The 54205-nt window shown below is 51.8% G+C and carries 62 protein-coding genes and 3 pseudogenes (1 of these 65 cut by a window edge); 40 read left to right on the top strand and 25 right to left on the bottom strand.

Annotated features, from left to right (window positions below):
• On the top strand, positions 1-867 hold an 867-nt coding region (repA, locus tag ACQG0S_RS23310; protein WP_265325648.1), incomplete at its 5' end, for a plasmid replication initiator RepA.
• A gap of 1074 nt (positions 868-1941) precedes the next feature.
• On the opposite strand, the gene ACQG0S_RS23315 is transcribed toward repA, so the two are convergent.
• Positions 1942-2727, bottom strand: coding sequence for an AraC family transcriptional regulator (locus tag ACQG0S_RS23315; RefSeq protein WP_022650060.1), 786 nt, complete (start codon positions 2725-2727; stop codon positions 1942-1944).
• Positions 2728-2828: 101 nt separating this feature from the next.
• On the opposite strand from ACQG0S_RS23315, the gene ACQG0S_RS23320 reads away from it, so the two are divergent.
• From ACQG0S_RS23320 to ACQG0S_RS23330, 3 genes are all read left to right on the top strand, one after another.
• A complete protein-coding gene (locus tag ACQG0S_RS23320) occupies positions 2829-3956 on the top strand; it encodes a multidrug effflux MFS transporter (RefSeq protein ID WP_022650059.1) in 1128 nt (375 codons plus the stop codon).
• 215 nt (positions 3957-4171) lie between these two features.
• Entirely contained in the window at positions 4172-4741 is a 570-nt protein-coding gene (locus ACQG0S_RS23325) for an AAA family ATPase (RefSeq protein WP_022650058.1), read from the top strand.
• 13 nt (positions 4742-4754) lie between these two features.
• The gene (locus ACQG0S_RS23330; protein WP_154591405.1) at positions 4755-4922 is read left to right on the top strand and encodes a hypothetical protein; all 168 of its coding nucleotides are present in this window, start codon (positions 4755-4757) and stop codon (positions 4920-4922) included.
• 164 nt (positions 4923-5086) lie between these two features.
• Here the strand turns inward: ACQG0S_RS23330 and ACQG0S_RS23335 are convergent, their stop codons facing one another.
• The 3 genes from ACQG0S_RS23335 to ACQG0S_RS23345 form a co-directional block, all read right to left on the bottom strand.
• Positions 5087-5482, bottom strand: coding sequence for a hypothetical protein (locus ACQG0S_RS23335; protein WP_022650057.1), 396 nt, complete (start codon positions 5480-5482; stop codon positions 5087-5089).
• Between the two features lie 179 nt (positions 5483-5661).
• On the bottom strand, positions 5662-6294 hold the full coding sequence (locus tag ACQG0S_RS23340; protein ID WP_022650056.1) for a LysE family translocator: 633 nt from the start codon (positions 6292-6294) through the stop codon (positions 5662-5664).
• 119 nt (positions 6295-6413) lie between these two features.
• A complete protein-coding gene (locus ACQG0S_RS23345; protein WP_022650055.1) occupies positions 6414-7961 on the bottom strand; it encodes an EAL domain-containing protein in 1548 nt (515 codons plus the stop codon).
• 364 nt (positions 7962-8325) lie between these two features.
• Here ACQG0S_RS23345 and ACQG0S_RS23350 point away from each other — a divergent pair, with 364 nt between their 5' ends.
• From ACQG0S_RS23350 to ACQG0S_RS23360, 3 genes are all read left to right on the top strand, one after another.
• The gene (locus tag ACQG0S_RS23350; RefSeq protein WP_022650054.1) at positions 8326-9129 is read left to right on the top strand and encodes an MBL fold metallo-hydrolase; all 804 of its coding nucleotides are present in this window, start codon (positions 8326-8328) and stop codon (positions 9127-9129) included.
• 138 nt (positions 9130-9267) lie between these two features.
• Positions 9268-9753 carry a helix-turn-helix domain-containing protein gene (locus ACQG0S_RS23355; RefSeq protein WP_022650053.1) on the top strand — a complete coding sequence of 162 codons (486 nt, stop codon included), beginning with the start codon at positions 9268-9270 and terminating at the stop codon, positions 9751-9753.
• Positions 9754-9831: 78 nt separating this feature from the next.
• Positions 9832-10338, top strand: coding sequence for a DUF6622 family protein (locus ACQG0S_RS23360; RefSeq protein ID WP_022650052.1), 507 nt, complete (start codon positions 9832-9834; stop codon positions 10336-10338).
• An 8-nt stretch (positions 10339-10346) separates the two neighbouring features.
• On the opposite strand, the gene ACQG0S_RS23365 is transcribed toward ACQG0S_RS23360, so the two are convergent.
• Positions 10347-11216, bottom strand: a complete 870-nt coding sequence (locus tag ACQG0S_RS23365; RefSeq protein ID WP_022650051.1) for a LysR family transcriptional regulator — start codon at positions 11214-11216, stop codon at positions 10347-10349.
• A 275-nt stretch (positions 11217-11491) separates the two neighbouring features.
• Between ACQG0S_RS23365 and ampH the strand changes: the two genes are divergently transcribed.
• The 3 genes from ampH (at position 11492) to ACQG0S_RS23380 (ending at position 15522) form a co-directional block, all read left to right on the top strand.
• A complete protein-coding gene (gene ampH / locus ACQG0S_RS23370) occupies positions 11492-12652 on the top strand; it encodes a D-alanyl-D-alanine-carboxypeptidase/endopeptidase AmpH (protein WP_032635084.1) in 1161 nt (386 codons plus the stop codon).
• A 217-nt stretch (positions 12653-12869) separates the two neighbouring features.
• Positions 12870-14600, top strand: coding sequence for a penicillin-binding transpeptidase domain-containing protein (locus ACQG0S_RS23375; RefSeq protein ID WP_032623598.1), 1731 nt, complete (start codon positions 12870-12872; stop codon positions 14598-14600).
• Positions 14601-14664: 64 nt separating this feature from the next.
• On the top strand, positions 14665-15522 hold the full coding sequence (locus ACQG0S_RS23380) for a class A beta-lactamase LAP-2 (protein ID WP_012477595.1): 858 nt from the start codon (positions 14665-14667) through the stop codon (positions 15520-15522).
• A gap of 48 nt (positions 15523-15570) precedes the next feature.
• On the opposite strand, the pseudogene ACQG0S_RS23385 reads toward ACQG0S_RS23380, so the two are convergent.
• The 4 genes and pseudogenes from ACQG0S_RS23385 to ACQG0S_RS23400 form a co-directional block, all read right to left on the bottom strand.
• Positions 15571-16724: pseudogene (locus ACQG0S_RS23385) on the bottom strand (IS3 family transposase).
• A 54-nt stretch (positions 16725-16778) separates the two neighbouring features.
• Complete coding sequence (locus ACQG0S_RS23390; RefSeq protein WP_023307215.1) at positions 16779-18371, bottom strand: IS66-like element ISKox1 family transposase; 1593 nt, start codon at positions 18369-18371, stop codon at positions 16779-16781.
• 30 nt (positions 18372-18401) lie between these two features.
• The gene (gene tnpB, locus ACQG0S_RS23395; RefSeq protein ID WP_004189161.1) at positions 18402-18752 is read right to left on the bottom strand and encodes an IS66 family insertion sequence element accessory protein TnpB; all 351 of its coding nucleotides are present in this window, start codon (positions 18750-18752) and stop codon (positions 18402-18404) included.
• Positions 18749-19189 carry a transposase gene (locus tag ACQG0S_RS23400; RefSeq protein ID WP_023307217.1) on the bottom strand — a complete coding sequence of 147 codons (441 nt, stop codon included), beginning with the start codon at positions 19187-19189 and terminating at the stop codon, positions 18749-18751. The genes tnpB and ACQG0S_RS23400 overlap by 4 nt, the downstream gene beginning before the upstream one ends.
• A gap of 463 nt (positions 19190-19652) precedes the next feature.
• Between ACQG0S_RS23400 and ACQG0S_RS23405 the strand changes: the two genes are divergently transcribed.
• Complete coding sequence (locus ACQG0S_RS23405) at positions 19653-20309, top strand: quinolone resistance pentapeptide repeat protein QnrS1 (RefSeq protein ID WP_001516695.1); 657 nt, start codon at positions 19653-19655, stop codon at positions 20307-20309.
• A 318-nt stretch (positions 20310-20627) separates the two neighbouring features.
• Here the strand turns inward: ACQG0S_RS23405 and ACQG0S_RS23410 are convergent.
• From ACQG0S_RS23410 to ACQG0S_RS23425, 4 genes and pseudogenes are all read right to left on the bottom strand, one after another.
• A pseudogene (locus tag ACQG0S_RS23410) lies at positions 20628-21056 on the bottom strand (recombinase family protein); the annotation flags it as partial.
• Positions 21057-21088: 32 nt separating this feature from the next.
• A complete protein-coding gene (locus tag ACQG0S_RS23415; RefSeq protein WP_001493761.1) occupies positions 21089-22480 on the bottom strand; it encodes an ISKra4-like element ISKpn19 family transposase in 1392 nt (463 codons plus the stop codon).
• Between the two features lie 36 nt (positions 22481-22516).
• Entirely contained in the window at positions 22517-23089 is a 573-nt protein-coding gene (locus ACQG0S_RS23420; protein ID WP_001493762.1) for a recombinase family protein, read from the bottom strand.
• A 136-nt stretch (positions 23090-23225) separates the two neighbouring features.
• Positions 23226-23816, bottom strand: a complete 591-nt coding sequence (locus ACQG0S_RS23425) for a plasmid pRiA4b ORF-3 family protein (protein ID WP_012477564.1) — start codon at positions 23814-23816, stop codon at positions 23226-23228.
• A gap of 299 nt (positions 23817-24115) precedes the next feature.
• Between ACQG0S_RS23425 and ACQG0S_RS23430 the strand changes: the two genes are divergently transcribed.
• The 3 genes from ACQG0S_RS23430 to ACQG0S_RS23440 are packed head-to-tail and all read left to right on the top strand — an operon-like array spanning position 24116 to position 26160.
• The gene (locus ACQG0S_RS23430; RefSeq protein WP_022650047.1) at positions 24116-24733 is read left to right on the top strand and encodes a hypothetical protein; all 618 of its coding nucleotides are present in this window, start codon (positions 24116-24118) and stop codon (positions 24731-24733) included.
• A complete protein-coding gene (locus ACQG0S_RS23435) occupies positions 24687-25346 on the top strand; it encodes a DUF6710 family protein (RefSeq protein ID WP_022650046.1) in 660 nt (219 codons plus the stop codon). The genes ACQG0S_RS23430 and ACQG0S_RS23435 overlap by 47 nt, the downstream gene beginning before the upstream one ends.
• A gap of 10 nt (positions 25347-25356) precedes the next feature.
• Positions 25357-26160: a DUF4225 domain-containing protein gene (locus ACQG0S_RS23440; protein ID WP_022650045.1), complete on the top strand. Its 804-nt coding sequence runs from the start codon at positions 25357-25359 to the stop codon at positions 26158-26160.
• On the opposite strand, the gene ACQG0S_RS23445 is transcribed toward ACQG0S_RS23440, so the two are convergent.
• Positions 26135-26464: a hypothetical protein gene (locus ACQG0S_RS23445; protein ID WP_012477573.1), complete on the bottom strand. Its 330-nt coding sequence runs from the start codon at positions 26462-26464 to the stop codon at positions 26135-26137. The genes ACQG0S_RS23440 and ACQG0S_RS23445 overlap by 26 nt on opposite strands.
• A 156-nt stretch (positions 26465-26620) precedes the next feature.
• Between ACQG0S_RS23445 and ACQG0S_RS23450 the strand changes: the two genes are divergently transcribed.
• The gene (locus tag ACQG0S_RS23450; protein ID WP_012477572.1) at positions 26621-27292 is read left to right on the top strand and encodes an SOS response-associated peptidase; all 672 of its coding nucleotides are present in this window, start codon (positions 26621-26623) and stop codon (positions 27290-27292) included.
• Here the strand turns inward: ACQG0S_RS23450 and ACQG0S_RS23455 are convergent.
• From ACQG0S_RS23455 to ACQG0S_RS23475, 5 genes are all read right to left on the bottom strand, one after another.
• Positions 27259-27756, bottom strand: a complete 498-nt coding sequence (locus tag ACQG0S_RS23455; protein WP_022650044.1) for a thermonuclease family protein — start codon at positions 27754-27756, stop codon at positions 27259-27261. The two genes, ACQG0S_RS23450 and ACQG0S_RS23455, sit on opposite strands and share 34 nt — an antisense overlap.
• A gap of 165 nt (positions 27757-27921) precedes the next feature.
• Positions 27922-29943: an acyltransferase family protein gene (locus ACQG0S_RS23460; protein ID WP_012477570.1), complete on the bottom strand. Its 2022-nt coding sequence runs from the start codon at positions 29941-29943 to the stop codon at positions 27922-27924.
• Positions 29944-30108: 165 nt separating this feature from the next.
• On the bottom strand, positions 30109-30762 hold the full coding sequence (locus ACQG0S_RS23465; RefSeq protein WP_032635083.1) for a DUF6884 domain-containing protein: 654 nt from the start codon (positions 30760-30762) through the stop codon (positions 30109-30111).
• Positions 30759-31502, bottom strand: a complete 744-nt coding sequence (locus ACQG0S_RS23470; protein WP_226864505.1) for a hypothetical protein — start codon at positions 31500-31502, stop codon at positions 30759-30761. Before ACQG0S_RS23470 ends, ACQG0S_RS23465 begins: the two co-directional genes overlap by 4 nt.
• A 466-nt stretch (positions 31503-31968) precedes the next feature.
• Entirely contained in the window at positions 31969-32253 is a 285-nt protein-coding gene (locus ACQG0S_RS23475; RefSeq protein WP_022650043.1) for a hypothetical protein, read from the bottom strand.
• A gap of 315 nt (positions 32254-32568) precedes the next feature.
• Here ACQG0S_RS23475 and ACQG0S_RS23480 point away from each other — a divergent pair, with 315 nt between their 5' ends.
• The 6 genes from ACQG0S_RS23480 to ACQG0S_RS23505 all read left to right on the top strand — a co-directional run bounded on the left by ACQG0S_RS23480 (position 32569) and on the right by ACQG0S_RS23505 (position 38768).
• Positions 32569-35688, top strand: a complete 3120-nt coding sequence (locus ACQG0S_RS23480; protein ID WP_012477567.1) for a hypothetical protein — start codon at positions 32569-32571, stop codon at positions 35686-35688.
• 559 nt (positions 35689-36247) lie between these two features.
• The gene (locus tag ACQG0S_RS23485) at positions 36248-36562 is read left to right on the top strand and encodes a hypothetical protein (protein ID WP_022650042.1); all 315 of its coding nucleotides are present in this window, start codon (positions 36248-36250) and stop codon (positions 36560-36562) included.
• Between the two features lie 46 nt (positions 36563-36608).
• Positions 36609-36938 (top strand): hypothetical protein, encoded by a 330-nt coding sequence (locus ACQG0S_RS23490; protein WP_022650041.1) that lies wholly within the window; start codon positions 36609-36611, stop codon positions 36936-36938.
• A 30-nt stretch (positions 36939-36968) separates the two neighbouring features.
• Positions 36969-37634: a hypothetical protein gene (locus tag ACQG0S_RS23495; protein WP_022650040.1), complete on the top strand. Its 666-nt coding sequence runs from the start codon at positions 36969-36971 to the stop codon at positions 37632-37634.
• Positions 37635-37659: 25 nt separating this feature from the next.
• Entirely contained in the window at positions 37660-37992 is a 333-nt protein-coding gene (locus tag ACQG0S_RS23500; RefSeq protein ID WP_032623564.1) for a hypothetical protein, read from the top strand.
• On the top strand, positions 37989-38768 hold the full coding sequence (locus tag ACQG0S_RS23505; RefSeq protein ID WP_022650038.1) for a site-specific integrase: 780 nt from the start codon (positions 37989-37991) through the stop codon (positions 38766-38768). Before ACQG0S_RS23500 ends, ACQG0S_RS23505 begins: the two co-directional genes overlap by 4 nt.
• 98 nt (positions 38769-38866) lie before the next feature.
• On the opposite strand, the gene ACQG0S_RS23510 is transcribed toward ACQG0S_RS23505, so the two are convergent.
• Positions 38867-39145, bottom strand: a complete 279-nt coding sequence (locus tag ACQG0S_RS23510; protein WP_022650037.1) for a hypothetical protein — start codon at positions 39143-39145, stop codon at positions 38867-38869.
• The gene (locus tag ACQG0S_RS23515) at positions 39145-39783 is read right to left on the bottom strand and encodes an AAA family ATPase (RefSeq protein ID WP_022650036.1); all 639 of its coding nucleotides are present in this window, start codon (positions 39781-39783) and stop codon (positions 39145-39147) included. Before ACQG0S_RS23515 ends, ACQG0S_RS23510 begins: the two co-directional genes overlap by 1 nt.
• A 236-nt stretch (positions 39784-40019) precedes the next feature.
• Between ACQG0S_RS23515 and parM the strand changes: the two genes are divergently transcribed.
• Together parM and ACQG0S_RS23525 are read left to right on the top strand one after the other, a co-directional pair.
• Entirely contained in the window at positions 40020-40991 is a 972-nt protein-coding gene (parM, locus tag ACQG0S_RS23520; RefSeq protein ID WP_022650035.1) for a plasmid segregation protein ParM domain-containing protein, read from the top strand.
• Positions 40992-40995: 4 nt separating this feature from the next.
• A complete protein-coding gene (locus ACQG0S_RS23525) occupies positions 40996-41385 on the top strand; it encodes a plasmid partitioning/stability family protein (RefSeq protein ID WP_022650034.1) in 390 nt (129 codons plus the stop codon).
• A 3-nt stretch (positions 41386-41388) separates the two neighbouring features.
• Here the strand turns inward: ACQG0S_RS23525 and ACQG0S_RS23530 are convergent, their stop codons facing one another.
• Entirely contained in the window at positions 41389-42660 is a 1272-nt protein-coding gene (locus tag ACQG0S_RS23530; protein ID WP_022650033.1) for a Y-family DNA polymerase, read from the bottom strand.
• The gene (gene umuD / locus ACQG0S_RS23535) at positions 42660-43088 is read right to left on the bottom strand and encodes a translesion error-prone DNA polymerase V autoproteolytic subunit (protein WP_022650032.1); all 429 of its coding nucleotides are present in this window, start codon (positions 43086-43088) and stop codon (positions 42660-42662) included. Before umuD ends, ACQG0S_RS23530 begins: the two co-directional genes overlap by 1 nt.
• A 365-nt stretch (positions 43089-43453) precedes the next feature.
• On the opposite strand from umuD, the gene ACQG0S_RS23540 reads away from it, so the two are divergent.
• From ACQG0S_RS23540 to ACQG0S_RS23555, 4 genes are all read left to right on the top strand, one after another.
• Entirely contained in the window at positions 43454-43921 is a 468-nt protein-coding gene (locus tag ACQG0S_RS23540) for a hypothetical protein (RefSeq protein WP_022650031.1), read from the top strand.
• Between the two features lie 396 nt (positions 43922-44317).
• On the top strand, positions 44318-45010 hold the full coding sequence (locus tag ACQG0S_RS23545; RefSeq protein WP_022650030.1) for a DNA methylase: 693 nt from the start codon (positions 44318-44320) through the stop codon (positions 45008-45010).
• The gene (locus ACQG0S_RS23550) at positions 45007-45228 is read left to right on the top strand and encodes a hypothetical protein (protein WP_022650029.1); all 222 of its coding nucleotides are present in this window, start codon (positions 45007-45009) and stop codon (positions 45226-45228) included. The genes ACQG0S_RS23545 and ACQG0S_RS23550 overlap by 4 nt, the downstream gene beginning before the upstream one ends.
• 55 nt (positions 45229-45283) lie before the next feature.
• Positions 45284-45706, top strand: coding sequence for a DUF1380 family protein (locus ACQG0S_RS23555; protein WP_022650028.1), 423 nt, complete (start codon positions 45284-45286; stop codon positions 45704-45706).
• 179 nt (positions 45707-45885) lie between these two features.
• On the opposite strand, the gene ACQG0S_RS23560 is transcribed toward ACQG0S_RS23555, so the two are convergent.
• Entirely contained in the window at positions 45886-46050 is a 165-nt protein-coding gene (locus tag ACQG0S_RS23560; protein WP_162183710.1) for a hypothetical protein, read from the bottom strand.
• Positions 46051-46068: 18 nt separating this feature from the next.
• Between ACQG0S_RS23560 and ACQG0S_RS23565 the strand changes: the two genes are divergently transcribed.
• On the top strand, positions 46069-46848 hold the full coding sequence (locus ACQG0S_RS23565) for a hypothetical protein (protein ID WP_022650027.1): 780 nt from the start codon (positions 46069-46071) through the stop codon (positions 46846-46848).
• Between the two features lie 152 nt (positions 46849-47000).
• On the opposite strand, the gene ACQG0S_RS23570 is transcribed toward ACQG0S_RS23565, so the two are convergent.
• Positions 47001-47246 carry a hypothetical protein gene (locus ACQG0S_RS23570; protein ID WP_032623563.1) on the bottom strand — a complete coding sequence of 82 codons (246 nt, stop codon included), beginning with the start codon at positions 47244-47246 and terminating at the stop codon, positions 47001-47003.
• Here ACQG0S_RS23570 and ACQG0S_RS23575 point away from each other — a divergent pair.
• The 12 genes and pseudogenes from ACQG0S_RS23575 to ACQG0S_RS23630 all read left to right on the top strand — a co-directional run.
• The gene (locus ACQG0S_RS23575; RefSeq protein WP_022650026.1) at positions 47239-47739 is read left to right on the top strand and encodes an antirestriction protein ArdA; all 501 of its coding nucleotides are present in this window, start codon (positions 47239-47241) and stop codon (positions 47737-47739) included. The two genes, ACQG0S_RS23570 and ACQG0S_RS23575, sit on opposite strands and share 8 nt — an antisense overlap.
• 42 nt (positions 47740-47781) lie before the next feature.
• Positions 47782-47973: a hypothetical protein gene (locus tag ACQG0S_RS23580; protein ID WP_022650025.1), complete on the top strand. Its 192-nt coding sequence runs from the start codon at positions 47782-47784 to the stop codon at positions 47971-47973.
• Positions 47957-48121 (top strand): hypothetical protein, encoded by a 165-nt coding sequence (locus tag ACQG0S_RS23585; protein WP_154590114.1) that lies wholly within the window; start codon positions 47957-47959, stop codon positions 48119-48121. The genes ACQG0S_RS23580 and ACQG0S_RS23585 overlap by 17 nt, the downstream gene beginning before the upstream one ends.
• 14 nt (positions 48122-48135) lie before the next feature.
• Positions 48136-48390 carry a DNA polymerase III subunit theta gene (locus tag ACQG0S_RS23590; protein WP_022650024.1) on the top strand — a complete coding sequence of 85 codons (255 nt, stop codon included), beginning with the start codon at positions 48136-48138 and terminating at the stop codon, positions 48388-48390.
• A gap of 697 nt (positions 48391-49087) precedes the next feature.
• Entirely contained in the window at positions 49088-49333 is a 246-nt protein-coding gene (locus tag ACQG0S_RS23595) for a DUF905 family protein (RefSeq protein ID WP_032623592.1), read from the top strand.
• A gap of 68 nt (positions 49334-49401) precedes the next feature.
• Positions 49402-51387, top strand: a complete 1986-nt coding sequence (locus ACQG0S_RS23600; protein WP_022650022.1) for a ParB/RepB/Spo0J family partition protein — start codon at positions 49402-49404, stop codon at positions 51385-51387.
• Between the two features lie 42 nt (positions 51388-51429).
• Positions 51430-51852 carry a conjugation system SOS inhibitor PsiB gene (gene psiB, locus ACQG0S_RS23605; protein WP_096149266.1) on the top strand — a complete coding sequence of 141 codons (423 nt, stop codon included), beginning with the start codon at positions 51430-51432 and terminating at the stop codon, positions 51850-51852.
• Entirely contained in the window at positions 51852-52583 is a 732-nt protein-coding gene (locus tag ACQG0S_RS23610) for a plasmid SOS inhibition protein A (RefSeq protein WP_022650020.1), read from the top strand. The genes psiB and ACQG0S_RS23610 overlap by 1 nt, the downstream gene beginning before the upstream one ends.
• Positions 52574-52804 carry a hypothetical protein gene (locus ACQG0S_RS23615; protein WP_022650019.1) on the top strand — a complete coding sequence of 77 codons (231 nt, stop codon included), beginning with the start codon at positions 52574-52576 and terminating at the stop codon, positions 52802-52804. Before ACQG0S_RS23610 ends, ACQG0S_RS23615 begins: the two co-directional genes overlap by 10 nt.
• Positions 52805-53033: 229 nt before the next feature.
• A pseudogene (locus tag ACQG0S_RS23620) lies at positions 53034-53144 on the top strand (DUF5431 family protein); the annotation flags it as partial.
• On the top strand, positions 53092-53214 hold the full coding sequence (locus tag ACQG0S_RS23625; RefSeq protein WP_176483648.1) for a type I toxin-antitoxin system Hok family toxin: 123 nt from the start codon (positions 53092-53094) through the stop codon (positions 53212-53214). The pseudogene ACQG0S_RS23620 and the gene ACQG0S_RS23625, both read left to right, overlap by 53 nt.
• An 879-nt stretch (positions 53215-54093) precedes the next feature.
• Positions 54094-54205, top strand: partial view of a hypothetical protein gene (locus ACQG0S_RS23630; RefSeq protein ID WP_022650017.1) — the 5' end (the start) only. It continues 161 nt past the right edge of the window; the window shows 112 of its 273 coding nt (coding positions 1-112); its start codon is at positions 54094-54096; its stop codon lies beyond the right edge, outside the window.

Raw genomic sequence — 54205 nt, forward strand, 5'->3', positions numbered from 1 at the left:
GTGAGTAAGCAGAATTCCGAAACCACTACACTTTACCGTCAGGTAAAAAATCCGAATCCAGTTTTCATTCCTGAAAAGGGAAAGAAAACCCTTCCGTTCTGTGAAAAAATTCGCGAGAAAGCTGTTGGCTTCACTGAGCGTGCAGAGTTCCAGGCACTGGTTGCTATGCTGATCGCCCGTGGTGAGCGCAAAAAGCGCCCGCCAGTGTTACGCATACGGGCACTGGAAGCATCCGTACAGGCAATGTGTCACTATTTTAATCCCCTTGCTAATCGCGTTGGTTCATCGCTCACTACCATGAGCATTCGCTGCGGACTGGCCACAGAAAAAAAACGTCTGTCGATCACCCGTCTGACGGGTGCCCTGAAGTTTCTCGCTCAGCTGAACCTCATTACCTATAACACCGAATACGATAAAGAAATTGGCTGTAATATCCCCACAGACATCACTTTCACACCGTTGATGTGGCAGGTGCTTGGGGTGTCTGAAGAAGCCGTTGCTGCTGCGCGCCGCAGCCGTATTGAGTGGGAAAATAAGCAGCGTGAGAAGAAAGGGCTTCCTCGCGCCGGTGCTGATGAACTTATCAGTGCGGCCTGGTCATTCGTTCGTGAACGCTTCCGTCAGTACCACAAGTCACGCTATGAACACGGCATGAAACGTCACAGGGCGCGTAAGGACGCTCCGCGAACGCGCAAAGAGATCGAGCTGCTGGTTCGCCAGCAAATCCAAAAAGAAATCAGGAAAGGCCGCTTCTTCGGTAATCTTGATGCGGTTCGGGCAGAGATAGAACGCCGTGTCTCGGAGCGAATGAAGCTTTCGCGTGGCCATTACGCACGACTTGGTGATGCATTGCTGGTCACAACCTAACGCCAGCTAATACGCTGCCTTTTTGAATCTGGTGCCCTGGCATCGGTTTACGCCTGCCCACTTTTCGGCTTTTATTGCCGTGTTAACCTTCTTCAGCCCCTGTTTCAGGCCCCCGTCGGGGACCTGAATGACAAACATGTCCTGCTGATGCCGGGTTTTCTAAACTTAACCAAAATTCTTCTTTTGTTGCCCGCATATTTCTGTGACCGAACGCCCAATATTTCACCGCTTTTAGGTTTTCATCCAGTTATCCACATAAACCACAAGAGGCTAAAGTGATAAGCTACTGGATGGATGCTTTTTAAACCACAATAAGGAATTTCTACAAACCGCGATGATCCTTTTAAACTTCTGATCTCCTATCTTTTAAACTTCAGTCATTACTTACATTTAAAAATAAAACCTATTCGCCACCTGTCCTGTGGACATGTGTATAACGCCCGCCCTTGCAGCGGACAAAGTCCGCGCCGGTTCGGTTCAGGCGCTTTGCGCCTAGAGTTAGCACCCGCCAAAAATGGCGGGCAGGGTTCAGAACGTTACAACAGCAACAGTCGACCACTTACTCCTAGGATCCTCAGCTCCCCACAAAAAACCCACCACTGAAAAGCGCCGCCGCCCGGGCCGAAGGCCCGGAACAACATCGCTTTTAATGATGGATGTTGTAACTAGAACCCGAGCCGCTTTAATTCACACCTCCGGCAGACCCTGTGCAACACGCCCGTAAGCGGTCCTAACGGCCCGCTAACGCGGAGATACGCCCCGACTGCGGCGAAGCCTTGTCGTGACCACTCCGACGGCGCACATCATTTCCTGTGCCGCCTGTCTGCGGGTTATGGCTTAGCAGGGCGAAGTGATGGATTGGTGGAACCTATCAAAACTGATACCGGCTGCGCCGGGCTACGGCGCCATTTACGGAGGTGCAGTATTCAGCGACAGAGGGCGCCTTCATGCGCCTTCGGCGCATTTATTGGGGCCAGTTTGGATATCGAAAATTATTGTACGTTGAGGTCAAAAATCGACCTTAATAGAAAATACAAAAACTTAGGATATTGTTTTTTTATTGATTTATCACCGTCAGCGGGGACTTTTTTCAGCAATATTCTTAAGTGAATAACGTGCTGGAGTCGTACCTGTATGCTGTCGAAAAAACGTGATGAATGCACTGTCGCTGACAAATTCCAGCTGTTGCGCCACATAGCTTAACTGCCATCCGTCACACAGCATTTCCATTGCCTTTAGCAGCCTCCACTGCTGCCGCCAGTTCTGATAATTCATTCCGGTATCTCTGATAAAGACCCGGCTTATCGTGCGCTCAGATGCACCAATCTGTTGGGACAACTGGCCAAGGCGTGGGGGTAATTCGCCCGTACGTACTCCATCCAGCCATAAGTTCAGGCGAGCGTCTGAGGGGAGCTGTAATGTCCAGTTTTCTGTGCGTGCAGTCTGTATTTCTTCACAGAAAACGTTAATGAGACTGGCCTGTTGCTCTGCCAGCATTCCCCATGGCCAGAATGCCATTCGTTCTATGACTTCAAAAAACAGGGGATTAACCTCGACTATTTGCAGTGGCAGTAGAGATAACGGAAGCGTGGTTGAAAAGTAGAGGGAACGATAGGCCAGCACACCACGCATCATGGCGCGATGAATTGTTCCTGCAGGGATCCAGGCTGCTCGGCGGGGGGGAAGCTGGCACAGGGTTTGTTCAAGTTCAATTGTGATGCTCCCCGACGCTGAAAAGAGCAGCTGATGACGAAGGTGACTGTGTTGTCCTGAATCGTGTACACCTAAATCGGACGCAATTCCGATTACCGGCTCACTAAAACTATCCGGATCGAAACTATCGTCGGGGCTAATTTTCATAAAATGTCTGATATTTAGTATTTAAAGTCCTTATTATTATAATAAGACATTATCGTCTCAGCAATAATGCCCTCCAGTTTTCTGTTTCTCTGGATATTGTTATGAATAGTATTATTCGCCCTCCCCTGTGGCTGCTGACGCTGCTTATTATGTTTCCACAACTGGTAGAAACTATATACAGCCCTGCGTTGCCAGATATCGCCAGATCTTTTCAGGTAAGCAGCGAGCGTGCTGCTCAGACGCTTTCAGTCTATTTTTTCTCCTTTGCTGCCGGAGTGGCATTGTGGGGCTGGCTGAGTGACTGGTTCGGACGACGTCCGGCCATCATGGCTGGACTCATCTGTTACGGAGCGGGATCTGTAATGGCAATTGTGTCCACCGATTTTAGCGTATTACTGCTGGCCCGTATGGTGGCAGCCACGGGTGCTGCCGCCGGGTCTGTTGTAGTGCAGACCATGCTGAGGGACAGTTATGAATCAACCTCACTGGCCCGCGTCTTTTCCGTCATGGGAGCGGCGCTTGCACTGAGTCCGGTTTTCGGTCTGGTAAGTGGAGGCTGGCTGGTAAGTCTGTACGGCCATACCGGCGTATTTATTGCTCTGGCATCACTGGCGATAATATTGCTAATACTGGCAGCAGTTTTACTGCCGGAAACGCGGCCAGAGAACACGCTCAGAATCCGGGGGAGCGGTCTGGCGTCCCGCATGATCCGGGACGGTATGCTCTGGAAAAATGCAATACTCGTAGCCCTGCTGAATACAATGTTGTTCAGTTATTACAGCCTGGCTCCGTTTCTTTTCAGGCTGCTGGGGTGGAGCTCCAGGGCATTCGGATGGACGGGGATATTACTGGCACTTGCTTCACTCTCGGGCAGCCTCCTGAACCGGAGACTGTTAACAACCGGTATAACACCGGAACAGCTGGTACGTCATGCATGTACACTGGCTCTGCTTTCCGGTGTTGCTGCCTGGTGGTTGCAGCACTCGGCGTGGATACTTATACCGGTAGCCGGAACTGTAATTGCCTATGGCATAGCGATACCCAACGTGTTGAGCCAGGCGCTGCACCGTTATCGCGAACAGACCGGAGCTGCGGGAGCATTATTCGGCTTGAGCTATTACTTATTACTGGGAATGATGCTGGGGCTCGCCGGCATGGTGCAGCAACTGGGACTGGTTCTGACAATCTGTGCTGCTATGTCTCTTTTGTGCAGTGTGTCACGTGGGTGAACCGACAGGCGGAAGCGCCTGTAATGCAAAGCCCGGGCGTCGTGGATATATTAAGTGAGACACGACGACACGTTTTATCTGCAGGGAACGGAAATCAGTGGTGCAAAATGTTGCTTGCAGGCTATCTGTAGGGCACCGGTATAATGATGTCTTCATCTTTTCATTATGAAGTATCCAACATCAGTGTGTTGTTTTTTCCGAAAAGGAACGCTTTTATGTATTCTGAAAACCAAAGAATTATTATTACCGGCGGACCGGGGTCAGGTAAAAGCACGCTGCTGAATTCCCTGCGCGCAAAAGGTTATCCGACGGCAGCTGAGGCCGGACGCGCAATCATACGGAACCAGGTGGCGATCGGCGGAAATGCGCTGCCCTGGAAGGACAGGGAAGCTTTCGCCGGGCTGATGCTGAACTGGGAGTTACGCTCGTGGCATGAAGCTGCTCAAAGCGAAACGCCATTTTTCTTTGACCGTGGGCTGCCGGATATAGTTGGCTATCTTACGCTCTGTAATCTGCCGGTGCCGCCCCATATGAAGAGAGCGACTGAACTGTTCCGGTATGCTCATACCGTGTTCATCGCGCCGCCATGGGAAGACATCTACGTACAGGATACGGAGCGTAAGCAGTCATTCGGGGAAGCGGTTCAGACGTACCATGCAATGGCTGAGGCCTACGGCAGATGCGGCTATAACCTCATCAGGTTACCGCTTTGCGGGCCGGAAGAGCGGGCTGAAATTATTTTATCCAGCCTGTACGACAGGCATCACCACGGCGAGCCCTCCTGAGGTGGTGCTGGTTATGGCTATAACTATCCGAAAGCGCGACAGTATTTTGGTGGCTCAAGTGGCGGCGCCAGTCTTCGACCGGATTATCGGTCCGGTACTTATCCGGATGAAGGTTGTACCGGACCGTCCGGCTGAACAGATCCTTTTTGTTCAGAATTTATTTGTTATCACACAAACTTAACTTTAAAAGGTTGCTATTAATCTGTTAAAAAATCCTCTCATGATCATCCCCTTACTGACTGGATTGTGTCATCCAGCCTTATCTACGCCAGCAATGGTTACTGACACCATATACGGTGCTGGTTTAGCCGATGTGCCCTCAGCGATGAATTGAACCTGCACATGTCATTTGTAGAGCCACTGACCGCCGATATACTTGTCAGGATTTTTCATGCACGCATCCATAAAAGTACCGTAGTTGTCAGGGCCTTTCATTGTATTGGACCATATTTTCTCAATTAAAGAATCAGACCACTTTTCAAAGTTATTGCCATCAATGAAGTCTGGGTTTTTGTATCTGCTTTTTGGGATACAGCTGTTGAGAGTTTGAGTTTCACCGGTCGCCACCTCATGGATGAACTGCTTAGCCTGATTTTTGCTGCATTGCCTCTCTTTATACAGCGCCACCATATCCGAAAGCGTAGCGGCTCTAAAGGAGCACTCATTGTGTATATTCCTTTTCTCAGCCATTGCCGAAAACGATATGAAAACAGTTAATGCAGCTAAAATATTTTTCATCATGACATCAATTCCTTACAGATACTTTTTAATCTGATTAAATCGCGCAAAAAAAGCCCTGACAATCTGAGGAAAGCAGGGCAAATATCTCACAGGTTGCAGTTCATTCTTTCTGCATTGTGAAATTTTTCATCAGTTATGAGCCTTTTTACCCTGCTGACAGGTAAAGCAGTCTGGTCCTGTTATTTAACAAAGGAGGAATAAATCAGCCGCATACCCAGTGCTGCCAGAACCGCGGATGATGCCCGATCGACTGAGGTTTTCAGACGAAGATAAGCCCTGCGCGGTCTTTCGGAGGACAGGCAGAGCGAAACGATCGCGTACCAGCCAAAATCAATCAGGAAACTCATCAGCGGGATCGCGACATAAAAAAGGGCCGGGATATTTTCAGGCAGCAGGGCGCTGAAGATCGATGCAAAAATGATTGCTGTTTTAGGGTTACTGAGCTGCGTCAGTAAGCCATCCCGGAACGTCATCATCAGCGTCCTGCCGTCATTTTTATCGCCGTCAAGCGCCAGATACAGAGGCCGGGTTGCGTCCCTGAACATTTTAACAGCAAGCCATAACAGATAGGCCCCGCCCGCAACTTTCAGCACCATGAACAGCTCCGGAACCATGAGCAGCAGCTTCTGCAGGCCGAGCATGGCGGCCAGCGAAAAAATGGCAGCGCCCACGCCGGTACCGAGAGCGGTCACAAGCCCGTGGCGTCGGGAGTGGACGACCGCATTCCGCGCGACATAGATAAAACTGGGACCCGGGCTGATAACCCCCATTGTCAGAACGGTGGCAATCGCTATCAGGCTGGAAATAATCATGCTGACCTCGGCTGAAGTTAGAAAATGGTGTGACATCACTCATTCAAAATATAAAGAAGGAGATACATGTAACATCAACGCCATGACATAAACAGGCGAAAATCCGGTTAATATTGATCTTACGCAATAACGTCGTCTTTCAGTCTCACGCCCTGCTCCCGGTACCACTGATAAAACGCGGCAGCCGGCATGGGTCTGGCATAATAATAACCCTGAACGTAAGGTACCTGATTTTTTATCAGCCATTCAGCCTGATGTGCGGCCATTACGCCCTCGGCAATGGTGGTCAGCCCCAGCCGTCTGCTGAGGCCCAAAATGGTGTCCAGTACCGGCGTGTCCGCACCGGCCGACGTCAGGCTGTCGATGAATATTTTGTCAATTTTCAGGTAATCCACCGGCAGGCTCTGAAGCAGGCTCAGCGAGCAGTAGCCCGTACCAAAATCATCCACGGCCACCTGACAGCCTTTCTGGCGTAGCTCATGAAGTTTCGCTGATGCCGCTTCAGTGTCCTCAACCAGGCTGCGCTCGGTAATTTCCAGCACCAGTCGAAAAGCGGGATCGAGAGAAACCCACAGTCTCAGTACGTCAGCGGTAAACGACCGGTCCGTCAGGTGAGGGGCTGCGATATTCACGCCCAGATGGAAGGGGTCAGTCACCTGCCATGCCCTGACATCGTCTTCTATCAGGCTGAAGAGATGCTGCGTCAGGCTGACAATCAGACCTTCCTCTTCAGCGGCCCGGATAAACACCACCGGTGAAATGCTTCTACCGTCAGTACGCTGCCAGCGCATCAGGGCTTCGGCGCCGGAGCAGGCACCAGTCGCGGTGTCACAGACCGGCTGGTAATGCACGCTGAATTCGCCGTCTGCCATCCCTTTCCTGATTTCTTCCGCCAGAGACATCTTTCTAGAATCCCAGCGATGCCACATGTACAGCATGGCCAGGGTCAGTAGCAGGGACAGGGGACCGAGGAAAAGCAGATTACGCAGGATGTAATGGCGAAGCGACAGCGTCGGTGTAAGAACCTGAAGCTGCGCCTGACTCGCGGCAGAGTGGAACTCAGCTGTGAACACTTTCACACGTGGGGAGATTTTCTCCTGCCCGGAAATGACGGGGCCATCACTGAACCTGAGCTGCTGAACCGAATGATTCTCATCATCCAGGGAGTCCATCAGGTCCGTAACGTATCGGGCATCCACCACGCTGAATGCCGTCGTCCGGTTGCCGGCGCCATAAGCGTAGATAACAGCCACGTGCCCGGGCACGCTGCTGGTCCCCTCCGTGGCGATAACGTTTATCTTCCCTGTGGGTACTGAAACGGCAACACCAAAAATCTCATCGGCACTTTGCTGTCTGGCTCCGGTCACGGAGGAGCAGATTACTTTACCATCCCGTATAAGCCCGGTGCTGCGGATGTAGGGCGTGAGGGCGCCGTTCTCCGTCATCTGCTGCAGGACGCTTTCACAGGGCTGAGTGGCGAGCCTGGCGGTTACCAGGCTTGCATGGCGGGCAATGGACGTGATGTGGTCGACCTGGCTCATCAGTATGTCTGCCGTCACGGACGTGTCCCTGCTCAGCTGGCGCCAGGCCATCCCTGACGACAGCAGTGTAGCCAGGATTGCGGGTACGATAATTCCGGCAGCCAGCGCCCTTTTTCGTAATTTCATTATTCGTCCTTTGGGGTCTTTCCATGAATACACTATCACTGTTTAGTGACGTGATAATCATTAATCCCTTTACGTTTCAGGGTTATTTAAGCAGGTGCACGCAGCGGGATGTACTCTGTAATGAATATAAGCGCAGATTTTAAAGAGGTTAATTATTTTTTTAACCGGGTTGATATCGTTCTGACAGCATCACTCATTTTCGTTGTCACTGCTGAAATCTGGCTGCTATCGGGGAGCATGATGTGGCGGGCTGGCATGCTGATAACTCTTTATCTGCTGCAGTGAGAAAAATGCCGCCCTGAAACACGTAACAGCGCTGCTGTCGGGACAATGGGGTAATTAACCGCTAAGGGAGAACTGACCTGTGGCACTCAAAATGACCATTCTGGTCGAAAACCATCTGTCGCCTCACGCGGCTGCAGGAATGCAGTCCCGTGCAGGCCTCTCCATCCTCCTGGACGACGGAGAGAGCCGGATACTGTTTGACTCCGGCCCGGATGAAACCGTTGCTCACAACGCCAGGCTAATCAACGAGCCGCTGACAGATCTGAACGCGGTTGTATTATCACACGGGCATTACGATCACAGCGGCGGAATAACGTCTCTTGACCCAGGGACGAGGATTATCTGTCATCCCGGAGTATTACGGGAAAGGTATGCCGCTGTCAGGCTGCCGGGAAAGGTCATTCCTCTTAAGAAACTTTCGGTCGTGGAGCGTTTTTGCGGTCTTGACGTGGAGTACAGCAAAACCCCGCGCGTCGTGGCGGGACGTTTTGTCTGGAGTGGTGAAATCCCCGTGGAAAGCCCGGAGCCCTGGGGTTATACCGATTACAGGAACGCCACGCCTGATTATGTGTCTGACGAAGGCGCACTTATCTGGCGCTCGTCCCGCGGGCTGGTCATTATGACCGGGTGTGGCCACCGTGGGCTGGAGAACACCGTTCGCCACTGCGTGAACATTACGGGAGAAAACCGCGTCTACGCCCTTATCGGGGGATTTCATCTGCGGGCAGCGTCACCGCTCAGGCTGATAAGGCTGAAAGCATTTTTGCGTGAGCTCGCACCTGAGCATGTTCTGGGCTGCCACTGCACCGGAAGATGGGGAAAACTGTGGCTCAGGAATACGCATCCTGTAGCGTGCGGAGATACCGTTATTTTTGAAGAGTAAGTCTGTGATACAGGCTTATCCCGTCATTCAGGCAGCGTCTGTCGCCCTTGTGTCGTCTTTCTGTCAGGCCCGTGTCGTTTACGGTGCGGGCAGGAAATGCGAATATCTTAGCCGCTACAAACATACATGAGGTTATCGATGACCGTCGCAGAGAAAGTGAAAGCCCTTCGCCTGAAGAAGGCCTGGTCTCAGGAGCAGCTGGCAGAAGTCGCCTCGCTTTCTGTCAGAACGGTTCAGCGCACTGAAAAAGGGCAGAAACCTGGTCTTGAAACGTTGAGTGCGCTTGCCTCTGCCTTTGACGTCAGCGTATCTGAGCTCTCGGAAGAGGACGGGGATGCCGTCAACGCGCTGGATGAACGTATCAGTGATGCCAGAGCCCAGGTTGCCCGGGAAATGACGTTCTGGCGGATACTCGCAACGGCTCTTCTGACATGTACCGCAATGATGGTTATCAACTATCTGCTGACTCCGGAAAGCTACTGGTCCCTCGTTGTGACCGCCATATGGGGCAGCCTTGTTATGTTCAGGGGGCTGAGGGTGTTTGTTATTCACGATCGGCTTAAGTCATGGCAACAGCGCAGGTTGAATAATCTCCTCCGTCCGGGCACAAAAAAAGGAAAATAACCTGGGGTCAATCAAGTAAAACGCTGGAGCAATTCTCTACGGCTAAATGTAATCATCAATAAACGGAAAGGAAAAACCATGAACCTGTCTGAATTTTTCAGTCATGTACCGATCTGGGTCTGGCTCCTGCTGGCTTTTTTACTTCGTCGTGGTTTTACCGCCCTTTATGACAGGGAAATGAAAACCGGACGGCTTTTTTTGCTCCCGGTAGTGTTTCTTGTCTGGGGAGGCTACGGAATTATGACTGAAACAGAAAGGGCAGGGGTAAGTCTCACCATGATGATCGCAGGATTACTCGCGGGAGGAGCACTCGGCTACTGGATGTGGGGATCACAACCTCCCCTGCAGGATTCAGGCAACCCGGGCAGGGTTATCAGGGCCGGGACGCCGCTGACGCTGGGAATGATTGTTATTACTTTTTGTACAAAATTCATTCTTACTTCAGCCATCTTCCTGCAGCCCGGTCTTGCGGCGTCAGCGAGTTTTTGCATGCTGATGGGTGGGCTCACCGGACTGTTTGATGGTGTATTCTGGGGAGGCACGTTAAGGATTTTTCTCCCGTGGTACAATAAAAGACTTGTCTGACCGATAGTTTAATCACTATGAGCTTCGTTGAGAAGCCAGGCCCTGAAGGTTCTGACTACGGGGCGTATGATTCTGGATTTTGAATATGTCAGCCAGTAGCTGCCGGCATTGACAACCGTTTCGAAGGGCTGCACAACCTGCCCGGATGTGAGCTCCCGTGTAAACATATTCAGGGGAACCAGCGCCGCGCCGCCGGTATGTATGACGGTCTGGATCATCAGTCCTGACGAGTCATAGACCGTACCGCTGATGCCGGCGACGTCCTCCCCGGCCTCACGAAACCAGTCTTCCCATTCATTCATCCGGTAAGAACGAAGCAGCCTTTCGTTCAGCAAATCCCGGGGTGCACGAAGCCGTCCGGCCATTTCTGGGTCGCACAGCACGCCAAACGGCGCGTCGAATATTTTTTCATTATTGGTTGAGGGCCATATCCCGGTACCAAACCTGATAGCCAGATCGAGCCCCTCTGCAGCAATATTGACGATATTATTGTTAATACGCAGACGGACATCCACATGGGGGTGAAGCGTCTGGAAACGCCCCAGCCTGGCCTCAAGCCAGCCAAGGGCAAACGTGCCTACACAGCCCAGCGTCAGGACTTCCTTATATTCCCCGCCTTCAAACTGATGATAAATATTTTCTATAGTCCGGAACGCTTCGTGCAGTCCGTCATAGAGGATCGCGGCTTCCTCTGTGAGCTCCAGGCTGCGGGACTGTCGTCTGAAAAGCGTGATACCCAGACGCTCCTCAAGAATTCTTATTTGCTGGCTGACGGCGGCTGGGGTAACGAACAGCTCTTTCGCGGCCCGGGTAAAGCTGAGGTGCCTGGCGGCAGCTTCAAAAGATTTGAGGGCTTTCAGGGGAGGGTTTTTTCGCATAGCACATCCTTTAGATTTTCTTTAAATTAATACAAATTCTTATTGTTTGCCAGCATTCCGGATTATCAACATAATCCCGCTCACCTGACCGGTGAGCCATATTTGTTATTAATTTATTGCGCCACTGAATATTAATTAAACCGTATTTTAACTTTTTATTTCTGTCTGAGTATCATTCGCGTTTGCCTGCGAAACAACATTTTGAATACATCCAAAAGCATTCAATAGTCTTTCGGTACTCAGCTCGCTAAAAAACATCTTTAAGGTAATTCCGGATGAAGAGAAAATCACTGTTTCTGGCCGTGGCCACTCTGCTGGCCGCCAGTTATGTCAATGCTGGCCAGCTGACCACCGAGCAGCAAATTGCTGAGAAGTCTGCACAGATATTTCATGACACTAATCCTCCGGCTATGGTCATGGCCATTATTCAGAATGGTCAGGTGACGTATCACGCCTATGGTGAAACGGCTAAAGGCAACCATACCAGCCCTACGCCCGACTCGCTGCTTAGGGTCGGCTCTATGTCAAAAATTCTGGCCTCAGAGCTGCTGGTTAAGCTTGCCGATAAGGGAGCGCTCGGGCTGACCGACCCGCTTCAGAAATATGCTCCCCCGGGGATGACGGTCCCTGAGGTGAGCCATGGAAATCCCGTTACCCTGCTTTCGCTTGCCACACATACCAGCGGGCTGCCGCGGCTTATCCCGGGCCAGGCTCCTGCCGGCGCAGCTCCGTTCACTTGGCCGGACAGGCCTGCCCGCTGGCGCTGGCTGAATCAGAAGCCGACCCTGACCGCGCCGTGGGAACAGGCGCAGTACTCTAATGTCGGATACGATCTGCTGGCCGATGCTATGGAAGCTGCCGGTAAAAAACCCTACCTGCAGCTTATGCGGGAAAATGTGACGGGCCCGCTGGGTATGAAAGACACCACCACCCAGCCTGACGGGGCTCAGTGTCAGCGGCTCATGGAAGGCTCTGGCATCGATCCTGCCGGTCCCTGCACGGACACGACGGCAGCCGCCGGCAACGGCGGGATGTATTCCACCGCAAGGGACATGGCGAGCTGGATGCAGCATCTGTTGAATATCCGTCATTCTGATAAGCCAGCGCTCAGGGCCGTTCAGCAGGCCATGTATGTACAGAGACAGCAACTTAAATCCATTACGGGTCTGGATTTAGCCGGGAAAGCGCAGGGGCTGGGAATGGGCTGGGTCTTTATCCGGCCTTCGGTTGACTCCCCGGTAATGATCCAAAAAACCGGCGGCGGCGGCGGTTTTATGAGTTATATGGTTCTGGTGCCCGGCGAGAAAACGGGGATCTTTGTCTCTGTGACAAAAGTGGATCTGGATATGTTCTCAACCTTAACGCGTGAAACGAACAGCCTTATCCCGCTCCTGTTAAAAGCAGCTCACGGGGAACGCGTCAGTCCGGCTTCATAACGGGTCGGCTGGCAGCATCTGACTCAGCAAAAGACCGGGCGCTGTGAGCGGAAATATGGCCGGTTTTCGCCAGAACCCGGTTCCACGCAGAATTACACCTGCACTGAATATACCGCTTCTGGCGTCGATTTTTTCTGCTCCCCTGCAGCATGAGGCTCTGTAAGGCAGCCTGCTGCAAGGGGAGCAGACTCCAGCGAAAATGATAAAAAACTCCGCGATGAAAAATAAACAAAGTATTCGCCCGTCATCACCTGAGAAGGGATTCAGCAACGTCAGATATAATATTCTTCTTGCCGGTATCGCATTAATCTTTATCGTGCTGGTTGCCAGGCTCACCGGACTTCAGCTTTTTGACCACGCTGTCCTGGAAAATGCGGCTGACCGTCGATCCGTACGGACACTTGCACTGCCAGCACAGCGCGGAACCCTGACCGATCGTTACGGCGTTGTTCTCGCCATGAGCGTGCCGGCACGTGACATCATTGCTGATCCAAAACGCATCGCTGCCGCTCATCCGGACTTCGCGGAAGCCAGATGGGCTTTTCTGGCCGACTTGCTGGATATCACGCCTGAGGAACTTCGCAGAACTATTCAAGATAATTCGGACAAGGAATTCCTGTTTCTGAAGAAAAAGTCGCCCCTGTCATTGTCCAGGGCCGTGTCACAGCTGCATCTGCCGGGCATAAGTCAGAAATACAATGAAAATCGCTACTATCCGCTGGGTGAGGCATCAGCCTCGCTCATTGGTGTGACCGGTGCCGAAAATAGAGGGCTGAGTGGTATTGAGCAGAGCTTTAACACCGTTCTGAGAAAGGACTTCGGGGTGAAAAAAATACGCAAAAACGCCAGGGGGGGCGTCATCAGCGTGATCCAGTATGACGCTCCGGAAACTGCACCGGCGATCAGGCTGAGTATTGACAGTGTGCTTCAGTATATTGTTTACAGCCGGTTAAGGGAGGGGGTCGAGCAACATCACGCCCAGTCAGGCGCTGCGGTGCTTGTCAGCGTAAACACCGGCGAAATTCTGGCTATGGCATCCTATCCGTCGTTTAATCCCAACCGTTTTTCCGGTGCCACTTCCGCTGAAATGCGTAACGTGGCGATTAATGACAGCTTTGAGCCGGGTTCAACGGTTAAACCCTTCGTCATTCTTGAAGGCCTGCGCCGCCATATTATCAGCAGCAGCACGCTTCTTGACACAAGGCCGTTCAGGGTTGACGGCCATCTTATCCGGGACGTGGGATACTGGCCGGCGCTGACGCCGACCGGCATACTTCAGAAATCCAGTGATACCGGAGTTTCACATATTGCCCTGGCGATGCCTTCGGATGCGCTGGTAAAAACGTATTCATCCTTCGGGCTGGGAAAACCGACAGGGCTGGGCCTTCCCGGTGAAAGTACTGGTTACTTTCCGTTCAGTCGCCATCGATGGGCTGATATTGAGCGCGCCACCTTCGCTTTTGGCTACGGCCTCCGGGTAACCCCGCTCCAGTTAGCCAGAGCCTATGCCACTCTCGGGGCCTGTGGCGTTTATCATCCGTTATCCGTTACACGGTTATCCGCGCCGGTGTACGGTGAGCAGGTGGCGGACCCGAAGCTTGCCGATGCTGTAATCAGAATGATGGAAAGTGATGTGTTACCCGGCGGAAGTGGCGTAAGGGCAGCTGTACCGGGCTACCGTCTGGCAATAAAAACCGGAACCGCAGAGAAGTTAGGTGCCGGTGGAAAATATGACGGGGGGCATATTACCTATACGGCAGGCGTCGCGCCGGCGAGCCGTCCTGAAGTGGCACTGGTTGTGGTTATTAACAATCCCAAAGCGGGACAGCATTTTGGTGGCTCAGTGGCGGCGCCTGTCTTCGGCCAGATTATCGGTCCGGTGCTTACCCGGCTGAAGATTGCACCGGATGCTTTACGTGCTCCGGTGGTACACCGACAGTCCGGCTGAACAGAGCCTGTTTACTCATTATTTATCTATTATTACTTAACTTAATTTTAAAAAGGATATTAATATGAAAAAGATCCGCCTTATTATAATCTCTTTACTGGCTGGAATGTGTACTCCAGCATTATCTACACCAGTCAATGTTACTGATACAATACAAAGCACAGAAGACCATATCAAAGGTCGGGTTGGTTTTACTGAAATAGACTTTTTATCCGGGAAGGTTCTGAGTAGTCATCGCCGTGAAGAACGTTTTCCTATGATGAGCACATTCAAAGTTTTGTTATGTGGAGCAATATTAGTACGTGTTGATAAAGGGCTTGAACAACTTGAACGCCGAATTACCTATAATAAGCATGACCTGGACGACTATTCTCCACTAACCAGTCAGCACATTGCAGATGGAATGACGGTTTCTGAGTTATGCAATGCTGCCATTACCACCAGTGATAACACTGCTGCAAATTTATTGCTATCAACTATTGGCGGGCCGGAGGGATTAACTCATTTTCTGCGTAGCACTGGTGATAGTTATACAAGGCTTGATCGACACGAACCCAGCCTTAATGAGGCGAAGCCTGGCGATGAGCGTGATACCACCACTCCGGCAGCGATGGCTCAAACGCTACAAAAATTGTTAAACGAAAGTGTACTTACAGAAAAATCTCGAAAAAAATTAATAAGCTGGATGCAGGAAGATAAAGTCGGCGGGCCTCTGTTCCGCTCTGTACTGCCAGCTGGCTGGATGATAGCGGATAAAACAGGAGCAGGTGATCACGGATCTCGGGGCATCGTTGCACTGTTGGGCCCCGGAGGCAAGCCATCTCGTATAGTAGTCCTGTATATTACAAATACTCATTCATCTATGAATGAACTCAACGAGCATATTGCAGGGATCGGAGATTCAGTAATTAAGAACTGGTAATATATTTACAGTGGATTTGACCCTATATATCCAGACGTTTTTGCTCTCTTACGGTTGCGATAACTTCCTGCGTATATATTCCCGTGGTGAGCGATATCCCAGTGCACTATGCGGATGATGTTCGTTGTAATGACTGAACGCCACCGCCAGATTCATCACCGCTGCCTCGCTGTCCGGTTTCGGCATGATGCTGATGTAGTCCCGTTTTATCGTCATCACGAAGCTTTCTGCTATGCCATTGCTTTCCGGGCTTCGCACTGCTGTCGTACAAGGCTCCAGTCCCAGCAACCGGGCGAACGCCGGCACTGTTGGCAACTGCCTTCCGAAGCGTTTTTCCACCGCACCCAGCATGACATCCTGCACCGTTTCTTTGTCATAGCCTCCGGTGCTCGCTGCCCAGTCAATGATCTCCCTGTCGCAGCAGTCCTGCGCGAAGGTCACCCGCAGCTTTTCGCCATTATCACAGCGGAACTCAAAGCCATCTGAGCACCAGCGCCGGTTACTTTCCGCTACTGCTACGCGCCCCTTATGGGCCCGCTTACGGCAAGGATCAGCGGGTTTACGTTCAAGAAGCAGATTATGCGTTCTCATAATGCGATACACCCGCTTTGCATTAACCACAGGCAGGCCGTCCCGCTCCGACTCCCGTCGCAGCAGCGCCCACACACGGCGATAACCATACGTCGGCAGGTCAGCCACCGCCATGTTTATCCGGGACAATACGGTGGTATCGTCAGAACGGGGCTGCCGTCTGCGATCCTGTCAGTCAGATGGCCGGTGAACCCGAATGCTCAACTGCGCACGCGACACGCCAAGACTTCTGCAAACGTCGCTTATTCGTCGTTCCCAGGCAACGAGGGCGCATGCGCAATCCATTTTTTTGCCCGGCCGAACTCCACGGCCTCTTTGAGTATCTCGGCTTCCATCGTCTTTTTGCCCAGAAGGCGCTGGAGTTCGCGAATTTGCTTATTGGCGGCAGCGAGTTCGGAGGCCGGCACCACTTCCTCGCCCGATGCAACAGCCGTCAGTGAACCGTCTTAATATTGCTTGCGCCATTTGAATATCTGGTTTGCATTGATGCCATGCAGGCGCGCGACATGAGACACGGTCATACCGGGCTCCATAGTCTGCTGAATAATGGCAATTTTTTCCTGCGGTGTACGACGCCGACGCCGCTCAGGTCCTGATAACACTTCAACCATCTTATCGTTCTGACTGGTATTAAAGTAAGCGTTAAGTGAGCGCCGTATTGACGGTTATTTATCGGTAAGAACCACGTTCCATGGCAGCAGTTCGGCCACTTTGTTGCTGGGCCACTCCGGCAGTACGCTCAGGATATGGCGAAGGTAGGCTTCCGGATCGATACCATTCAGCCTGCACGTCCCGATCAGTCCGTACAGCAGGGCTCCGCGCTCACCACCGTGGTCGCTGCCGAAGAAGATAAAATTCTTTTTCCCAAGACAGACGGCACGAAGGGCTCGTTCGGCAGCGTTGTTATCAGGCTCTGCCAGGCCATCTTCACAGTAGTAGCACAGCGCATCCCACTGGTTCAGGACATAAGCGAACGCTTCGCCCAGACGGGACTTTTTCGACAGCGTCTCATTTTTTTCTACCAGCCATTCATGCAGCGATGCCAGCAGTGGTTTGCTTTGCGATTGTCTGGCTGCCAGACGCTCTTCTGTCGTGAGGCCGCGTATTTCTTCTTCTATCGCGTACAGCTCACCGATACGTTTCAGGGCTTCTTCCGCTGTCGCTGTGTGAGTGCTTATATAGACATCATGGATTTTTCGGCGGGCATGGGCCCAACATGCGGCTTCTGTCAGCGGCCCTCCTTCACGTTCCGGACTGAACAACCGATCGTAGCCTGCGAAGGCATCCGCCTGCAGCACACCATGATAGTGGCGAAGGTGTTGCTGAGGATGTTTTCCCTGCCGGTCTGGCGAGAAGGCGAACCATGCCGCTGGCGGATCTGATGAACCTGCGCTTCTGTCGTCACGTACATACGTCCAGATACGCCCGGTTTTCGTCTTCTTTCTGCCCGGTGCAAGCACCAGAACCGGAGTGTCATCCGTATGCAGTTTGTGGCAGTCCATCACGTAGTGGTAAAGGGCCTCATCCAGCGGGGCCATTAACCGGCAACATGCATCCACCCAGTTGGAGAGCAGAGCCCGGCTCAGATCCACGCCCTGACGGGCAAAGATTTCGCACTGGCGATACAGCGGCAGGTGTTCGCAGTATTTGGCCGTTAACACGCGGGCCAGCAGACCCGGCCCGGCGATACCCCGATCGATGGGACGTGATGGCGCAGGTGCTTCAACGATACAGTCACATCGGGTGCAGGCCTTTTTCACCCTGACCGTGCGGATCACTTTCAGGGCGCTGGAGACCAGTTCCAGCTGCTCCACGCTGACTTCGCTGAGGTACGCCATACCGCTGCCGCATTCCGGACAGCTGGTTTCCGCAGGATCCAGCCGATGTATCTCGCGGGGAAGATGTGCTGGTAACGGGCGACGATGGCGGGACTGACGCAACTGGCGAGGTACCTGCGGATCGTCTTCCCGTCCGTTGTAGCGATCGCTTTGCTGCTCCTGCTGTTTCAGCAGGGCTTCGGCTTCTTCAACCTGTCGGCGAAGTTTTTCGGAGCGGGTACCGAACAACATTCGACGCAGTTTTTCTATCTGTGCCCGCAGATGCTCTATCTCGCGCTCTTCGTTCTCTATTTTCTCTTCTGCGCGGGCCAGTGCAGAACGCAGGAACGACTCAGTCTCTGCAACGAGACTGAGCTGACTGTCTTTCTGGCGAAGCGCGTCTTCCAGCGCAGCGATACGGGCGAGATAGTCGTGATTCATAACCGCTTTTATAATGCGGTTATGATTTTTTTACAACATTGTCAGTGAGTTAAGGCGGGATATTTTTGGCTGGCGCCAGTCCAGCTTATCAAGGAGCATGGCAAGTTGTGAGCGGGTGATCGCGATTTTGCCGTCGCGTACAGCAGGCCAGACGAACTGTCCCTCTTCCAGGCGTTTGATAAACAGGCACAGACCATCAGCATCAGCCCAAAGTATTTTCACGGTATCGCCACGGCGTCCCCGGAAGATAAACAGATGGCCGGAGAAGGGATCCTCATCCAGAACGTGGTGTATCTGTTCGCCCAGCCCGTTGAAGGATTTACGCATATCCGTGGCCCCGGCGACCAGCCAGATGCGGGTGCCTGACGGGAGGGATATCATGGTGTCCTCCCGGTCAATTCGCGGATCAGCACAGTCAGCAACTCTGACGACGGGTTCTCCAGCGTCATTTTGCCGTGGCGGAACTCAACATGACAGGAAGTGGCGCTGGCGTGAGCGGAGGAGAACGTACACAGAGTGTCATTCTCTGCTGCGGGCAACGGGTCGTTGATAACGTCGACGGACAACAGAGTCGGAGAAGCCGGAAGAGATTGAGGTACCACCGGCCCCACGATAGTTGCAGGCATTCGACGAGAGATTCGCCCCTCTCTCTGCCAGAGGCGTATCCACTTAAAAATGAGATTATTATCAACGCCATGTTCCCGCGCCAGTTGTGCGACGTTGGCATCTGGTCGTGAAGCCAGTTCGACCATCCGAAGTTTGAAGTCACTGGAATAGACGGTACGCGATTCAGTTCGCCAGTTGGCAGCATTTTCCATAAACAGAGCTCCTTCTAAATTAGACGGAGCTCTAAGCTAGCGATCCCGGGACTGGAATCACAGGCGGCAGTGACTTGACGCTTACGTATTAAACATAGTTCCAAGACTACCTCTTATTTTAAGAGAGTCGAAGTGTCTGGTGATCTATGGGGCCAGTCTAGCCCTCTTCCAAGTGTAGGGAGATATAGTCAAAGTTTGCTTCTCCGCCGATGAGTCCGCCCTGCGTCGGATAGTCCGATTTTTTACCGGCGAAGCACGGCTCTCCTAACCCTATCTAAAGCGAATAACTTTTTTCAACAGGGCCGCGTGCCAATGCAAGAGCGATAGGCGCTCTACGCGCCAATTTGACCACTTAAAACAGGTAAATTGAGGGGTTGTAATGTGTTGATGTAACAGGCTTTTATTTTAATGTCTTGGCATATGTATAATGGTAGTCTAGCCCTCCTTTCAACAAGGAGTACTCATGGAAACCTACAATCATACATATCGGCACCACAACTTTTCACATAAAGACTTAAGTGATCTCACCTTCACCGCTTGCACATTCATTCGCAGCGACTTTCGACGTGCTAACTTGCGTGATACGACATTCGTCAACTGCAAGTTCATTGAACAGGGTGATATCGAAGGCTGCCACTTTGATGTCGCAGATCTTCGTGATGCAAGTTTCCAACAATGCCAACTTGCGATGGCAAACTTCAGTAATGCCAATTGCTACGGTATAGAGTTCCGTGCGTGTGATTTAAAAGGTGCCAACTTTTCCCGAACAAACTTTGCCCATCAAGTGAGTAATCGTATGTACTTTTGCTCAGCATTTATTTCTGGATGTAATCTTTCCTATGCCAATATGGAGAGGGTTTGTTTAGAAAAATGTGAGTTGTTTGAAAATCGCTGGATAGGAACGAACCTAGCGGGTGCATCACTGAAAGAGTCAGACTTAAGTCGAGGTGTTTTTTCCGAAGATGTCTGGGGGCAATTTAGCCTACAGGGTGCCAATTTATGCCACGCCGAACTCGACGGTTTAGATCCCCGCAAAGTCGATACATCAGGTATCAAAATTGCAGCCTGGCAGCAAGAACTGATTCTCGAAGCACTGGGTATTGTTGTTTATCCTGACTAATTGCTTTGATGTGTGATTTTAAACGCTCAAATTTATAAAACGAATAATATTGTCAACCTTGCAATAATAGACATAGGGACAACCATGTATAAATTTTTACCCTCAGGCGTCTTCACAATAGAGCCATATAGCAGTGGGTCACTTAGTGGGCTTAATTTTTCCATTAAAGATAATATTAATATTGCTCAGTATAAAACATCATATGGTAGCCCATCTTGGCAAGTAAACATAAGGCTGCCATTTATAAGGCACTGTTGCAAAAATGTGGAGGTGATAGGGGTACTACGCCGGAACCCCAGATTTTTCCGTCCGTTCAAATTATCCACGGTTGAGCAGCTTGATCCCGTCCGCCCGCAGTTGACCAACAGGGGAAATATGCCTGTACAAAGTTTGCCGGGTTATCCCAAGTTCCTGGCATAGCGTACTGACCTTTGTTTCTGATTGTCCCATTGATGCCATTGCCAGTCGCAGTTTGACTGGCGTCATTTTATAAGGTCGGCCGCCGTTCCGCCCACGGGCTCTTGCTGATGCCAGACCTGCAGTCGTTCTTTCAGCAATCAGTTCGCGCTCAAACTCCGCCAGTGCGGCAAAGATACCGAAGACAAGCTTGCCAGCGGCCGTTGTTGTGTCGATAGTCGCCCCGTGACCGGTCAGCACTTTCAGACCGGTCCCCCTCGCGGTCAGGTCGTGCACTGTATTAATGAGATGACGAAGATCACGACCGAGGCGGTCCAGCTTCCATACGACCGAGAGCATAAAAAATATTGGGGCAGCGTGAGCTATGCTGCCATCGCTGGTCCCTTCCCGTCACTTTGAAAACCCGGATACCAGCAGACAAATTTATCCTGCAGTTCGTTATTCAAAACGGCGGTCCGGGTCTGTAACAAATAATGAGCCCCTTTTCTGCTCCACTGCATCTGCTGCTTTTTGGCCATTCGTCTGGCGATCACTTCATTGATCGTGGATTCCACAAACGCGGTTGATACCGGCTCTCCGTACCGACGCATTTCGCCGTAGTTTGGGATCATCATCTTATTATTCCGGATGTAGGTATACATTTCATCCAGATGTTTTTGCAGGGATTTCAGGCTAGGATAGCTGAGTTCAGGGTCATCGCAATACATAACGCAATTATCAATATGTTCCAGCGCAGCGACAACATTGCCATGCCAGAGATATCGTTTAATGCTTTCCAGCAGTGCCAGAACTTTACTCCCCGCCTCTGGATCTGATACCAGCAGTCCCCGGGCATATTGCATGAGCACCTTCAGCCTCATGGTGATATGAAACCAGTCCAGCACATGCGTTGACTCAGGGTACATACCGAACTGGAGGTCCCTGAGATTATCCGCGCCGTCGGACAGAAAAAATATCTGCTGGTTGGCCTGCATTCCCTGCGCTGAAAGGTGGGTCATGAGCCTGCGTTCCGGATGACAGTCATCCTTCTGAACAAAACCGAAGCGGCGGGTGTCAGCAGGCGCACCAACGGAAAAAGACTTCCCGGCAATAATTTCAAAATTACGCTTTTTGTCATCCCGATCGCGAACATAACCACCATCTATACCCACCACAAGCGGTTTTCCTGGCCTGGGCAGGTTCCCCCAGTCGCGGGGGCAGCCGGAAAGAAAACCTGAATGAGCTTCAGCCTCAGCGTCAAGACGCTGCGCCACCTGGCATAAATGATTCCTCACCGTTGAGGCATTCAGGCTGTGGCCCACCGGCAGAATATCTTTCAGCAGACGAGTCGTCATTTCATAGGAGATCATCGAGGCCCAGCGGGTTTCAATATATTTCAGTGCCGGGTGAGAATAATCGCCGGCCCAGTCGCTGAGCAAACTGACTGTCTTTGTATCACTCTCTTCACAACGGCACCGGTACACCCGAAGCCCGGATACCGGAATAACGCCAAACAGCGTCCGGTACCGTATTTTCTGTTTGCCTTTGATTCTGCGCGCAGCAAGGCAGTGAGGGCACCGGATATGGTGTTGAGTATATTCGTCTGCCTGCAGCTGGACCACCGACTGCTGGACCGTATTCAGCAACAGCTTGGATTCTGACACCGATAATCCGATGTCGTTCCGGGTCTCCCCTGATTTCTGGATTGTCATCAGTTCCTCCGTTCGACTGGAGCCTGATTCATCGGTGATGACTATCTGGAGCGTCAGTTGCATCATTGCCTCCTGCTGTGGTGGATGACTATCTCCCGGCTACTGGTTGTTCATCTGGTGACGAAGCTTATAATATGTGGAAACGCCAAGGCCCGCATGGTCGCAGGCGATCCTGAGCCTGACCCCTCTGCTTCTGAGTGCGTCAATTTCCTGGATCTTTTTGATATCGGCGCCGGGGCGCCCTGTTTTTTCACCCCGTGCTTTTTTCGCGGCGATGCCGTCGGCCTGCCTTTCCTTCAGTAAGGCTCGTTCAAACTGGCTGAATGCCGACATCATGTGCAGCTGCAGTTCCTGCATCGGATTGTTTGTGCCGGCGCTGAACGTCAGCTGCTCTTTCAGAAAAATAAGGGTAACGCCCTGGTCACGAAGCCGGGTGGTGACAGCGCACATATCCGACATATTCCGGCAAAGGCGATCGATGGAATGAACCAGAAGCGTATCACCAGGGCGTAATTGCCCCAGGAGTTCCTGTAACCCCGGGCGGTTTGTGTCCTTCGCGCTGGCATGCTCAACACAAATTTTATCAGGCTGAAAACCCGCCTTTGACAATGCCTCTTCCTGACGGGCCGTATTCTGATCGGCCGAGCTTACCCTGATGTAGGCATATTGCACGCAAAACCTCCGGAAGGTCTTTAAACATCATAGAGATTTAAAGAATAATCCATAAACACTGATTTAGGGAGGTTTATAGACATTTTTTCGGGGATCTGAGAGGCATGCTGAAAACGTATACCTTTATAGACATCAGTCAGCGACGACGGCCCAGCCAGATAACTTCAGGCTCCAGTACCGGAGATGCAAGGTCGAGCCTGCTCAGTTGCCGGTTGATTTTGTGGCGGTTGAACCTGACAGCATCCAGGTCGTCAGCAAAAGGGCGGATCTCGCCGACCGTTGTTTCATCATCCGCATTAACGATAGCTTCAAGAAACGCCAGGGTTTTATCGAACTCATCCGCAGCTGTGGCTCCGGGCATACCATGGCCGCTTATACAAAACGGCGCTTTCAGCGTAGAGTTTTCATAAATGGCCTCAACACGAATGTCATGAAGCCAGTGCTCAAAGAAATTGTATTCATAGGTAAAGCGATCGCCAGCATCAAAAGCAAAATCATCAATCACGACCCGGAACGGATTATCGACAAAACCGATGCCTCCTTCGTAGGAGATACCGTAATCTTTGCCATAAATGTGAAATTGATGGAGATGGTCGTCCCCCCAGCCCTGCACTATCTGGAAAATGAAGTGAAGCGCGGCCAGTGACGTGTCGGCAGCAATTCTCAGCCGACGCCAGACCATCGGACTGACTCCATGAACTGCTATTTTGATGACGTAGATCTTCATAGTCAGCAGGTATTGTTATGAAATGATGGTGGTTATTTTAACCCCTGTAGATGGCATCATTCGATGGCTGCCCCGAGGTTTTTCATGCTCTCCTTATTGAATGCCTGCGCGCTGCTCGGCATTTTCACACCAGAATCTGGTAGCTGCGTTACCGGCTTTGCCGGGCGACGGCGCCACTGGCCTTCATTTTAATAGTTAACATTCGCTGGCGCCTCCATGTAGCCAGGCGGCATACTGCTCCTACATTTAAGAACAATGTGATCCTCCTACTCAATAAGGTCTGACTGAAGGTGCCGGCAATGCAGCTTTTTCACGGAACCAGACAGCGTTTTGATAAGTTTGATGTGGCATACAAAGGAACTGGTGAGTCCGGAAACATCGCTGCCTGCTGGTTTACGGATAATTTTAAAGGAGCCAGCAATCATGCGTTATTCAAAAACAGAAATCCCGGACTGCCACTGGTTTGCCGGTGTGAACTGAACACCGGGGCGATTATCGCTAATCACCGGTTGCCGCTCGCAGAGCAGCCCGATATCGCGGCACGTCTGAGAGATGGACTTCCAGTCAGCATCAGTAGCCAACTCAGTAAAGGCTGGGACTGGCATGCCCTGCGCGAGCCTCAATACAGCACTTACAAAGGGAGTATGCTTTATGTGGGTGACAGGCATGTAGATTCAGATGAAATGATCCGCCTTTACCTGAATTGTGGTATCCAGGGCGTTTATGACTGGGAAGGTATATTTACGGACAGCTATCTTCACGGTACAACTACCGTGATATTTGATACCAGTGCAGTGGCTATTATTGACAAAATCGAGTACGGATCTGACGACTGGCATAGCTGGCTGAGTGAATACCGGGAGAAGAATTGTGTTCTGGAAAGGGAACAGAAAGTACAGCAGGCTCACCACGGCTAAGAATAATTTTGAACATCTGCTGTCGGTTGCGTCTTCTCTGCCGGTCCAGGCTTTGCCGGATTTAATTCGCGCTATGGTCCGCCCTTTGCAGAGTGATTTCCTGCTCGCGGTGGCAGAAGAAGGAACCGATGCCCGTCCGGATTTGACACCCGGGGAATTTTTCTTTAATGCCATCACAGAGGTTCAGGACTATAGCAGTATGAAGGCGGGAGAAGTTAATCCAGAAGATTACCCGCTTTCTCTGGCCTCCGATATGGTTCTTCCCTGGCCGTGGAGTCTTTCCCGTTATATCGATAATGTGTCCCGGATTGGTACGGCAAAAGGAAGAGTATGGCAGCAGGATCGTACTAACCATTATGTTGAACTCTGGCTGCCCTGGCGCATTGGTTTTGTTCGGGGAGGTAATCACTCCATCACGGCCGGTATTCTGGCGGGTGAAGGAACGTTAATCCCTGAACACGTGTGGGATATGTCTTTTCTTTTTGAGCGAATAAGTACCGACGGGCTCTACTGGTATGTTGACGGTAAGAAAACTGAAGACGTGAAGTCCTGGCGTGCAGCTGCAATATTTGAGGCAGGCAGGCTAATGACTTCTCGTCCTGACGACAGATAAGGAATATGTAATGGATATCGCGCTTTTTCCCGGTCAGAGCCGGCGCCAGTGGGCTGATACAATGATCAATCTGGAAGCCCGAAAGCTTGTTAATACCGCAAATACCGTCGCGGCCATGCACCTCAGTGATTCACTGACCCGTCTGAAATTTGTGGATGAAATCAGACAGGTTGTCATGCAACAGTTTGACGCGGCAAGGAGAGCAAGAAATGATGAAGAGTGCATTTCCTGCCTGAAGAACCTCAGGGCTGAAAATGAGTTTCTACTTGAACAGTCGCGTATGCTGAAAACCGGTTATGCCCGGATCTACGCTGAAATACAGTACGTAACAGAGCAGAATAAAATTGTCGGATACTTCATATCCGGCATTAAGGTCGTTCTGGCCGGCGTACAGGCTGTGTTTGGCGGTGTTATGATCGCCACCATGACACCAGCTGGAATGCTTGCCGGTGCCGTTCTGGTCGGTGATGCCCTTAATACGGTATCACGGGAAGCAGCCCGTCAGCTCCTGAATGAACCTGCTTCAGAGGGGATCCTGGCGGACGGCGCCATGTCCGTAGCGGAGTTTATGGGTTTCAGCCGCGATGTCGGGCTGGGGATTTTTAATGCAACCACGCTTGCAGCCAGCGTTTATGGTGTGTTTGGTCTGACCGGGAAAGCTGAGGCCTGGCGTCTTTTCCGTTATCTTCCCGGAGACTATTACCGCAAGGTGGAAACCATGTCTCCGGGCAAACTGACGATGAAGGTTCTGGGATGGGGGGTCAGTGCAAAGGTGGTACTGGAACTCCTTACCCGTGATGACCGGAGTCGCTGATATGTGATCTCATCAGCTTCCATGATTTATAGCCAAGTCTGACCGGCATCACCAGAAGCAACACAATCAGCAGAAAGACGACGGCAACCACGCAGGAGATAACATGGCTGGCGCTGCCAAAAATCGCGGTGAGCAGGGTGATGATGACCATCCCGCCGGAGATCCAGGCTACCGACAGGAAATAGCCGGCCAGATCCTTCAGCACCTTTTCCAGCGAGTCCCCCGTCGCCTGGTGACGTTTGATTCTCGCTATTTCCTTACTGGTAAATCCTGCCGCGATAAGTTCCTGGTTGTTCTCTGTCATTCACGTCTCCTTTAACCTGATAAAAAGAATACACTATTTAGACGTCCCGTTCCTTCCTGCTTTTGCCTTCCCTGTCCGGATCGTTGTGCCGTTGCCGTTAAACAATCCATGCTTCCCATTTTTCCTATACTTACCCTTTAACGGCAGGAAACGCTTATGTGTGGACGTTTTTCTCAGTCACAGACCCGCGCTGAATACCTGGCTTATCTGGCCGGTGAGGTTGATGCCGGGTTTTCTGCAGTACCGGAGCCTATCGGACGCTACAACGTGGCGCCGGGGACCCGGGTACTGTTGCTCAGTGAAAGCAATGATCAGCTGCAGCTCGAACCTGTTCTGTGGGGGTATTCCCCAGAGTGGTGGCACAAAGCGCCCCTGATTAATGCCCGTGTTGAAACCGCAGCTGAGGGACGTATGTTTCGTCCGCTGTGGGAACGCTGCCGCGCCGTTGTGTTTGCTGACGGGTGGTATGAATGGGTACGTCAGAGGAACAAAAAACAGCCGTATTTCATTTACCGCAGGGACGGTCAGCCCGTATTCATGGCTGCCATTGGCGCACGACCGTTTGGTCTGAGGGATGACGGGGAAGGCTTTGTTATTGTCACGGCAGCAGCGGACAAGGGGCTTATCGATATCCACGATCGTCGTCCTCTGGTGCTGACGCCGGATGCCGCGCGCGAATGGCTACGCGAAAGTCTCAGTGGTGACGAGGCGGGCAGGACGGCCAAACAGGGGGCGGTGCCTGCTGAGGCATTCACCTGGCATCCAGTTTCCCCTGCGGTCGGCAACGTGCGGAATCAGGGGGCGTCGCTAATTGAACCTCTCTCGTGATGCTTGCTTCGCCAGCGCCAGGGTTCTGTCTGTCCAGGGACTGACCAGAGACCTGTAGCCTGACGACGGGCTTCGTCTTCCAGTGTTGCGTAGTCGCTCCGGACAGGTTTTCCGTGATACCGATATGCCCAGGCCAGTCCCTTACGGATCTGTTCGGCATTCACATCCTTCGCGCCAAGCCACACCGTGCCAAGCAGCCGGCCGTAACGATCCTCATCCTCGCCAGTGACGGTAACGATGCGCTGTGTCACCATCGATGAGAGTTCCTGTCTGGAACGCTGGCCAAAGGGTTGGTTCTTTTCAGGCGCATCGATACCGGCAAGACGAACACGCTTCAGCTGGTTCCCCTCACCAAGAATCTCAACGGTATCCCCGTCGAGCACACGAACAATCCTGCCGTTAATATCCGCACTTACCGGATAAGTCACGATGAGCAAACTAATTATGTACAGTGTCCGAAACATGTCTATATCTCTGGTTTTTTTATATATTGAGTGTCTCATTTTGAGACGGCAAAGTATATCTCGATGACGTGAATAGTGGATGTGTCTTATAGAGAAGGACTGGTGCGTTAAAAAGGGCACAATGTGCCCTTTAAGTTACCATCAGATATTATAAGTACACCATATTCACTTTAATGGATTACCAAATTCATTTAGGTACAGCTGACCGAATTTATAGGAAGCATAGTCGGTAAGATGTCCCACGTCACGATAGACAGTTACGCCATCAATATTTGTAATGCATTTACCACTAATGCACTGTATTGATTTAGGATCAATAAAGGTCAGCGTTGGGAACTCAGCCTTCATTTTACTCATCAGTTGCGTGACTTTTTCCCCGTTGGTATTTGCCGGGTTTTGCATATCACATTCATTGATGTCAAATGGGCGTCGATGAATAACATGCTGATTTATACAGTTTTGATAGTTGCGTGGCATGTTCGCAATGGTGAACATGATTATTGGCTTTGAACCAGAATCTATGATAGTACGTATGGCTGTACGTAACGCCATTTCGTATCGACTGGCTGAGAGTGCCTCACTTCGCTCATCCTCATCTTTAGTGATTAACTGGGCAGAAAAATAATTTGACCACACATGCCCTAAAATAACATAGTCATAGTGATTTGATTTTATATTATCATAATATTTCTCAGCGTTATCATGACATTCTTCATATTTGACGCCTTTATATTTCCACCAGTCATACTGATAAATTCCCGGTAATGCCAGGCACGAAGACGTGGTGAGGGAGTACATTTTTATGCCAGCATTCTTAGCCAAGACATCATAAAAACCCCAGAAATGGTTAGCATTTGAATCGCCAATCAGAAAGGCTTTCTTCGAACCTTCATGGTCGCCGAACTGACAGTCCGTAAGGTCCTGGCTTCCACTAAGGCAGCCATCCCTCGATGCGGCATTCTCGGAAGCGGAATTCAACAGCTGTAACGAGTGATTGTATTCATCGCTGAAGCGCTGTGGCAAACCATTCGTTTTCACGGTTAATGTGTAAAGGCCCGTGCAGACCGTAAGGGGGAGCAATACAAGCAGGATCATACTCTTTGCAAATGACAGCTTAACCCGGCGGAAGCGCTCTTCAATACCGTGATAGGTAAGCACTGCCAGTCCTGCAGTTATCACCAGCGCAATGCACAGTGTCTTGCCGGACAGAGTGATCTCAAGATAATTGAACGCTGCAAATATGGGCCAGTGCCAGAGGTACAGAGAATAAGAAATTTTACCTGTGTAGTTTATCGGTGCTAATTGTAAAGTTCGATTTACGAATGTGTTCTGGTTTATCAGTAATATTGCTGAGGCAAGGCAAACAAGCAGTGTCCAGCTATTTGGATATGCCTCAACTGGTATGCTTAAACCTGAAGTACAGATAAGTACAGCGATAGCTACTACTGCCAGAGGATTAGTTATCCATCTGTTGGTTATCTGAATTCTGTCCTTTAATAAAGCTACGCTTCCACCAATCAGAAACTCAAAAGCGCGCATATTTAATGAGTAGTAATGCTGACTGGACGAGTACAGGCTGATAAGAATAACAATTATTGTTGCAGTTAAGGTAAGTAACAACCAGCCATAAAGGAACGGTTTATACGCAAATTTTCTTTTAAATTTACTGACAAGCAGTGTCAAAATGGTCGCGAAAAGCGCAAAGAAAAAATACCACTGCCATTCAATTGCTAAAGACCATGTATGCAAAAGCAGGAAGTAATCAGAGTCAGGAGATGCGTATGCTGCACTAAGCTTATCAAAATACTGGTTTGATAAGAAAAGAGTGGTGTATTTGGCACTTTTTGCGAATGCGGTGTAATCGTCAGGAATGTAGCAGTATGTCGCTACAATGATGGCGCCGAGAATTGTCACCAGCAGTGCAGGCTGCAATCGCCATAATCTGCCTTTTATAAAATTAGTTAGTGAGAATGTTCCTCTTTCAATTTCACTGATGACTTTTCCGGTAATCAGGAATCCTGATATGGTGAAAAATATATCAACACCAATAAAGCCCGAAGGGAAGTACGATAATCCTGCATGGAATAATATAACAAGCAGGACAGCGGCAGCGCGGAGACCGTCTATGTCTTGCCGGTAATTTTGTACTGCATAGCTTTTAGTATGATTATCTAAAACTAAATCCATTTTATAATGGCACCTTACATTTACATATTTATGGTTATTAAGATTGTGGTCAGTCTATCGGGAAGCAGAGCACGCAATATTTCCCTGATATCTTATGATATCGTTTCTCAGCTACGTATACCAAAAATAAGTCGTGAGTGTTTGTCTTACGTCTTGCCTGGATGCTTATTTACATACGTCGTTAACAAGTAACTGAGTGGCATAGCTGATATTGAGGCCAGTCATATTCGTGTTGAGCGCATTTATCATGTCTGCACTGGTATAAATGACGCTGCCCTTCAGGATTCCCTGGTAACCTTTTGACGTCACCACAACAAGCTGTTCCGGGGTACAGAGCGCCTCCCTTCCTGCATACAGATCTGAATCGACGGCACGCAGGTACACCGGAGAGGCGGCCACCACAAACCGATCGTCAGGCCTCGACTGCATCAGCGTCCTCAGGGAAGCATACCGTCGTTCAGCAGGCGGGCAAGCTGTCAGGCTTTCCCATAGTCTGCTGTGACTAAACGGCATCGAGGAGAACGTTGCCTCATAAGGGACCACCGGGTCTGATACGTGCAGCAGCCCCAGACCCGCTGAAATCACCCACAGCTCTGCGCCGGTACGTTTTGCAGCCGCAGCAGCCCTGCTCCAGTGCTGGCCCGTATACAGTTCACCTGCTGTTATGGCAGCGCCGTCGTTCCGCGCCCTGGCCAGCCTTTCCAGCCAGACTTCATAAGCATTTCCGGCGTCGTGTTCATATGGAAAGACGGTTTGACCGGCTGTTATGGTTTTGCGGCGCGTGCAGGTGACGATGAGATTGACGTTGCCTGTGCTCATGACGGCATCCCCGCGCTGTCATCGTTCCAGACGATAACCGTGGCCAGATGGTCCGCCACCTCCTGCCCCGTGTAACCGGCCAGGATCGTCAGCGCCCTGGAGCCTGCGTCACGGGAGAGCGGACTCCGGAACCCGAATCCGTCCGTCATCAGGAGCCACTGCAGACGGTCAGTCCAGCGCTCGCCGGGTTTACGGACCGGCGAAAACACAATCTCCGTCAGTTGTTCGCGGTTGCAGTACAGCTGTCGCCGTTCCAGCTCATCCAGCAGGCTGTTCAGTTCGCGCCGGTCAGCGTCTTCCTGACTCATCTGAGCCCAGCGGATGCGGTGCAGCCGCAGCTCCTGTGCCTGTCCCGACGTGAATCCGGCCCTGGCCAGCAGGGTGTCCAGAGCGGCGCCGGAATCTTCTTCATACCCGGCAGCCGTGAGCGGGAACGCCTCCGGGCTTTCGCGCAGAACGTGCAGCAGCCGCGCCGGTGCCGGCAGCGACCGGAGGGCTTCCTCAGGGCTCACCACGGCAAGGCGAATATCCTCAGTCAGACCGGTGATCCCCTGTGCCTGAAGCGCGACGTCCAGCTGGCGGTACCAGGTGCCGGTCAGGTCTTCCGGCTCGGTACCGATCAGCGTGCCCGCCTCCGGCGTGGTGCTCTCATTGATCTGCATCCGGACCGCAATACCCGCCCCGTGGCAGGCCTGGAGCCACTGCGCCACCTGAAGGGGATCGCCCGTCATACGCGTCACCTGCCCGGCCGTGTTCCACAGCTGGAGACAGGTGGTCCCGTCGAGGCGGATGACGTAGTCGCCCCGGCACGCCAGGTGCCAGATGCCGTCCAGCTCCACCGGCCGGTCGTGAGCCTCGTCTGCCTGGCCGGGCGGGATCAGGGGCAGAACCCGGACCGTTGTCGCGCGCTGCTCCGCCAGGACGCGCGCCTGTTCGTCAGCGAGAAGCGGGGCGGCCAGCGCACGGCCGGCGTCCGTCAGCTCGACGGCCAGCTGCAGGTTCGGGGCTCGCAGGGTGCGCAGCCAGCCCGCAGCTTCCATGCGCCGGCAGGAGGCGCGGAGATTCGGCCCGTACACCGGGGCGTCCCCGCCCTGCTCCAGCACCCGCTCAATATCCCGCGTGGCCACCGGTCCCGGACGTTTCGCACCGAGGGCGGCCAGCACAATCAGCACCCGCCGCTGTAGCGGCGATGGGCGGCGGTGTTTCTCAGCGGCCATCGGCAGGCGGCTCCTGGTTTTCGAGGATCAGTCCGGCCAGAAGCCGAAGCTGTCTGCGATCCTCCTCACAGTCGCGCCCCGGCGCCCTCATTGATAATGCCAGTGAATACCAGAGCGCAATGGCGCCGCTGCAACTCCCCCTGTCAAAGGCAGCCGTGGTGGAAGAGTCATCCCGGGAAGAACTGCTGTGCCGGCTGAGCACGCGAAGGATGCTTTTGATTTCGTCAAGCAATTCGTCATAGGTGAGATTCAGTGTCGGCCCGGTACTGGACATGCTGCGCTCCTGGAATAATGAGTAACAGATTGCGATAAAATGATATCACGTATGATTCATTTGATATTAAGTTAATATCATATCAGAAGTGATTTCATGAATAATGATAAATATCACACTTAGTATGATTTTATGTGAGTGATTCAATTATCATATCCTTTGCGTGTTTCCCGCCGCGCAGATCCGGTTTCTGGCTAAATCGGATAACAGGGAGACGAACTTTGCACGAAGGGCATCGGGTGACATTTTCCAGAGAAAAAAAGGTCACTACCGCTTATTATTCATAAAATTTCTTATGGAACACGCAGAATATCTATGTTTGGAAAACTTCTAAAAAGTCTCTCATGGCAGGTGAGAGCTGAACTCCGACGGAGCCTGAAGTCGAACCGGGATTACAAAAAACTACGCTGGAACCCGGTGGAGAGAATACTTGTTTCCTGCTCCACCCATTACGTCCGGGCTATGCTAATTCTATGGTCCGCAGCCTTCGGGGCTGTTGGCGTGGTCGAATATTTTCGCCCTGTATTGCAACCTTTCGCTGTGCAGCATTTTAAGGGCATTACCAAGCTTTCAGACTGGATGTCTAATTTACTGGGTAGCCAGTTGACTATAATCGGTATTGTTTTTCCGCTGGTTGTGGGGCTTATAAGTGTTTTGTTTCAAAAGAAATCAGCAAGGATCCATATTCAGTCCGCGTATCAACTTCATTCCGGATATATGTTTGCGGGCCTGAGTGGTCTTTTACTGGCTGCATTTATCGTGTTGGGCGGTATGACGTTATCTATAGGTGACGGATATCTTAATACTTCTTTCGCCGTAACAGCTTTTGTGTGGATGCTTTTCAATATTACTCTGTCTATCTGGTTCTTCGTCTCGAGTCTGAATGTCCTGGATGAGAGCAAGCGCGATCGACTAATGAATAAGTTTTTTTTGTCTCAGATAGTGGATGACTATATTCAAAAAGCATATATTCTTGCTTGGCTCCGATATCCGGGGGTAAATATAGGTGAGGATTACCTCGGTAATATTAAAATACTGCCTTACTCAATCTCAGAGAAAGACGACATGCTTCATGTCAAATCTAATATCAGTAAAGGTGATGTTGTTATAGATATTTATATAAGGCCACTTTTATTTCTGCTAAGAAGGCTAGAGGCGGTAGATGGGCAGGATGCGGAAATTATCATTTTGCCCTCCTTTGGTGTTCGTTCTGGTGAACTAACTTTATTGTCATCGAGAAATGTCAAGCCTGTTTCAGGATTGTGGCGGTGGTTATTTAGCCGTTGTATTGTAACAGGGCGCCCTAAGAACAAAAGGGATCTGGATGATATTACTTTTGATTTCTTTGGTGAGGCTTACGATGCGCTTAACGATAAAAATATTAGCGTCTTCAGAACAGGGATTGAACGATTAACAGATACCTATACCTCTATCAAAAGAAGTTATAACTACGGGGTTGATAAAAATTATCTGGATGAAGTAAAAGAATCAGGTTTTAGCCATACTTTCAGCGATTCATTCCATTATGAATTGAGAAAGTTTTTTCGTGAATCCGTAAAATCAACGGAATATTCAGGCGAATATTTCCGTGAATCGATGGCCATTCCATTGCATGTGTACAGAAAAACACAGAGCACTCATTTTACCGATTTCAGACAATTTTTACTCTCGCTTTTCAGAGTATGGCATGTGTTAAACGAGTGGAAAGCAGGACAGGGTGTCACCCTCTCGGCCAGCCAGGAGCAAACTCATCAAGAACTTGTACGCCATTTTATTGGCCTGTGGGAGGGCTGGAGTATGAGCTCGATCATTGGCAAACCAGGGAGCGAAGATTCTACTGGGCGCCTGATGTATCATCTGCATAACACCGCCAGGCTGCTTATTCCGTCAGTGGTTGCAGATAATGCTTCTTCCGTACGATATGCTCACGACGTTCTCTGTCTCTGGTTTAACCAGAGCCGGTTTCCACGGCACTGGGAGGAAGAGTACCACTGGCACAGTTTCTTCCTGACTCCGGATTATCTGTCTCTGGATGAAACAGACTCGCAGTGGGCAATGTTACTCAGGGGGCGTCCATATAAAAAAGATGCGGCCTTATCCATTATGTTTGCAAATGCCTTGTCTGATTTACGCCTGTTAATGGCAGGTTATCTCATTGCGCATTTTGAACCCCAAGAAAAGATAGATTTAGCTGATCTTGTTAACCATATCATTACGTCTGAATTATATGAAGAAAGAGACACTCATGATACGCTGACACCTGCGTTCAGACGTTCTGTCGATATCATTGATATGATACTGAGAATTGAGCACTGTAATCTTCATGCGAATACAAACTGGTACAGCGGGCTATCAGAAACCATTGAGGTTATGAACTCATATAATGAAAGGCCTTACATTCCGGGGCGTACGTATACAGGAGTACATGAGGATTTAGGGAGCCTCTACGGAGCATTTTCCTTGCTGGCTATAAAGCTCGCCAGACCTGCTGAGCAGGTTACGCAGCGTGCTAATGACGCCCTTGCGGGAGGGTTGTTTTCCTATTTCAGTAAAGTGAGAATAATTTCTGTTCTTGAACGGCTGAAACGTGATCCTTCAGTCCCTTATGAAGGCTATATCATTTCAGACGCGGATTATGCAACGAACGTGGTTTTCTTTAATGACGTTCTGGATAAATACATTGAGGTCTTCAGTCGCAGCAAAGTGGCAGATATCGTTGCTGCCGAAGTAGATCTTGAACGTCTCAGGAATACCGACACTCGTCTGACAAAAGAACTTCCTGGGGTATTGTCTGAAGATACTCTGCTTAACTACTTCACTTTTTCTCAAAATTCAGAATGCGATCGCAACTGGCTGGTGAGATACATTCCTGTGAGTGTTCCCAAAGATTATGTTGCCAGAGAACTTAATAGTAATTTCTACGGAGATTTTCCGTCTGTATCAGATGTTAGGACAAATATTTACCACAGACTGCATAATTTACTGTGGCAATCACAGGCTAAATTAACGATGAAGGTCAAAAACCTCGAAACACTGTTAATGAAAGTCGCGCAACGGTCCGCCGATCAGCAGTATTACATACTGGTGAGCTATGGTTCCCGCTTTAGCGAAGAACTGAGGGAACTGGTTTATCAGCCGGAAAGGCATGACGCGTTTAGCATACAGGTTGATGTTTCAGCCAGAGGTAGCCGCACTCTGCCCTTCAGGATCAATAACTGTCTTATTTACCTTGTCCTCAATTCCGAACAGGAATTTTCGGTTATGGTCAGCGCGGAATCCTTCGGTGAACTCAGGCTGTTCAGGTACCCGGATGGAACCCTTTTTAACACCTTCTACAGCAGTAGTGACAATCCACTTGAAGGCGTGATGACAACGCTCTGGGAAATGGAGATGGAAATCACTGGTCCACTGGTGGCCCGGTTTGAACATCGCTGAGCAAAATTAAGGTGACCCCGGATGGGGTCGCTGTTAAATTGCTTTGTTGTTAATAATTAATTCAAATTGCGATACTTATAGCAATAATCTACTCATAACAACAATTCACTGTTTTTTGTGCTTATTCTGCAATAATCGTTCTCTTCCACTCCTGAGATCCGAAAAAAGGTTGTTCCGGATCTTACGGAAACGCCCCGGCGCGCAGCGGCACGAAAATACAAGATATGCCACTCCGTCAGCTGCTTTTTCTTCTATATATTGTGTTATCTCCCCTCACCTGTACCCGATAAGAAGGGGCCGAAAAGAGCGCTTCGCTTATTCTCTGACCGTGTTACACTTCCGGTAAGTTGCGGATAGCCAGAAAATCGGATCTGACCGGAACGGCCATCCGGTAATTTAATGGAGTGGTTATATGGCTGCTTATTATTATTCTGGTGATATTCACGACAGGAAAAATAAGCAGGGGAATATTCAGGTGAGTGACTGCACAGGTGATTATCCTTCGCGTCATCATTACTCTGAGTGACTATTGAACCAGATACTATTTTTGAGGCGAGGTATGGGGAAACCAACATTTAGATCATTTTACGATGTGGTCCGGGAGCTTGAGGATGTATATGGCCATCAAGAGCTGTGGCTTTACTCTGGCCTTAATGAGGACTGCCCAGTCGAGACAGCCCGCCGGCGTCAGGAATGGCGATCTCCAAAAATTCTCAAACGAAACGGCAGAATGGTGGCAGAACAATCAGGCCAGCCTGATTTCTGGGTGCTCACCGGTGATTACCATCTGCCGCAGTATGAACACAGCTGTCCGCCGTGGAAAGCCTGCCTCATCGATAAGATTTTTAAAACGAATGGTTTACTGTTCTGGTGATGGCTTCACAAGGCTTGCAGGCGGAATTCTCAGTTAAGGAAGGATTATGTGTGATTTATGCAGGGCGGACGGGAATTACTTCCATACGCCGGAATGCGTGTATGACCAGCTGGTCAGCGAGTACCCCGTGATGTGGCTGCGGGACTCGACCCGGATCGGCGCCTGCTACACCCTCCGCGAACTGCTGTCGCCGGAAGGGATGGTGCTGGCCATACAGAACGCACCTCCCGTGACGGGATGGCGGCTGCGCATGCGGTATAACGAGGCCATAGATGAAGAGATCGACCCGCAGCGCGGGGACTGTACCGAGCTGGCCTCCAGGGCTGACGCCCTGCTGGCCTTTGAGCCGTTCCGTGAAGACGCTGCGTCAGTATGACCGGCGGGATTTTTCAGTAAGGGAGCAAATATGGCTGACTGGTTTATCGCGACCGAAGGCGTGAAGGTGGTGAAGGACAGCGCCAGCCTGTGGCCGCAGATCATTACGGCGGTTTCATCTGCAGGTGCTGCATTCGGTGGTGTGTGGTACGGGCAGCGGCTGATAACCCAGCGGGAGAAGGAAGCAGCAGCGACAAAGCGAGAATCTGAGCTTTATTTTATTTCCACTCAGCTGGTATTTCGCCTCGAACGATTTGCCCAGGGATGCGCGGAGGTGGTTAATGATGAAGGGTTTGAAGATGATAAAGGGTACACACGTACTGGTATTAGCGCTGAGCCATTCTCAACAGAGGATATTGACGGTGACTGGCGGGTACTACCCAGCAGGATTCTTTACCGTATTCGTGAACTGTCAGTGCTGATCCCAGAAGCCAGCCGTTATATCAGTATTGTCAGTGACTATGATAATCCTCCCGACTGGCAGATGACCTTTAAAGAACGCCGTTATCAGTATTCACGTCTGGGTCTGCGTGCCATGATACTGGCCAGGCGACTGAGGCGACTTAATGCCATGCCTTCATCACACCTTGATAATAACAGCCCCTGGTCAGTACAGAACGTCTTATGGGCTGAGTGGCGAAAACAACGAAAGTCCAGAGCACGACAAGCTCGTGAGGTTCCTGACTATGATTTGTAAGGAAATTAGGGTGATACCAAGATATATGAACGGACCATGCGCAAACGAAGCCGCCAATGACATTATTTCCCTGCTGAAACTGTGTCAGCAATTGCAGTCTGAAAAGGACGGCAGGGAACGTCCTGCGCCCGGGACATATTCCCGCGATGAGGATGCGTTTGCCGATCGTATCCGTACAGCGTGCGGACATGCCCAGCAGCTGCGCCGGCTGCTGCCGGTGATGACGACGCTGAGCGCCATCGGCGCCGGGATGGAACGCCGGGGTGAAATCAGTCTGCTCCCGGGCGAAGATTACGCGCAGAAAGCACTGGCACGACTTACAGAGCAATACCTGTCCGGCAGGGACAACAAGCAATGATGCCGGCAATACCCGGCCAGGGTGTCTCATTTTCGGCCGCGCAGCTGCCGGTGGCCATCGACTACCCTGCCGCACTGGCCCTGCGCCAGATGGCCCTCGTTCAGGACGAACTGCCGAAATATCTGCTGGCGCCGGAAGTGAGCGCCCTGCTCCACTATGTGCCTGATCTGCACCGCAAGATGCTGCTGGCCACCCTCTGGAACACCGGCGCCCGTATTAACGAGGCGCTGGCGCTGACCCGGAGTGATTTTTCCCTGGTGCCACCCTACCCTTTCGTGCAGCTGGCCACACTCAAACAAAGGACTGAAAAAGCCGCCAGAACGGCAGGCCGGGCACCCGCCGGCAGTCAGGCTCACCGGCTGGTACCGCTTTCCGATGCGAGCTATGTCAGCCAGCTGGAAATGATGGTGGCCACGCTGAAAATACCTCTTGAACGACGTAACAAGCGAAGCGGCAGAACCGAGAAGGCGCGCATCTGGGAAATTACCGACCGGACGGTCCGCACCTGGCTCAGCGAAGCGGTTGAAGCAGCAGCGGCTGACGGGGTGACGTTCTCCGTGCCGGTGACACCGCACACATTCCGCCACAGCTATGCCATGCACATGCTGTATGCCGGTATTCCTCTCAAGGTGCTTCAGAGTTTAATGGGGCATAAGAGCATCAGCTCGACGGAGGTGTACACGAAAGTGTTTGCGCTGGATGTGGCGGCGCGTCACCGCGTGCAGTTCCAGATGCCGGAGACTGAAGCTGTGTCATTACTTAAAGGAACCATTTAACTTCTCTGTAAGCTATGAGGACCTGCATGATATTGGAAAGGCCGCTAATGCGGCCTAAGTCATACTTCACACATCATACTTATGATGTAATATCGTTCTTACTCGCCAGTTTTCTGAAAGTAAAGTTCAAGGGCTTCTCTGACTATTGCACTGACGTTTTTAGGATCTTTCCCGTTACGCTTGTTCCGCAGTGCTATATCTTCGACCTTCACTAACATAGACTCCCCTAATGAGATTGTCGTGCGGCACTGTTTTTCAGGTTCCGGTTTTTCTGGTGCTCCGTAGGGTTTATCGGCAAGGCGCTGCGCGAGGGCTTCAGCTTGTTCTGCTGTGACACCTGTTCTGCTTGTCGCTTGCTGGCTCGGCTTTTTAACCATTATGCGAATACCTCTTTCATTAGCTGCATAATTTCTGCTTTAGCCGCTTCATTATTCGTTTCTACGACACCCGTTCCATTGCTCATGCAATCTCGATAGACCTTGCGGAAACAGATTACTGTTTGCAGCGTTTCAATAGTTGGAAACTCTTCAAGGTATTCCAGAAACTCCTTCCGCTCATTTCCTCTTAGCACTGGGTTTGTTGTGGCCATGCTTTGTAAGCAATAGACCTTCAGTTCAGGGTTGAGATCACGCATAGCTTCAATCTGCTGAGCAAGTTCCGTCAATGTATCAAGGTCGGGCTGTGAGCATTGTAATGGTGCAATGATCTGATGTGCGACTACTCCACTAGTAATGAACTCTCTTGAGTTTCTGCCTGCCACATCCACGATTACATGATCATACTTTTCGTCTAATGCTCGAAGGGTTTGTGTCAGATTATCGAATTTTTCGATGAGCGTGAAAGTTGGCTCTATCCCCGATGCTTCACGCTCAGCATGGTGCTTAGCGGCCGTCCGTTGTAAGTCTCCATTTAACAGGCATACGTCTTGGCCCTCATGGGCTAGAGCTATTGCTAAGTTTGATGCCGTTGTAGTTTTACCTGAACCGCCTTTGTTTCCACCTACGACAGTAATCATTTCTGCCTCATAAATATGATGTGTGAAGTATGATTTATTTTGTCACATACGTAGTTATAGTCAACAACTGTAATCAAAAATATGAAGTATGAAGTGTGAGATATGATTTATTTTTTAATAAATCATAAATATTACTTGTGTTTTAATATTTCATACTTATGATTTAATACTCAATCTGAGTGCTTAGGCACTTAAGTTCAATCATTTTTCTCAATTTGAGTATTAAGGGGTTCAGGATGAAAGTGTATTGTGATGATGGTTCTACAACTGTAAAACTTGCATGGCTCCACAATAAGAAACTTTATAAGTCATTGTCATCTAACTCTTTTCGTCAGGGTTGGAAGGTGGAAGGTATGGGCGTACGTCAGACCTTCAACTATGAGCTTGAAGGTAAAAAATACACCTATGACGAAGTCAGCAATGAATCCATTCTTACTACTCATATTGAGTATCAATATACCGATGTAAACGTTCTGGCGGTTCACCATGCACTTCTGAACAGCGGGCTGAAACCTCAGCCTGTCTCACTGACTGTTACTTTGCCTATCAGTGAGTTCTACACAAGGGATTGTCAGAAGAATGAGCTGAATATTCAGAGGAAAATCGACAACCTGATGCGTCCAGTCAAGTTGAACAAAGGCGAGGTGTTTACCATCGAGCACGTCGAAGTCATGCCAGAATCCTTGCCTGCCGTATTTGAACGTCTGGTGAAAGACAATGTAGGGCAGTTCGAAAAGTCTCTGGTGATTGACCTCGGAGGTACAACTCTCGACGTTGGCGTTATCGTTGGCCAGTTCGACTCTGTCAGCGCGATACACGGAAATTCTGATATCGGCGTATCGCTGGTAACGAACGCTGCACTCACGGCGTTAAAAATGGCTTCCAGCAACACGAGTGCTATGGTCGCCGATGAACTTATCAAACAGCGTACAAACGCTGACTTCGTCCGGCAGGTTATCAACGACGAAAGCAAGACGGCACTGGTGTTGGATACCATCGATAGCGCGATCGCTACACTGGGTGCCCAGGTTGTCGATGACTTGGCTGGGTTTAGGGACGTTAACCGCGTTTATATTGTTGGTGGCGGTGCGCCACTGATCGAGGATGCTGTTAAAGCAGCATGGCAACATCTGGGCTCGAAGGTTGTCATGATGGATTCACCGCAAACATCACTCGTAGAAGCCATCGCTGCATTTAAAGGGGAATAGGACTGTGAGCGAGGAACGGAAGAAGTTTACTGTTTATCTTCATCCGGACCAGGTGGCGGACAATGTGTCTTTAGACATTATTGATTCTGTCCCACGGAACGATAGAGGAGATTTATATAGGAGAGCGCTTATTTCCGGCTTAGCACTTCACCACCTCGACCCGCGGCTTCCTGGCTTACTTGCGCTGTTGTTGGATAAGAGTTTCACGGCGGATAGCCTGGTAGGTTTAATCAGTCAGACAACGGGATGGAAGCCATCCCAGGCCAATATCCGTGATGTGCTTGCAGAACTGGGCGCAGGAAATTTTGATTCTGCAATCAAGCCTGAAATTGCTGAAGATGATGAGCAGCGTCGACTGGAAGAGGCCCGGGTCAAAATGAAAGGCCTCTTCTGATACTCAAATTGAGGCTTTGGGGATATCGGACCACCTGGTCGTGTATGCCGGAGAAAGCATCTCTCTTTTCATTTGCCATTCTGGTGCAATTCCGCGGCCAGCAAACCATACCCTCCCGAGCCCTGAATGGTTTATGCCATCCAGGGCTTTCATAAGCTCCTCGCTTCGTTCCTGCGGCTTAACGTCATCGAAAAGATTTAACTGTGCTACTCCCGTAGGGGTGAAGTCATTCAGCATTACGCCAGCCTTTGCATATCTATGCCCGTCGATCCAGATACGATCCAGGGCCTTTACTGAGGCGTTAATGATGTCCCGGGTGTCACGGGTAGGCACAAGAAGTTTTTCACTGGCCACGTTGCTGTAATACGCTTCGTTGACTGCGAAAGGGGAGGTTTTGATAAAGACCGATATGTGCCGGCAGAACTGATGCTCTCCCCGCAGTTTTTCAGCCGCGCGTTCGGCATACTGGCAGATAGCCTGCCGCAACGCTTCGTAAGTGGTGATGCGCTCCCCGAATGATCGGCTGCAGACAATCTGCTGCTTCGCGGGCGGTACATCTTCAAGAGATATACAGGCCTCACCGTTCAGCTCGCGTACGGTTCGCTCCAGCACTACGGTAAAGTTTTTGCGTACAAAGGCAGGATTCATGCGCGCCAGCTGTAGCGCAGTCGTCACGCCGTATGTATTCAGCTTTTTGCCTATGCGGCGACCAACCCCCCAGATTTCCTCTACTGGCTGCAGTGAGAGCAGTTTCTCCGTCCTACGAAGATTGTCAGTAGTCAGGGCCAGCACGCCCCCAAATTGCGGCCACTCTTTTGAAGCCCATTGCGCTGATTTTGCTAAAGTTTTTGTTGGCCCCATCCCAACGCCAATTGTCAGTCCGGTTCCTCTTAGGACGTGCTCGCGCAGCTGCCGGCCGAAATCTTCAAAGTCGGTACAGCCATCGATGCCGCGAATGTCCAGGAACATCTCGTCGATGCTGTACTGCTCTACGCGGGGCGCCAGTTCTTCCAGATGTGCCATGACCCGGTTGCTCAGACTCGCGTAAAGCTCATAATTGCTGGAAAACGTAAGCACTTTCTCCGGGAACTGCATTGTCTTCAGCTGGAACCAGGGAATCCCCATTTTGATCCCAAGCTGTTTCGCTTCCTTCGATCTGGCTATTACACAACCATCATTATTGCTAAGAACGACCACCGGTTTATCACGTAAGTCAGGACGAAAGACCTTCTCACAACTCGCATAGAAGCTGTTCACATCTGCCAGGGCGAACATCAGTCATGTCCCCGGGTTTTATGTACAAAGGCAGTTACGACACCGAAAATTTGTAGCTGCTCAGGTTCTGGCCATAGAGTAGGGTAGGCTGGATTCATTGCCTGTAACCCTGGTCTCGGTTTCAACAATAATCTCTTAACAGTAAATTCACCTTCAATCTCAGCTATAACGATATCGCCGTGGTGTGCATTTTCGGCTTTATCAACAATCATCAGATCGCCAGAATGTAGCCCAATATCAGTCATGGAATTACCAATAGCTCGCACAAAATATGTCGAACTGGGTCGGGATATACAGTAATCGTTGAGGTCAAGTTCGGCTTCGACATAGTCCTGCGCCGGGGACGGGAACCCCGCCGGGCATCCCTCGCTATAAAGAGGGATTGGGATAATTTCCGGCTCGCAATCGACACGCAATAATTCAAACATAGGCACCTCCGAACTGTATTTATATACAGTATTATTACTTTATTGAGTGTACTTTCAAGTTTTTGCTTTGCCCATTTTTTAACTCTATGTTGCCTAAAGAAGTTCCCCGCCGTGCCTTTACTTTAGCCCGATCGCTTCAGATGCAAGGGTTCGCTCCGCCGCCATCCTCGCCCGGTCGCAGATTTTTACGCCTGATGCCATTCTTCCCGTCGTTCTCCCGCTCAATATTCGCGGGAGAACCGTCCAGAACGTCATCGCTGTTTATCTGCGCTGCGGCCTCCGGTGTCGCCCCTGCATCTTCCGCTCGAAGTCGGGCTGTCGTGTCGGCACGGTGCAACTGGGTGCCGGATGCTTAGGACACAGCCATGTTCAGACTGACCTGTATTGAACTCAACAACGGCGAGTTTGCCGTGTATATCAACAACCATTATCTGTGGAGTGAGGATGCCTGCGGAGAACGACTTTACCTGGGGGAGGTGCTGGAGCAGCTTTCCCTGATGCCGGGTGTGGAAACCGGCACTATTCAAGAGGCAGTTCCGGAGGACGAAGAGTGGAACTGGAATGACATTGCCGATCGTGTGCTGCCGTCGCTATCTGCCTGCCGCGAGGGAGTAACCGTGGCAGATCACATCGCACGGCTACAGCAGTATCCGCAGGATGCGCTGTGTATGGGAACGTTCTGGCTGGCTGATGACTTTATGTCCCTCAATGACAGCCTGACAGAGGGGGAGATTGCTGAAGCCATGCGTGTCTGTTACCACAGCCATGATGCCTGCATCGGTTTTAACTGGGACACATTGCAGTTCGCTATCGACCACGTAAAGGGGGGCTAACGGAAAAAAGGACGCCACCGACCGGAGGCGTCCCAAAACATACCAGGCTTATGATCCTACAAAGTGGTGTACTGACACGCACTTATGGTCATTCTGTCATACACGGGAGGCTACTTCAGCTACCAGAATCAGTACCAAAGGATGTCGGTGCCCTCCGCCTTTCTGCCGCCAGCCGGCGGCGTGTTCAACGCCGTGCCTTCACGCTAACCCGGCCGCTGCGGTCGCAAGGGTTCACGTTGTCTCCGTCCTCACCCGTTCGCACCTTTCACGGTGCATTCAGCCCGTGAAAGGCTTGCGCTGCGGCTTGCGGCGTCGCCCCTGCGCCCTCCGCTCAGAGCCGGGTTTTTGTGGCGGCACGGCGCAACAGGGTGCCGCATATCAGAGAGGAGTGTGTCTATGTCCCGTTATATCCTGGGTGACTGCGTGCAGGTGATGTCCCGTTTTCCGGCACGTGCCGTTGATTTTATTCTTACCGATCCCCCGTATCTGGTTGGCTTTAAGGACCGTACCGGTCGCACTCTGGCCGGGGACAATTCGTCGGAATGGCTTCAGCCAGCGTGCCACGAAATGTACCGCGTACTCAAAAACGACAGTCTGATGGTGAGCTTTTACGCATGGAACCGCGCAGATCTGTTTCTCAATGCGTGGAAATCGGCCGGGTTCCGCGTTGTTGGCCATATCGTTTTTGCGAAGAGTTATGCCTCCAAATCAACGTTCGTGGGCTACACCCATGAGAACGCTTACCTGCTCGCGAAGGGGCGACCGCAAACCCCGGACCGCCCCATCCCGGACGTGATCCCCTGGAAATACACGGGCAACAGACACCATCCGACGGAGAAGCCGGTGCAGAGCCTGCGGCCACTGATTGAATCGCTCACGCGTCCGGGGGCCATTGTCCTTGACCCGTTCGCCGGTAGCGGCTCCACCTGCGTGGCCGCCGCCGAAGCCAGCCGCCGCTATATCGGGATCGAGATGCTTGAGCAGTACCACGCCGCCGGCGTTCGCCGTCTGGCACAGGTTGAACGGGCGAGAAGGATGCCGGCGGCCAATGACGGTACGTTTTACCCTGATTATCCGGAGGCGGCATGAACTACCCGGGCCTTGAATCCCTGCGCGCGGACGTGGCCGAGCTCAGCAATGCCATGTGTGACGTGCGGATGCTGCTGAACCGCCTCGAATCTCAGCACCGGCACGACGCGGCAACGCTGGCTGAACGTATGGCCGCCCAGACCCTGCGCCGGATCAACACCCTGCTTCTGGAAGCCTACCGCGAAGCCCTGGTGCTGGACGAAACCTTTCAGGGCTGACTGACCCTGCCGGGCTGATGCCCGGCCTGTAACCACTTACGAAAGAGATAAAAAAATGTACGGAACCCGCAAAGAACTTTGTGTACAGCTTGAAACCATGTTCACGTCTGACGAACCCCTGGTCCTGCTGGTCTGGACGGAAGAGGGGATTAGCGTGGCCTGCCGTGAAACCCAGCCAGAACCGGACGAGGCTGAAATCCGGGCGGTGATGAAGGCGCTTGGTGAAATGAAAATGACGCAATACCGCCAGGAGGGGGTAAATAATCTGACTGTCAGCGATCTCCTGACCCATCAGCGGGAAGCGGCAAACCGTCAGGTGAGTGTACCCGCAGCTTTACTTGCACGCGTCCTGCGCGACTATGAGTGTGAGCTGGAGCATCGCGCCGGAATGGCCTGGGAGGCCGGGCGGCCTGAACCCGATTCCGTAAAGGAAGCAAGGAATGACGTCTACGCACTGAAAGACGCGCTGGTAGCCTGAGAACGGCCGGGGGAGCGTCCCCGGCAACCGGTGACAATTCACAGCGAAAGAGGATGTCGTTAACTCCGCTTTTTATGCCGCGCTGGCGCGGCGGATGTGAGCGCCGTGCCTTCACTTTAGCCCGAACGCTGCAAATGCAAGGGTTCGCTCCGCCGCCATCCTCGCCCGGTCGCAGTGATTTAATGCTTCATGCCGTTCTTCCCGTCGTTCTCCCGCTCAATATTCGCGGGAGAACCGTCCAGACCGTCATCGCTGTTTATCTGCGCTGCGGCCTCCGGTGTCGCCCCTGCATTTTCCGCTCGATGTCGGGCTGTCGTGTCGGCACGGCGAAGACGTCGCCGCATTCAGAAGAGGAGAATATCATGACCATTGCTTACCGCTTTATGCACCGTCATACCCGAAACACGCTCGTAGCCCGCGGCTGGCCAGCCAACATGGATATCGATACAAGCCTGAATTACTCCAGAGGAGAAGGCGTTGCGTTCTATGGCCAGCTCGATGCTTTACAGTTGCAGCGTCTGTTACCTGAGATTGCACTGCGTGGTTTGATGTCCGATCAGGCAATGAAGGTGCTGCTGTCATTACTGGCAGGAAGTGAACTGATTGTCCGCCTTTATCGTAATTCGCTGGGGCATCGTAAGGCTCATGCCGGAACCATTTCGCTTGAATATGATAATTGCCCTGAGGCTATGTCCACGAAACATATCCTCTGTCTGCTGAAAGCCCTGCGTGACGAGATTAACCACGTCTGTAGCTGCGTGGCATCCGCCGGATACCGCCTGATGGAAGCCTTGCGCCCCGCCGCTGAACCGCTGGTATTTACCCGCCGAACCCGTAATTTCCTCCTGACAGTAACGGAAGTGGAGCAGGTGCAGGATGATGCGCAGTGGGATAATGAGACGCTCGACGCGCGTCTTAAAGCGGTACTCGACGGGAAGGAAACCTTTCGCCGTCTGCAAATCCGTCTGGAATGCAATGGCCGTACAGTCGGGCAGACCCACGTGCCTTATGCCCTTCGTCACCCTGACAGCCCATCCCGCGACTGGTTTGACAGACACTGGCTGCGGGATGTGGTCAGCAGCGCACGAACCGAGATTGACGCGATGATGAAATCCTTCTCCGGCATCCGGATTGCCGCCTGATTTTGGGCGGGGCAATGCGCCCCGCCTTATTGCGAAAAGGATGTCGCACGCTCCGCTTTACCGGCGCCCCCTCCACGATGTTACGGGGACGCAGGTGAAAACGTCCGTGCGGTCTGCGGCTAACGCCGTGCCTTCACTTTAGCCCGATCGCTTCAGATGCAAGGGTTCGCTCCGCCGCCATCCTCGCCCGGTCGCAGATTTTTACGCCTGATGCCGTTCTTCCCGTCGTTCTCCCGCTCAATATTCGCGGGAGAACCGTCCAGACCGTCATCGCTGTTTATCTGCGCTGCGGCCTCCGGTGTCGCCCCTGCATCTTCCGCTCGAAGTCGGGCTGTCGTGTCGGCACGGCGTAAGCCGGAACTCAGACGACACAGACACTGGAGGAGTTTTATGAACACTACCACCCCGGCGATTTATGTAGGTACATACCACAAATACAACTGCGGTAGCCTCTACGGTAAATGGTTTGACCTCACCGACTTTGATGATAAAGCAGAGTTTCTGGAAGCCTGCAACGAGCTGCACGCCAATGAATCCGACCCGGAACTCATGTTCCAGGACTGGGAAGGGATCCCGTCAGCATTTGCATCCGAATCTTCCGTTGACTGGAATTTCATTGAAGCCTACAAGCGCGCAGTAGAAGACGGTATGGATGCTGCATTTATTGCCTGGGTGGAATACTCCGGAGAGTGTGATTATGACGCCTTCGAGGATGCTTATTGCGGAGAAGCTGAGAGCGAAGAGGACTACGCCTGGACTATGGCAGAAGAGTGCGGCCTTCTCAATGACATTCCGGAATCGCTGCGTTGCTATTTCGATATGGGAGCCTGGGCGCGGGATTTGTTCCTGGATGGTCTGGTATTTCTGGATGGCTACGTGTTCAACGGTTGATGTCAGAGGCGGGGCAGGGCCCCGCCACAAAGGAGAATAAAAATGAAACTTGATCCACAGACCCGTGACATCCTGCGTCAGTACAAAAATATTATTAACGCCCGTCGACGTGAAAATGGTCAACGGGAATTAAGAACGGAGCAGGTGATCGACGAAATATGCTATTACATGACCTGCCAGCGTGCGGTGTATATCGGCGGTCATTTCATTTTGCAGGGTGGAAAAGGTAACTGATAACCTGGCAGGCGGTATCATCCGCCTGTTAGCCCGCGCGAAAAACCCTGGCAGGCTTTGCCTGCCGGCGGTTGTTACCGCGCCTGCGGCGCAGTTACAAACCGCCCCGGCAGAAAAAGTCAGCAACGATCTCGTTGCAGGCGCGTGAAAGAGAGGAAAAACATGAGCGAATTTAATCTTTCGGTACGTTCAAAAGAGGATCAGGACAGGATCGCCGTAGACCTGGCCGCGTCAGGTGTGGCATTTAAAGAGCGGCTAAATCAGCCAGTGGTGCCGGAAATTGTGGCACGAGAGGTGCCCGAAGAGCTTCGCGAATATTTTCTGGAAAGGTTGCGCCATTACCGCCAGCTTAGCCAGCAGTTGCCGAAAGCCAGCGATCCACAATATTCCGAAATGGCCGAGGCAAATAAAAAGTAATTTTTTCAGTAAGATATGCTGTAAATCAAACTCATTGCCTTTGTTGCAGTGGGCGTCCGGGCGGGCTGTCATGCTTCGCACAGAGCCAGCAAAGCTGTCTCTGCCCGGCCCCTGCGGGGCAGCGGGTGTCCATCCCATGACGCAACCCCCATCGCTTGCAGCAGCCGTTCCGGCTGCGCCGCTCAGTCGCGCCGTTTCCTGCGCTCCCTGCATCACGCCGTAAATACCCCGTCGTGATGTAGGGGGCAATGTCGTTTCGCCGCGCGCGGCTTCCCGTCATTGCGGCGTGTCCCTGCCCATTCCATCCGGTCCTTTTACACCCCTTTGAGTCCCTCCTCCGGGTGCTGAGACCGCCACAGTCCTCGTGGCTGTCCAGGGTGAATGCTGACGCACGGCCACCAAAACTTTTTGCAGGCAAAAACTTTTTGCGTCCGCCCCGGACATCTGCCTCGGCCGGTGTCGTTTACGCACCTGCGGCGAAGGTTCTCAAACGGGTGATGTTTTATCCCCCGGGAAAGTTCAGCAGGTTCCCGCGAAACGTCAAAACCGCGGCTCCCGTAACTCAACGGGTGATGGGTTTTAAAACCAGCCACTTTTTTAAAGGAAGTATTCAGTGGGAAAAACATTACAGGAATTTCTGAATCAGCCAGTGCTGCTGCGCGAACCCACCGCCGAAGAAAACGAACTGGCGGCTCTATTGAATGGCAGTACTGTCACTGCACCCGTGGTGCTGCCTCAGGGGCCGTTTACCCGTGAAGAGGCGACCGCTCTGGTGGCGCAGTACACCAACGTCAGTATTGAGAACGATCAGGGTACTTATTTTCAGCTTGTTGTGCGGGGTGAAGAAGGGTTTTTGACGAAGTGCGCGTGGAACTTTGAGAACGACGTGGGGGCATTGCTTAACCGCGCTCTTGCCAGTTACAGAGCCAGAAAACAGCAGTAAGAAGGGGCCCTGTCGGAGCTGTCACTCCGCAGGGCAAGACAATCATTAATACTGAGAGGTACTAAATCATGACAGTTGCAGATGTTAAATCAAAAGCACCAAAAAAAACCAGTAAGAATAAAACTGCCGGAAACGAGGCGCTGAAAACAGCCCTCGATGCGGCAGTCATTGAGTATGTTCCGCTGACCGATCTCATTAAATCACCGCTGAACGTACGCACGATGCCCTACACCACCGAGAGCGTTAAGCGACTGGCTAACTCCATTGAAAGCCTCGGACTGCTTCACAATCTGGTTGTCCATGCCCTGCCCGAGGGAAAATACGGTGTGGCAGCAGGTGGTCGGCGTCTGACTGCGCTGACGCTCATGTCTGAAATGGGGCGTATCAAACCAGATTATCAGGTTCCGGTTAAACGTGTCAGCGACGAGCTTGCTGTTGAGGCTTCTTACGCCGAGAACAACGAGCTTGAAACCATGCACCCTGCCGAGCAGATCACAGCGTTTGGTACACTGGCGGCGCAGGGAAAAACTCCCGCGCAGATTGGTGAGGTGCTTGGGTACGGTTCCCGCCACGTCCAGCGCATGCTCAAACTTGCCAGTCTTGCCCCGTCACTGCTTGCACTTCTGGCAGAAGGTCAGCTTGATGTTGAACAGTGTCAGGTGTTGTGTCTTGAAAGCGATCCTGAGCGTCAGGTTGCTGTTTACGAAAGCGTAAAGGAGGAATGGGGACGCACTACCGTAAACGCACTTAAAAATCGTATTACGGAAAGTGAAATTTCTGTCTCGCATCCACGTTTCGCATTTATCGGGCGGGAAGTTTATGAAGCCGCAGGCGGAATTGTCCGTGAAGATCTGTTCAGTGAGCAGGAAGGGGACGGAACAGTAGACAGTCTGCTTGTTGAACGTCTGGTACTGGAAAAACTTGAATTGATCGCTCAGGAAATCCATCAAAAAGAGGGCTGGATGTGGGGTACCGGACGTCTGGCTGCAATTAACCTTTACGGACCTGACGGAAAGGACTACCGCATTCTACCGGAGCCAGATGCAATCTACAGCGAAGATGACAGCCGCCGTATCGATGAACTGTCCGACAAATTTAACGCTCTGGATCCTGACAGTGATGAAGCCGAGGCCATTAGCAGCGAAATATCCCTCATTGAACATGCCGCTGAGCTTCGTGGGTGGACAGAAGATCTGAAAGCAAAATCAGGCGTGGTGGTGAGCTACATGCACGGTGCGCTTCGTATTCAGCGTGGTATATGCCGCATGTCTGATTTACCTGACCATGACAGTAACGGAGAGGATTCCGCGCAGTCTCCTGCCGTGACTCATATGCATCGACCTGATGCAGCAGAAGGGATCAGCATCCCGCTGCTCACCAAAATGTCATCCGAGCGCACTCTGGCGGTACAGGCCGCGCTAATGCAGCAACCTGAAAAGGCTGTGGCGCTTATGGTCTGGCGTATGTGTACCTGCGTTTTTGCTGGATGTGTGACCACGCCGCATCCGTTCCGTATCAACCTGACCGTTTCTCACAGCAGCCTCACTGAGAACGCCCCATCCGGTAAAGAAGGCGCAGCGTTTGAAGCCCTGATGACCGAAAAAGAGCGCCTGAAAACCCTGCTGCCAGCAGGATGGGAGAAGGACTTCACGACCTTCTTCGCCCTGAACGGAGAGGTACTGATGTCATTGCTGGCCTTCTGTGCGGCTTGTTCCGTAGATGGTGTACAGACGCGTGATAATGGACACACATCACGTAGCCCTCTCGATACGGTTGAGGCCGCGATAGGTTTTCACCTTCGCGACTGGTGGCAGCCTACAAAAGAGAACTACTTCGGTAGCCTGAAACATTCACAGATAGTCACTTCACTTAAAGATGCAGGTCTGACTGGTGCCGCTGCTGACGCAGAAAAAATGAAGAAAGGCGACGCGGCAGTGCATGCGGAGTTCTTTATGAAGCAGAACCGTTGGGTTCCTGCATGGTTACAGTCACCGCAGCCTGATGCAAAAGACAGCACCGATACCGACACTGACAACGCGGCAATTGCCGCCTGATAAGGATAGCCGCCCTACGGGGCGGCAATAAGGAGATATCTGATGAATATGCCAAACTTTAAGCTTTCCTCCATGATCGGTGAAGATTTCGAAACCTGCCGCGCCGCTGGTTACTCCTACCGCCGTGAGATGACACACGCTGTTATGGGGGCACTGAGTGCGCCTGAAAACTGGGATGTTAACGGGGAGTATCGTAGCGAGTTCGGGGGCTTATTTCCCGTGCAGATCCGTTTTTCGCCCACTCATGGCCGATTTGAAGTGGTTCTGTGTAGTCCTGGTGAGTTTAGTCAGGACTGGATCATGCTGTTGGTCTGGAGAAAAGGGCAGGAAGTATCCTGTATCCGCTCATGCCCACAATCTGACGCTGCTGTGATAAACCATGTGCTGAGCCTGACCAGCAGGCTGGACAGTGATGGATACTCAATATTCGATATTCTCTCAACGCTGCGCATGGAGGTGGCCTGATGATCCCTCGTCACCTTTCTCTTGTCACGCAACTGCCGGAGCGTGAGGCAGCGTTACGAGCCATTATTGCCGTAGAAGAGGGGGGCGGGCGGTACGGAAGCCGACACCCGCAGCCGTATCCCTATTCCAGAGCATTTTTCCGGTTCCTGACTGGTAGCAGTAAAATTAGTGGAAAGGCGATCAACCAGGTGCGCGGGGCGTACTGGCTGAAGGGCGATAAAATTTCTCTGGCCCGATATGAAGAGGCGTTTGACATACTGATCAGTAGCCGCGGTCGCCTGTGTTACCCTCCGCTCGGTACCAACATGGTGCAGAACCTGTTTCCGGAGCAGGCGTTCAGCATCAGAGAGCGCCACACGCAGCGGGAAGTGCGCGAGGATAATCTTTATTCCCGTCAGGAATCACGGCGACACCGTGAAAAGGAAGAGAAGTACCAGAACCGCGTGGGGCAGGCTGAAATCGACCTGGCATTTCAGACACCGGAGACACTGCGTGCATGGTATGAGTTCTGGTCCCAGCAGGATATACGGGACTATGACATCCAGCGAATGTTGTGGGCGTGGACGGAACGCAGCCCCTCGTTGTCTCATCTGGTGAAGGCTTACTACGACCGTGCGCAAGACATTGTTCTCGATGTACATGATGTGGCGGGATCCTCAACACCGGCGGAGAAAGAGCTGGAGCGCTGGATGGTACCGAACAAAATCACGCTGAGGTCTATATGGCCGTGAGAAACAATCCGTGGAAAACGGAGCTGAAGGTTGCCCGCAGCCAGCGCAATAAACTTCGGACTATGTCGGAAAAGCTGAAAGAGATGTGCTATGAGTGGGACGGATTAAGCGGCTGGCTGGAGACTGAAAGTGAGCGACTCGCAGAAAGCATTGATCAGCATCTTGAAGCGCTCGACGAACAGATACATAACTGGTCCACAGGCAGAAGTGATCCTGAGTAAATCAGGTAAAGGTCAGGATTTATCCAGTAATCAGACTGTTATTCCTGGGCAGAATCGGCTCGTCGGGATATAATGGCGATGGCGCTTGAGGCTTTTTGCCTCATGACGTGAAGGTGGTTTGTTGCCGTGTTGTGTGGCAGAAAGCAGAAAGCCCCGTAGTTAATTTTCATTAACCCACGAGGCCCCCTGTATGTCTGATCAACAACAGTATGGCCTCTTACCGTGCTTAATGCAAGGAGGAGTAAACCATGAAACTGCCGCGAAGTACCGTTATCTGGTGCGTACTCATAGTGTGTCTCACACTGCTGATATTCACTTACCTGACGCGAAAATCGCTTTGCGAAATTCGCCTGAGGGACGGACAACGGGAGGTCGCTGCAATTCTGGCTTACGAATCCAACGGTAAGTAGCAACCTGGAGGCGGGGGAAACCCCGCCTTTTCAGGGCTGAGTTGGTTTGACATGCCTGAAGCGCCTTTATGAAGGGGTTGCCGGTTCGCCGGTAGCCCCTTTTTCCATCCCGACGCGACCGCACGCCTGAACTTCCGGGACGGACCGTACCCCTGCGGGGTTCGGGGGAAGCGGGGCGCGCCTCCGGCGCTGCCCCTCTGCTCCCTCTGGTTTGTCCTCGCTCAATCAATCAATTCCTGGCTGCTGTTAATTCACGCTGTTGCGATTAGTCTGCTGAAGCTGTGCTTCAGAAAGGACTTTTCCGAGTGCCTCATCCTGTCTGTTTTGATCGATATCCTGCTGGTTAGTTCTCTTCGCTGCAGTTCCGTGATGGGCAGAGCCAGAAAGACGGGCAGGGCAATGGCCACCTTCGGCTCCTGGCCCGCGTGGCGGTCCAGTCGTCGAGCCCCACTCCGCCAGGCAGCTGCTTACGCACCAGCCAGTCTCCGCCGAACCCGCAAGCGGTTTCGGGCTATCGCTAGGGTCTGATGGCAAAGGTCAACAACTGCGGCTTCTCCGGCCGTACCGTCCGGAACGCCTTCACCGCGCCGGCGAAGCCGTCGCTCTAATGGCGACACGCCGTTCCGACGTGTCGGGTGTGTGCACTCCTGTTCACCCGCGTGAGTCCATCCCCCGTGTGTCCTCACGCGGAGGGCTGGTCGTAGCACCGTCAGGACGTCATCCAAAGGGTTAAATGAACGCCGCCAAAACTTTTTGCAAGGGACTGCAAAAACTTTTGTCTGCGCCCTTTTCCTGCCGCCCCGCCGTCGCTCCTTTGCCCTTTGCCGCGAGAGAACTCACCAGGGAGATGGGCAACCATCACCACAGGAGAAAACCAGGATGCACACACGAAACGTCAACGTCAAAACCGCCGCTCAAGAATCTTCCAGGAAGATGGAGGAAGAACAAAACCCTGTTTCTGTCGCGAAGGAGTGGGTGGCTCAGGCCACTG

It is taken from the genome of Enterobacter cloacae complex sp. 418I7 (assembly GCF_050030705.1).
In the GTDB taxonomy this organism is placed as follows: Bacteria; Pseudomonadota; Gammaproteobacteria; order Enterobacterales; family Enterobacteriaceae; genus Enterobacter; species Enterobacter intestinihominis.

What these genes read in the sequence shown, in the direction of transcription:
- ACQG0S_RS23465 (WP_032635083.1), bottom strand. Translation starts at nt 30,762, where the DNA reads ATGAGCACAGGCAACGTCAATCTCATCGTCACCTGCACGCGCCGCAAA.
- ACQG0S_RS23360 (WP_022650052.1), top strand. Translation starts at nt 9,832, where the DNA reads ATGAACCTGTCTGAATTTTTCAGTCATGTACCGATCTGGGTCTGGCTC.
- ACQG0S_RS23555 (WP_022650028.1), top strand. Translation starts at nt 45,284, where the DNA reads ATGTACGGAACCCGCAAAGAACTTTGTGTACAGCTTGAAACCATGTTC.
- ampH (WP_032635084.1), top strand. Translation starts at nt 11,492, where the DNA reads ATGAAGAGAAAATCACTGTTTCTGGCCGTGGCCACTCTGCTGGCCGCC.
- ACQG0S_RS23600 (WP_022650022.1), top strand. Translation starts at nt 49,402, where the DNA reads ATGACAGTTGCAGATGTTAAATCAAAAGCACCAAAAAAAACCAGTAAG.
- ACQG0S_RS23545 (WP_022650030.1), top strand. Translation starts at nt 44,318, where the DNA reads ATGTCCCGTTATATCCTGGGTGACTGCGTGCAGGTGATGTCCCGTTTT.
- ACQG0S_RS23365 (WP_022650051.1), bottom strand. Translation starts at nt 11,216, where the DNA reads ATGCGAAAAAACCCTCCCCTGAAAGCCCTCAAATCTTTTGAAGCTGCC.
- parM (WP_022650035.1), top strand. Translation starts at nt 40,020, where the DNA reads ATGAAAGTGTATTGTGATGATGGTTCTACAACTGTAAAACTTGCATGG.
- ACQG0S_RS23450 (WP_012477572.1), top strand. Translation starts at nt 26,621, where the DNA reads ATGTGTGGACGTTTTTCTCAGTCACAGACCCGCGCTGAATACCTGGCT.
- ACQG0S_RS23375 (WP_032623598.1), top strand. Translation starts at nt 12,870, where the DNA reads ATGAAAAATAAACAAAGTATTCGCCCGTCATCACCTGAGAAGGGATTC.
- ACQG0S_RS23565 (WP_022650027.1), top strand. Translation starts at nt 46,069, where the DNA reads ATGACCATTGCTTACCGCTTTATGCACCGTCATACCCGAAACACGCTC.
- ACQG0S_RS23540 (WP_022650031.1), top strand. Translation starts at nt 43,454, where the DNA reads ATGTTCAGACTGACCTGTATTGAACTCAACAACGGCGAGTTTGCCGTG.
- ACQG0S_RS23550 (WP_022650029.1), top strand. Translation starts at nt 45,007, where the DNA reads ATGAACTACCCGGGCCTTGAATCCCTGCGCGCGGACGTGGCCGAGCTC.
- ACQG0S_RS23590 (WP_022650024.1), top strand. Translation starts at nt 48,136, where the DNA reads ATGAGCGAATTTAATCTTTCGGTACGTTCAAAAGAGGATCAGGACAGG.
- umuD (WP_022650032.1), bottom strand. Translation starts at nt 43,088, where the DNA reads ATGTTTGAATTATTGCGTGTCGATTGCGAGCCGGAAATTATCCCAATC.
- ACQG0S_RS23505 (WP_022650038.1), top strand. Translation starts at nt 37,989, where the DNA reads ATGATGCCGGCAATACCCGGCCAGGGTGTCTCATTTTCGGCCGCGCAG.
- ACQG0S_RS23530 (WP_022650033.1), bottom strand. Translation starts at nt 42,660, where the DNA reads ATGTTCGCCCTGGCAGATGTGAACAGCTTCTATGCGAGTTGTGAGAAG.
- ACQG0S_RS23330 (WP_154591405.1), top strand. Translation starts at nt 4,755, where the DNA reads ATGGCTATAACTATCCGAAAGCGCGACAGTATTTTGGTGGCTCAAGTG.
- ACQG0S_RS23445 (WP_012477573.1), bottom strand. Translation starts at nt 26,464, where the DNA reads ATGACAGAGAACAACCAGGAACTTATCGCGGCAGGATTTACCAGTAAG.
- tnpB (WP_004189161.1), bottom strand. Translation starts at nt 18,752, where the DNA reads ATGATATCCCTCCCGTCAGGCACCCGCATCTGGCTGGTCGCCGGGGCC.
- ACQG0S_RS23460 (WP_012477570.1), bottom strand. Translation starts at nt 29,943, where the DNA reads ATGGATTTAGTTTTAGATAATCATACTAAAAGCTATGCAGTACAAAAT.
- ACQG0S_RS23405 (WP_001516695.1), top strand. Translation starts at nt 19,653, where the DNA reads ATGGAAACCTACAATCATACATATCGGCACCACAACTTTTCACATAAA.
- ACQG0S_RS23325 (WP_022650058.1), top strand. Translation starts at nt 4,172, where the DNA reads ATGTATTCTGAAAACCAAAGAATTATTATTACCGGCGGACCGGGGTCA.
- ACQG0S_RS23320 (WP_022650059.1), top strand. Translation starts at nt 2,829, where the DNA reads ATGAATAGTATTATTCGCCCTCCCCTGTGGCTGCTGACGCTGCTTATT.
- ACQG0S_RS23615 (WP_022650019.1), top strand. Translation starts at nt 52,574, where the DNA reads ATGGCCGTGAGAAACAATCCGTGGAAAACGGAGCTGAAGGTTGCCCGC.
- ACQG0S_RS23500 (WP_032623564.1), top strand. Translation starts at nt 37,660, where the DNA reads ATGAACGGACCATGCGCAAACGAAGCCGCCAATGACATTATTTCCCTG.
- ACQG0S_RS23345 (WP_022650055.1), bottom strand. Translation starts at nt 7,961, where the DNA reads ATGAAATTACGAAAAAGGGCGCTGGCTGCCGGAATTATCGTACCCGCA.
- ACQG0S_RS23515 (WP_022650036.1), bottom strand. Translation starts at nt 39,783, where the DNA reads ATGATTACTGTCGTAGGTGGAAACAAAGGCGGTTCAGGTAAAACTACA.
- ACQG0S_RS23425 (WP_012477564.1), bottom strand. Translation starts at nt 23,816, where the DNA reads ATGAAGATCTACGTCATCAAAATAGCAGTTCATGGAGTCAGTCCGATG.
- ACQG0S_RS23400 (WP_023307217.1), bottom strand. Translation starts at nt 19,189, where the DNA reads ATGGAAAATGCTGCCAACTGGCGAACTGAATCGCGTACCGTCTATTCC.
- ACQG0S_RS23495 (WP_022650040.1), top strand. Translation starts at nt 36,969, where the DNA reads ATGGCTGACTGGTTTATCGCGACCGAAGGCGTGAAGGTGGTGAAGGAC.
- ACQG0S_RS23485 (WP_022650042.1), top strand. Translation starts at nt 36,248, where the DNA reads ATGGGGAAACCAACATTTAGATCATTTTACGATGTGGTCCGGGAGCTT.
- ACQG0S_RS23490 (WP_022650041.1), top strand. Translation starts at nt 36,609, where the DNA reads ATGTGTGATTTATGCAGGGCGGACGGGAATTACTTCCATACGCCGGAA.
- ACQG0S_RS23560 (WP_162183710.1), bottom strand. Translation starts at nt 46,050, where the DNA reads ATGCGGCGACGTCTTCGCCGTGCCGACACGACAGCCCGACATCGAGCG.
- ACQG0S_RS23480 (WP_012477567.1), top strand. Translation starts at nt 32,569, where the DNA reads ATGTTTGGAAAACTTCTAAAAAGTCTCTCATGGCAGGTGAGAGCTGAA.
- ACQG0S_RS23610 (WP_022650020.1), top strand. Translation starts at nt 51,852, where the DNA reads ATGATCCCTCGTCACCTTTCTCTTGTCACGCAACTGCCGGAGCGTGAG.
- ACQG0S_RS23475 (WP_022650043.1), bottom strand. Translation starts at nt 32,253, where the DNA reads ATGTCCAGTACCGGGCCGACACTGAATCTCACCTATGACGAATTGCTT.
- ACQG0S_RS23355 (WP_022650053.1), top strand. Translation starts at nt 9,268, where the DNA reads ATGACCGTCGCAGAGAAAGTGAAAGCCCTTCGCCTGAAGAAGGCCTGG.
- ACQG0S_RS23340 (WP_022650056.1), bottom strand. Translation starts at nt 6,294, where the DNA reads ATGATTATTTCCAGCCTGATAGCGATTGCCACCGTTCTGACAATGGGG.
- ACQG0S_RS23380 (WP_012477595.1), top strand. Translation starts at nt 14,665, where the DNA reads ATGAAAAAGATCCGCCTTATTATAATCTCTTTACTGGCTGGAATGTGT.
- ACQG0S_RS23315 (WP_022650060.1), bottom strand. Translation starts at nt 2,727, where the DNA reads ATGAAAATTAGCCCCGACGATAGTTTCGATCCGGATAGTTTTAGTGAG.
- ACQG0S_RS23580 (WP_022650025.1), top strand. Translation starts at nt 47,782, where the DNA reads ATGAAACTTGATCCACAGACCCGTGACATCCTGCGTCAGTACAAAAAT.
- ACQG0S_RS23455 (WP_022650044.1), bottom strand. Translation starts at nt 27,756, where the DNA reads ATGTTTCGGACACTGTACATAATTAGTTTGCTCATCGTGACTTATCCG.
- ACQG0S_RS23390 (WP_023307215.1), bottom strand. Translation starts at nt 18,371, where the DNA reads ATGAATCACGACTATCTCGCCCGTATCGCTGCGCTGGAAGACGCGCTT.
- ACQG0S_RS23430 (WP_022650047.1), top strand. Translation starts at nt 24,116, where the DNA reads ATGCAGCTTTTTCACGGAACCAGACAGCGTTTTGATAAGTTTGATGTG.
- psiB (WP_096149266.1), top strand. Translation starts at nt 51,430, where the DNA reads ATGAATATGCCAAACTTTAAGCTTTCCTCCATGATCGGTGAAGATTTC.
- ACQG0S_RS23575 (WP_022650026.1), top strand. Translation starts at nt 47,239, where the DNA reads ATGAACACTACCACCCCGGCGATTTATGTAGGTACATACCACAAATAC.
- ACQG0S_RS23510 (WP_022650037.1), bottom strand. Translation starts at nt 39,145, where the DNA reads ATGGTTAAAAAGCCGAGCCAGCAAGCGACAAGCAGAACAGGTGTCACA.
- ACQG0S_RS23440 (WP_022650045.1), top strand. Translation starts at nt 25,357, where the DNA reads ATGGATATCGCGCTTTTTCCCGGTCAGAGCCGGCGCCAGTGGGCTGAT.
- ACQG0S_RS23415 (WP_001493761.1), bottom strand. Translation starts at nt 22,480, where the DNA reads ATGCAACTGACGCTCCAGATAGTCATCACCGATGAATCAGGCTCCAGT.
- ACQG0S_RS23335 (WP_022650057.1), bottom strand. Translation starts at nt 5,482, where the DNA reads ATGATGAAAAATATTTTAGCTGCATTAACTGTTTTCATATCGTTTTCG.